The 57,493-nt window shown below is 53.6% G+C and carries 56 protein-coding genes; 20 read left to right on the forward strand and 36 right to left on the reverse strand.

Annotated features, from left to right (window positions below; all coding sequences use genetic code 11):
* The first annotated feature begins 55 nt into the window (after positions 1-55).
* On the forward strand, positions 56-310 hold the full coding sequence (locus tag BLO43_RS02895; protein WP_090905697.1) for a hypothetical protein: 255 nt from the start codon (positions 56-58) through the stop codon (positions 308-310).
* Positions 311-412: 102 nt separating this feature from the next.
* On the opposite strand, the gene BLO43_RS02900 is transcribed toward BLO43_RS02895, so the two are convergent.
* Positions 413-1,543 (reverse strand): PEPxxWA-CTERM sorting domain-containing protein, encoded by a 1,131-nt coding sequence (locus BLO43_RS02900; protein WP_090905698.1) that lies wholly within the window; start codon positions 1,541-1,543, stop codon positions 413-415.
* A 293-nt stretch (positions 1,544-1,836) separates the two neighbouring features.
* Between BLO43_RS02900 and BLO43_RS02905 the strand changes: the two genes are divergently transcribed.
* On the forward strand, positions 1,837-2,157 hold the full coding sequence (locus tag BLO43_RS02905; RefSeq protein WP_090905699.1) for a hypothetical protein: 321 nt from the start codon (positions 1,837-1,839) through the stop codon (positions 2,155-2,157).
* Positions 2,158-2,195: 38 nt separating this feature from the next.
* On the opposite strand, the gene BLO43_RS02910 is transcribed toward BLO43_RS02905, so the two are convergent.
* Positions 2,196-3,206, reverse strand: a complete 1,011-nt coding sequence (locus tag BLO43_RS02910; RefSeq protein WP_090905700.1) for a zinc-dependent alcohol dehydrogenase family protein — start codon at positions 3,204-3,206, stop codon at positions 2,196-2,198.
* A 233-nt stretch (positions 3,207-3,439) separates the two neighbouring features.
* Here BLO43_RS02910 and BLO43_RS02915 point away from each other — a divergent pair, with 233 nt between their 5' ends.
* From BLO43_RS02915 to BLO43_RS16680, 5 genes are all read left to right on the forward strand, one after another.
* Positions 3,440-5,785 (forward strand): S8 family peptidase, encoded by a 2,346-nt coding sequence (locus tag BLO43_RS02915; protein ID WP_090905701.1) that lies wholly within the window; start codon positions 3,440-3,442, stop codon positions 5,783-5,785.
* A 177-nt stretch (positions 5,786-5,962) separates the two neighbouring features.
* Complete coding sequence (locus BLO43_RS02920; RefSeq protein WP_074632561.1) at positions 5,963-6,421, forward strand: ferritin-like domain-containing protein; 459 nt, start codon at positions 5,963-5,965, stop codon at positions 6,419-6,421.
* 169 nt (positions 6,422-6,590) lie between these two features.
* Entirely contained in the window at positions 6,591-7,133 is a 543-nt protein-coding gene (locus BLO43_RS02925) for a c-type cytochrome (RefSeq protein ID WP_090905702.1), read from the forward strand.
* Positions 7,134-7,336: 203 nt separating this feature from the next.
* Positions 7,337-8,086 (forward strand): PEP-CTERM sorting domain-containing protein, encoded by a 750-nt coding sequence (locus BLO43_RS16990; RefSeq protein WP_254773292.1) that lies wholly within the window; start codon positions 7,337-7,339, stop codon positions 8,084-8,086.
* Positions 8,087-8,135: 49 nt separating this feature from the next.
* Positions 8,136-8,273, forward strand: coding sequence for a hypothetical protein (locus tag BLO43_RS16680; protein ID WP_175443830.1), 138 nt, complete (start codon positions 8,136-8,138; stop codon positions 8,271-8,273).
* Between the two features lie 94 nt (positions 8,274-8,367).
* On the opposite strand, the gene BLO43_RS02935 is transcribed toward BLO43_RS16680, so the two are convergent.
* The 4 genes from BLO43_RS02935 to BLO43_RS02950 all read right to left on the reverse strand — a co-directional run bounded on the left by BLO43_RS02935 (position 8,368) and on the right by BLO43_RS02950 (position 12,393).
* Complete coding sequence (locus BLO43_RS02935) at positions 8,368-9,768, reverse strand: adhesin (RefSeq protein WP_090905703.1); 1,401 nt, start codon at positions 9,766-9,768, stop codon at positions 8,368-8,370.
* A 156-nt stretch (positions 9,769-9,924) separates the two neighbouring features.
* Positions 9,925-10,644 carry an NYN domain-containing protein gene (locus tag BLO43_RS02940; RefSeq protein WP_090905704.1) on the reverse strand — a complete coding sequence of 240 codons (720 nt, stop codon included), beginning with the start codon at positions 10,642-10,644 and terminating at the stop codon, positions 9,925-9,927.
* A gap of 238 nt (positions 10,645-10,882) precedes the next feature.
* Positions 10,883-11,626, reverse strand: coding sequence for a 3-oxoacyl-ACP reductase family protein (locus tag BLO43_RS02945; protein WP_090905705.1), 744 nt, complete (start codon positions 11,624-11,626; stop codon positions 10,883-10,885).
* A 104-nt stretch (positions 11,627-11,730) separates the two neighbouring features.
* On the reverse strand, positions 11,731-12,393 hold the full coding sequence (locus BLO43_RS02950) for a thiopurine S-methyltransferase (protein WP_090905706.1): 663 nt from the start codon (positions 12,391-12,393) through the stop codon (positions 11,731-11,733).
* A 332-nt stretch (positions 12,394-12,725) separates the two neighbouring features.
* On the opposite strand from BLO43_RS02950, the gene BLO43_RS02955 reads away from it, so the two are divergent.
* Positions 12,726-13,019: a hypothetical protein gene (locus BLO43_RS02955; RefSeq protein WP_217628012.1), complete on the forward strand. Its 294-nt coding sequence runs from the start codon at positions 12,726-12,728 to the stop codon at positions 13,017-13,019.
* A gap of 141 nt (positions 13,020-13,160) precedes the next feature.
* On the opposite strand, the gene BLO43_RS16685 is transcribed toward BLO43_RS02955, so the two are convergent.
* Entirely contained in the window at positions 13,161-13,322 is a 162-nt protein-coding gene (locus BLO43_RS16685) for a hypothetical protein (protein WP_175443831.1), read from the reverse strand.
* 31 nt (positions 13,323-13,353) lie between these two features.
* On the opposite strand from BLO43_RS16685, the gene BLO43_RS02960 reads away from it, so the two are divergent.
* Complete coding sequence (locus BLO43_RS02960; RefSeq protein WP_090905707.1) at positions 13,354-15,525, forward strand: hypothetical protein; 2,172 nt, start codon at positions 13,354-13,356, stop codon at positions 15,523-15,525.
* Between the two features lie 33 nt (positions 15,526-15,558).
* Here the strand turns inward: BLO43_RS02960 and BLO43_RS02965 are convergent, their stop codons facing one another.
* From BLO43_RS02965 to BLO43_RS02980, 4 genes are all read right to left on the reverse strand, one after another.
* Positions 15,559-17,061, reverse strand: coding sequence for a flavin monoamine oxidase family protein (locus tag BLO43_RS02965; RefSeq protein WP_175443832.1), 1,503 nt, complete (start codon positions 17,059-17,061; stop codon positions 15,559-15,561).
* Positions 17,062-17,266: 205 nt separating this feature from the next.
* Positions 17,267-17,707, reverse strand: coding sequence for an SRPBCC family protein (locus BLO43_RS02970; protein ID WP_090905709.1), 441 nt, complete (start codon positions 17,705-17,707; stop codon positions 17,267-17,269).
* 70 nt (positions 17,708-17,777) lie between these two features.
* Positions 17,778-18,125, reverse strand: coding sequence for a bleomycin resistance protein (locus tag BLO43_RS02975; protein WP_074634273.1), 348 nt, complete (start codon positions 18,123-18,125; stop codon positions 17,778-17,780).
* Positions 18,126-18,218: 93 nt separating this feature from the next.
* Complete coding sequence (locus tag BLO43_RS02980) at positions 18,219-18,722, reverse strand: anthrone oxygenase family protein (RefSeq protein WP_090905710.1); 504 nt, start codon at positions 18,720-18,722, stop codon at positions 18,219-18,221.
* Between the two features lie 166 nt (positions 18,723-18,888).
* On the opposite strand from BLO43_RS02980, the gene BLO43_RS02985 reads away from it, so the two are divergent.
* The 4 genes from BLO43_RS02985 (at position 18,889) to BLO43_RS03000 (ending at position 22,403) form a co-directional block, all read left to right on the forward strand.
* Positions 18,889-19,335, forward strand: a complete 447-nt coding sequence (locus tag BLO43_RS02985) for a VOC family protein (RefSeq protein ID WP_090905711.1) — start codon at positions 18,889-18,891, stop codon at positions 19,333-19,335.
* A gap of 250 nt (positions 19,336-19,585) precedes the next feature.
* Positions 19,586-20,779, forward strand: a complete 1,194-nt coding sequence (locus tag BLO43_RS02990; protein ID WP_090905712.1) for a tetratricopeptide repeat-containing protein — start codon at positions 19,586-19,588, stop codon at positions 20,777-20,779.
* A 102-nt stretch (positions 20,780-20,881) separates the two neighbouring features.
* The gene (locus BLO43_RS02995; RefSeq protein WP_254773293.1) at positions 20,882-21,964 is read left to right on the forward strand and encodes an alpha/beta fold hydrolase; all 1,083 of its coding nucleotides are present in this window, start codon (positions 20,882-20,884) and stop codon (positions 21,962-21,964) included.
* Between the two features lie 151 nt (positions 21,965-22,115).
* Positions 22,116-22,403 carry a hypothetical protein gene (locus BLO43_RS03000; RefSeq protein WP_139149226.1) on the forward strand — a complete coding sequence of 96 codons (288 nt, stop codon included), beginning with the start codon at positions 22,116-22,118 and terminating at the stop codon, positions 22,401-22,403.
* A gap of 26 nt (positions 22,404-22,429) precedes the next feature.
* Here BLO43_RS03000 and BLO43_RS03005 read toward each other — a convergent pair whose 3' ends face one another.
* Positions 22,430-22,903: a hypothetical protein gene (locus BLO43_RS03005; protein ID WP_090905714.1), complete on the reverse strand. Its 474-nt coding sequence runs from the start codon at positions 22,901-22,903 to the stop codon at positions 22,430-22,432.
* Between the two features lie 245 nt (positions 22,904-23,148).
* Between BLO43_RS03005 and BLO43_RS03010 the strand changes: the two genes are divergently transcribed.
* The 3 genes from BLO43_RS03010 to BLO43_RS03020 all read left to right on the forward strand — a co-directional run bounded on the left by BLO43_RS03010 (position 23,149) and on the right by BLO43_RS03020 (position 26,748).
* A complete protein-coding gene (locus tag BLO43_RS03010; protein ID WP_217628013.1) occupies positions 23,149-24,798 on the forward strand; it encodes a tetratricopeptide repeat protein in 1,650 nt (549 codons plus the stop codon).
* 69 nt (positions 24,799-24,867) lie between these two features.
* Complete coding sequence (locus BLO43_RS03015) at positions 24,868-26,085, forward strand: NADH:flavin oxidoreductase/NADH oxidase (protein ID WP_175443833.1); 1,218 nt, start codon at positions 24,868-24,870, stop codon at positions 26,083-26,085.
* A gap of 345 nt (positions 26,086-26,430) precedes the next feature.
* Complete coding sequence (locus tag BLO43_RS03020) at positions 26,431-26,748, forward strand: PepSY domain-containing protein (protein WP_090905715.1); 318 nt, start codon at positions 26,431-26,433, stop codon at positions 26,746-26,748.
* Between the two features lie 267 nt (positions 26,749-27,015).
* Here the strand turns inward: BLO43_RS03020 and BLO43_RS03025 are convergent, their stop codons facing one another.
* A complete protein-coding gene (locus tag BLO43_RS03025; protein ID WP_090905716.1) occupies positions 27,016-27,735 on the reverse strand; it encodes a transposase in 720 nt (239 codons plus the stop codon).
* 26 nt (positions 27,736-27,761) lie between these two features.
* Here BLO43_RS03025 and BLO43_RS03030 point away from each other — a divergent pair, with 26 nt between their 5' ends.
* Complete coding sequence (locus BLO43_RS03030; protein ID WP_254773294.1) at positions 27,762-28,442, forward strand: oxidoreductase; 681 nt, start codon at positions 27,762-27,764, stop codon at positions 28,440-28,442.
* Between the two features lie 509 nt (positions 28,443-28,951).
* Here the strand turns inward: BLO43_RS03030 and BLO43_RS03035 are convergent.
* The 13 genes from BLO43_RS03035 to BLO43_RS03090 form a co-directional block, all read right to left on the reverse strand.
* The gene (locus tag BLO43_RS03035) at positions 28,952-30,643 is read right to left on the reverse strand and encodes a hypothetical protein (RefSeq protein ID WP_090905717.1); all 1,692 of its coding nucleotides are present in this window, start codon (positions 30,641-30,643) and stop codon (positions 28,952-28,954) included.
* 58 nt (positions 30,644-30,701) lie between these two features.
* Positions 30,702-31,286 carry an adenylyltransferase/cytidyltransferase family protein gene (locus BLO43_RS03040; RefSeq protein ID WP_090905718.1) on the reverse strand — a complete coding sequence of 195 codons (585 nt, stop codon included), beginning with the start codon at positions 31,284-31,286 and terminating at the stop codon, positions 30,702-30,704.
* A 574-nt stretch (positions 31,287-31,860) separates the two neighbouring features.
* Positions 31,861-34,245 (reverse strand): Tex family protein, encoded by a 2,385-nt coding sequence (locus BLO43_RS03045; protein ID WP_090905869.1) that lies wholly within the window; start codon positions 34,243-34,245, stop codon positions 31,861-31,863.
* A gap of 250 nt (positions 34,246-34,495) precedes the next feature.
* Positions 34,496-35,062 carry a lipocalin family protein gene (locus BLO43_RS03050; RefSeq protein ID WP_090905719.1) on the reverse strand — a complete coding sequence of 189 codons (567 nt, stop codon included), beginning with the start codon at positions 35,060-35,062 and terminating at the stop codon, positions 34,496-34,498.
* Between the two features lie 180 nt (positions 35,063-35,242).
* A complete protein-coding gene (gene tkt / locus BLO43_RS03055) occupies positions 35,243-37,366 on the reverse strand; it encodes a transketolase (RefSeq protein WP_090905720.1) in 2,124 nt (707 codons plus the stop codon).
* A 78-nt stretch (positions 37,367-37,444) separates the two neighbouring features.
* A complete protein-coding gene (locus tag BLO43_RS16690; protein WP_175443834.1) occupies positions 37,445-37,606 on the reverse strand; it encodes a hypothetical protein in 162 nt (53 codons plus the stop codon).
* Positions 37,603-37,968, reverse strand: a complete 366-nt coding sequence (locus BLO43_RS03060) for a hypothetical protein (protein WP_090905721.1) — start codon at positions 37,966-37,968, stop codon at positions 37,603-37,605. Before BLO43_RS03060 ends, BLO43_RS16690 begins: the two co-directional genes overlap by 4 nt.
* Positions 37,969-38,258: 290 nt before the next feature.
* Positions 38,259-38,624 carry a monovalent cation/H(+) antiporter subunit G gene (gene mnhG, locus BLO43_RS03065; protein ID WP_090905722.1) on the reverse strand — a complete coding sequence of 122 codons (366 nt, stop codon included), beginning with the start codon at positions 38,622-38,624 and terminating at the stop codon, positions 38,259-38,261.
* Complete coding sequence (locus BLO43_RS03070) at positions 38,621-38,902, reverse strand: K+/H+ antiporter subunit F (protein ID WP_090905723.1); 282 nt, start codon at positions 38,900-38,902, stop codon at positions 38,621-38,623. Before BLO43_RS03070 ends, mnhG begins: the two co-directional genes overlap by 4 nt.
* Complete coding sequence (locus BLO43_RS03075) at positions 38,899-39,387, reverse strand: Na+/H+ antiporter subunit E (protein WP_090905724.1); 489 nt, start codon at positions 39,385-39,387, stop codon at positions 38,899-38,901. The genes BLO43_RS03070 and BLO43_RS03075 overlap by 4 nt, the downstream gene beginning before the upstream one ends.
* Positions 39,384-41,117 carry a monovalent cation/H+ antiporter subunit D gene (locus tag BLO43_RS03080; protein WP_090905725.1) on the reverse strand — a complete coding sequence of 578 codons (1,734 nt, stop codon included), beginning with the start codon at positions 41,115-41,117 and terminating at the stop codon, positions 39,384-39,386. Before BLO43_RS03080 ends, BLO43_RS03075 begins: the two co-directional genes overlap by 4 nt.
* On the reverse strand, positions 41,114-41,458 hold the full coding sequence (locus tag BLO43_RS03085) for a Na+/H+ antiporter subunit C (protein ID WP_090905726.1): 345 nt from the start codon (positions 41,456-41,458) through the stop codon (positions 41,114-41,116). Before BLO43_RS03085 ends, BLO43_RS03080 begins: the two co-directional genes overlap by 4 nt.
* Positions 41,458-44,445, reverse strand: coding sequence for a monovalent cation/H+ antiporter subunit A (locus BLO43_RS03090; protein ID WP_090905727.1), 2,988 nt, complete (start codon positions 44,443-44,445; stop codon positions 41,458-41,460). Before BLO43_RS03090 ends, BLO43_RS03085 begins: the two co-directional genes overlap by 1 nt.
* A 443-nt stretch (positions 44,446-44,888) precedes the next feature.
* Between BLO43_RS03090 and msrA the strand changes: the two genes are divergently transcribed.
* Positions 44,889-46,235: a peptide-methionine (S)-S-oxide reductase MsrA gene (gene msrA, locus BLO43_RS03095; RefSeq protein ID WP_254773295.1), complete on the forward strand. Its 1,347-nt coding sequence runs from the start codon at positions 44,889-44,891 to the stop codon at positions 46,233-46,235.
* Positions 46,236-46,494: 259 nt separating this feature from the next.
* Positions 46,495-46,956 carry a universal stress protein gene (locus tag BLO43_RS03100; protein ID WP_074632644.1) on the forward strand — a complete coding sequence of 154 codons (462 nt, stop codon included), beginning with the start codon at positions 46,495-46,497 and terminating at the stop codon, positions 46,954-46,956.
* A 67-nt stretch (positions 46,957-47,023) separates the two neighbouring features.
* On the opposite strand, the gene BLO43_RS03105 is transcribed toward BLO43_RS03100, so the two are convergent.
* The 4 genes from BLO43_RS03105 to BLO43_RS03120 all read right to left on the reverse strand — a co-directional run bounded on the left by BLO43_RS03105 (position 47,024) and on the right by BLO43_RS03120 (position 49,831).
* Positions 47,024-47,437, reverse strand: a complete 414-nt coding sequence (locus BLO43_RS03105; protein ID WP_090905728.1) for a hypothetical protein — start codon at positions 47,435-47,437, stop codon at positions 47,024-47,026.
* 492 nt (positions 47,438-47,929) lie between these two features.
* A complete protein-coding gene (locus BLO43_RS03110) occupies positions 47,930-48,430 on the reverse strand; it encodes an NlpC/P60 family protein (RefSeq protein ID WP_254773296.1) in 501 nt (166 codons plus the stop codon).
* 388 nt (positions 48,431-48,818) lie between these two features.
* Complete coding sequence (locus tag BLO43_RS03115) at positions 48,819-49,070, reverse strand: hypothetical protein (RefSeq protein ID WP_090905730.1); 252 nt, start codon at positions 49,068-49,070, stop codon at positions 48,819-48,821.
* Between the two features lie 383 nt (positions 49,071-49,453).
* Complete coding sequence (locus tag BLO43_RS03120; protein WP_090905731.1) at positions 49,454-49,831, reverse strand: VOC family protein; 378 nt, start codon at positions 49,829-49,831, stop codon at positions 49,454-49,456.
* Between the two features lie 269 nt (positions 49,832-50,100).
* Here BLO43_RS03120 and BLO43_RS03125 point away from each other — a divergent pair, with 269 nt between their 5' ends.
* Positions 50,101-50,436, forward strand: coding sequence for a YegP family protein (locus BLO43_RS03125; protein ID WP_090905732.1), 336 nt, complete (start codon positions 50,101-50,103; stop codon positions 50,434-50,436).
* 186 nt (positions 50,437-50,622) lie between these two features.
* On the opposite strand, the gene BLO43_RS03130 is transcribed toward BLO43_RS03125, so the two are convergent.
* From BLO43_RS03130 to BLO43_RS03160, 6 genes are all read right to left on the reverse strand, one after another.
* Positions 50,623-50,943, reverse strand: coding sequence for a hypothetical protein (locus tag BLO43_RS03130; protein WP_090905733.1), 321 nt, complete (start codon positions 50,941-50,943; stop codon positions 50,623-50,625).
* A gap of 352 nt (positions 50,944-51,295) precedes the next feature.
* Positions 51,296-52,675 carry an N-succinylarginine dihydrolase gene (gene astB / locus BLO43_RS03135; RefSeq protein ID WP_254773297.1) on the reverse strand — a complete coding sequence of 460 codons (1,380 nt, stop codon included), beginning with the start codon at positions 52,673-52,675 and terminating at the stop codon, positions 51,296-51,298.
* A 25-nt stretch (positions 52,676-52,700) separates the two neighbouring features.
* The gene (locus BLO43_RS03140) at positions 52,701-53,378 is read right to left on the reverse strand and encodes an HNH endonuclease (RefSeq protein WP_090905734.1); all 678 of its coding nucleotides are present in this window, start codon (positions 53,376-53,378) and stop codon (positions 52,701-52,703) included.
* Between the two features lie 75 nt (positions 53,379-53,453).
* Positions 53,454-55,244: an ABC1 kinase family protein gene (locus tag BLO43_RS03145; RefSeq protein WP_090905735.1), complete on the reverse strand. Its 1,791-nt coding sequence runs from the start codon at positions 55,242-55,244 to the stop codon at positions 53,454-53,456.
* A gap of 1,180 nt (positions 55,245-56,424) precedes the next feature.
* On the reverse strand, positions 56,425-56,625 hold the full coding sequence (locus BLO43_RS03155) for a hypothetical protein (protein ID WP_090905737.1): 201 nt from the start codon (positions 56,623-56,625) through the stop codon (positions 56,425-56,427).
* Between the two features lie 556 nt (positions 56,626-57,181).
* The gene (locus BLO43_RS03160) at positions 57,182-57,364 is read right to left on the reverse strand and encodes a hypothetical protein (RefSeq protein WP_090905738.1); all 183 of its coding nucleotides are present in this window, start codon (positions 57,362-57,364) and stop codon (positions 57,182-57,184) included.
* Positions 57,365-57,493 lie beyond the last annotated feature (129 nt).

A 57,493-nucleotide genomic window follows, 5' to 3' on the forward strand; every position in this document is an offset into this window, starting at 1 on the left:
TAGTGTATATGCACAGCATGATCATAAACAAACATTACCGCTCCATCGACACCGCTTGAGCCTCAAAGCTGCGCCGGATACAGTCGCGGAGGTGAGAAGCGCCGCACTGAACGCAGGTGGCCGGATCTTGCAGGAACGCATTTCAGGAATGGGATATCGCGCCGAATACCGCGCGGTACCGGGCGGATGGGGAGGACGAGTATTGGCAAATCTGAACGATTCGCTCATCGTCGCTCCCTGTATAACGATCGGTTTCTTTCTGCTTCCCCTGGGTTCGTCGCAGAAGTTCGGAAAAAACAACCCGCCCTGAATCAAACGAATTGCCCTAGCTCAGGCAGATATAGAACCCAGTATTGAATGAAATACATTCCAGAGAAATATAGAACCCGTTCACCGCCTCTGAGCCCGTCCGTCAACCCTCAGCCTTCTTGCGCCGCGCCATGCCGCCCACCAATGCCAGGCCGGCCAGCATCAGCGCATAGGTTGCGGGCTCGGGGATGACGCCGGTGATAACGACTTGCCCCGCGTTATTGATGCCGGTCGCGCTGTCGAAGAATATTCCATCCGGGTTGATCAGCGAATTCAGGTCGGTCATGCCCACGCCATTAGGGCCAGTGATGAAAGCATGCCTCTCGCCTCCTCCGGCGGTGACGAAAGCGCCCACTACCTGCCCGGCATCGTTGATGTCATAAACGTCAATGTTGTAGCCATCACCCAGGGTACCCAGATCGGTGACGCCCACACCATTGGGACCGGTGATGAAAACATGCCTCTGACCCCCCGACGTAGTGTAAGCACCCGCCACCTGCCCGGCATTGTTGATTGCCGAAGCCGTGCTTTCTATATCCAGCGAGAAGAGATCGGTGATGCCCAGCCCGTTAGCGCCGGTAATGAAGGCATGCCTGATGCCGTTGGCTCTTTCAGAAACTCCCACTACCTGTCCCGTATCGTTTATTCCAACGGCTTGAGTTTCATTTCCGCCCAGCGTGCCGATATCGGTCATACCGATGCCATTTGGACCGGTGATGAATCCACGACGAATAGATCCGGAAAAGACAGTACCCACCACTTGTCCCGCAGTGCTGATTCCATTAGCAGTGCTAAAGCTTTCACCCAGCGTGCCGAGTGCGGTCATACCCGCGCCATTGGGACCGGTGATGAAAGCACGATTGATACGCGGTCCGGAGGAATTGGTAAAGATACTTCCCGCAACCTGCCCGGCAGCGTTGATATCGGAAGCGCTACTCTCCATTTCACCCAGCGTGCCAAGATCGGTAATGCCTACCCCACCCGCTCCAGTGATGAAAGCATGTCTGTTGCCGCCGGCCGTTTGGGACCATCCCACCACCCGTCCGGCATCATTGATATCTCCAGCTTGAGTGCTTTGCCCTCCAAGATTTCCCAGCTGCCTCAATCCTTCCCCGTTTGCATTCACGATCCACGAGGCATGCTGACCAAACGCGGGAGAAACGAAACACAGACCGGCACTCAGGATCGCGGCCGGAATAAATTTGCCAATTTTAGGAAAATAAGCCGTTTTCATGTTGAAATCACTCCATAGTGGGGGATACGTTTAAAATCTGCAGGGGCAAAAAAGTATAGTCCGATTAAAAGACGGCATATCGCCCATCTGGACTATCAGTCCTGGTAGACGGAGTAATTCTCATCGGCGAACAGGTAAACTTCGTGACTATTGCCATTGGACAATGCCCACAGGAAATATTGAGTAACATAACGCGGCCGCGATACGGCGTGGCATGGCTTGGGTAATGATCACTTTATACGCCCGGCTCAATATTGAATGACATCTTTTCTGATAGATAAGGAAACAAATTCATGGAGTCAAAACCCATCACCAATACAGCGAGGATCATCAATTCCGGGGATTTGCGCACGCGCATCAGCTGGCTCAAGCAGGCATTGAACTACCGGTTTTCTGAAGAGTATTCAAAAGAATTGAAAGCGCTGAATGCGTTCGAGAGAAATATCGAGCCCGTTGCCTCATTCTCGACCTACGCGCCGGGTGCGGACTTGATTCGCGACAGCGACTTCGAAGAATACAAAAAGACGATGGAAGAACAGAATACAGCAGATGTTTCCAGGGCGGCGTTCAGCCCCGTCGATTTCAATGGAGTGATTTACTGGCTGCGCCAGTGAAGCAAAGCGGCCGCGCCTCCCGGAGCCAAGCGAGTGTTTCAGTGGGCAATTACCGTCTTTCCGATATGATCCCGCTCTTGCTGATAATGATACGCATAATTGGCGTGATCGAAAGTAAATGTGCGAGCGATGACCGGCCGCAAACCGGAAGCGGCAATGGCGCAATTCATCGCATGGAACATTTCAATGGAGCCAACGAGAATGCCGAGCAACCGGATCGAGCGCAGCATCAATGGCAGCGGATCGATCTGCCCAAAACCCGAAACCAGTCCGATCAACGTGATAATGCCTCCAAACCGTACTGCCCGCAGAGAACGTTCCAGCGTATTCGCGCCGCCAACCTCCACCACGATATCGACGCCCCGACCACCGGTCAGCTTCATCACCTCCTTGTCCCAATCCGGCGTCTTCTCATAGTTGATGAGATGATCGGCGCCCATTGCCTGCGCCCGCTCCAGCTTCTCATCGCTGCTTGAAGTCTGGATAACGATTGCGCCATGCAGCTTGGCGAACTGCAAAGCAAATAAAGAGACTCCACCCGTGCCCAGCAGGAGAACCGTCTGACCAGCGTGGATTTTCCCGGCTTCCACCAGTGCATGCCATGCCGTCACAGCGGCATTTGGCAGCGTTGCCGCTTCCTCGTAACTCAAATGCGCCGGAAAAGGAATCGCCGCCCGCTCGGGAAGCACTATATATTCGGCCAGCATGCCATCGACCGTCCCGCCCAGAGAGCGCTGAAAAATCTCCTGTGTCAAAGGCCCGGATATCCAATCCGGAAAAACGGCGCCCGTAACACGATCACCGGCCTGAACGGCTTTTACACCCTGCCCGGTCGCGACCACCTCACCGGCGCCATCCGAAAGCGGAATGACAAAGGGTTTGACCCCAGTCGGATAACGTCCATGAGCAATAATAAAGTCACGGAAATTCAGAGAACTGGCGCGTACCTGAATCAGCACCTCCCCGGGACCGGGCTCGGGTTGCTCCAGGTCTTTGCGCAATGCCAAGCCCTCTATGCCATAGGTTTCCCTGAGTTGAAAAGCTTTCATTGATGGATTCCTTTATTCTAAATCCGTCCGATAGCGAAAGCGCTCCCACACTGGACGCTGTTTAAAAAATTCAGTAACACTATCAAGTTAGATGACAGATTTGAATTGTCAAGGCAGAAAAGAGGCTTCATCTTTGCGGTGATTCCATCCTGCTGCATGAGCCTACCCTTGCATTTCCCTCAATACATGCTATTCATTACTTACAGCAATGCTTACAGGTCCAGGAGACAATCATGGCGACCAACAATAAAGGAATCCCCGCAGGCGAACCCCAACCCGGCACAGGCTACCGGCGCAGGGTAATTGTAAAATTCAAGGATCACGTCCAATTGCCAGGAGAAAACGCAGCCCGCATGGTAATGGCCGGTGGCGCCGGGCCTTGGGAGGCGCTGGCGGCACAGTTCCAGGGCATTACGCTTGAGCCGCTTCTGACCTTCAAGCAGCCGGATCAGTTTGCGGCGCTGACGGAACGGGCCCGAAGGCTTGACCCCGCCTTTCGGCCCGCCAACCTGAATGCCTATTTCGCCGTGCAGCCGCCGCCCGGCGCAGATGCCGAGGCACTCGCGAAAGCGCTCTCCAGCTGGGAATCCGTTGCCACAGCTTATGTCGAGCCGCCACCGGTCGAGCCACCCTTCGTCAATGCGGCGGACGATCCGCGCAGTGTCAATCAGGGCTATCTCGACCCTGCGCCCGACGGCATCGACGCCGAATACGCATGGAATTTTCCCGGCGGCGATGGCGCCGGGCAGGCGCTGGTGGATATGGAATGGGGGTGGACCTTCAACCACGAGGATCTCGCTGCGCACGGCATTACCCTCATCTCCGGTCTGAATCACTCCTTCTTCTTCCACGGCAGCGGCGTGCTGGGAGAAATCGCCGCAGTGGACAATAATGTAGGCTGCGTCGGCATCACGCCTGCCCTGGCTTCCATCCGCTGCGTCGGCCAGCACCTGCCAGGGGGTGGATACAGTACCGCGCAACCGATCCTGGATGCCATCGCGGTCATGAGCTTCGGCGACGTGCTGCTGCTGGAGGCGCAGACCAATCTCTTCGGCTACAACCTTGTTCCGGTCGAGATTGAACCGGCGGTTTTCGACGTGATCCGCCTCGCGACATCGCTGGGCATTGTCGTGGTCGAAGCTGGGGGCAATGGTGGCGTCGATCTCGATACCGTGGTCAATCCCGGCGGCCAACAGATATTCAACCGCGCAAGCCCGGATTTTCTGGATTCCGGCGCCATTCTCGTAGGCGCTGCAAGCTCCACCGCGCCGCACGCGCGGCTCGGCTTCTCCTGCCACGGCAGCCGTATCGACTGCTATAGCTGGGGCGAGAATGTGGATACGCTCTCGTCTGACGGCACTAATACCGCGACCGATCTTTATACAACCGGTTTCAACGGCACATCGAGCGCCTCGCCCATTGTCACCGGGGCGGCACTCGCGGTGCAGGGTCTGTTCCAGGCAAGCCCGGCCGGCGACCGCCTGGATCCGGCGCAGATGCGCGCTCTTCTATCCGATCCCGCAAACGGGACCCCATCGCAAAATCCAGCGGTGGACCGCATCGGCGTCATGCCCAACCTGCGCGCCATCATCGACGGCATGATGCTTAACCTCCCACCCGACATCTACCTGCGGGATTTCGTTGGTGATAACGGCGACCCCCATCTAGGCGCAATCTCGTCCAGCCCCGACATTATCCTGCGGCAGTTGTCCGTCGCCGACCCGCAGGAAACTTTCGGCGCCGGCAGCGGCACCGAGAACGATATGACACTGGGTTACGAGGCGGAAGCCGGGCAGGATAATTTCGTCTATGTACGCATGCGTAACCGGGGCGGCTCCGACGCCTCCGACGTGGCAGCCACCGTCTATTGGGCGCCACCCTCCACGCTCCTCACGCCGGATCTCTGGACCCTGCTGGGATCGGCCACGTTGCCAAGCGTGCCGATGGGAGACCTGCTGACCGTCTCGGATGGCATCACCTGGCCCTCGGCGGCTATTCCCGCGCCGGGGCACTACTGCTTTGTGGGCATCCTCAGCACCGCACGCGATCCCGGACCCGCACCGGCCGACTTTTTTGACTGGGATAACTTCACCACCTTCATCCGCAATAATAACAACGTCACCTGGCGCAATTTCAATATCGTCGATAACGTGCCGCCGCCACGCGCCAATCCCCCCGACTACGTACCTCTGCCCTTCCTCGCGGCAGGCGCGCCGGACAAGGCACGCAGGATGCGCCTTGAAATCGTGATGCGGCTTCCAGCCCGCGCCGAGGCCGTGCTGGAACTCCCCTCCGAGTTTGCCGAACTCATTCGCGCGCGTCCCCGCCTCATGCCGTATACGCCCTTCACGAACGCCGAAGGATGCCGCGTCGTCCACCTCCCCATCAACCACTGCGGCCACACCCGGTTCCCCGAGGTGGTATTTCCCGCCAAAGCACGCATCTCGCTACGATTGCTCGTGAAGATACCCAAGGAGCAGCGTCAGCACGAGTTCGAGCTTTTCGCGCGCCAGGTTTACCAGGGAGAGGAAGTCGGCAGGGTTACGTGGAGACTGGTACCGCAACGGCAACCGCAGTAGCGTCCAAACAGGTGAGCTTAAGGCTGAAACTTGATCTTTCCTCCTATTCAAACTGAGCGAGCGACCACCTGCGGAATAGTCACATCACTTTCAACATCCGACGCACGGAATGTGCTTCAACGTACAGATCAAAAGGTTACTTTCTTGTATCTTTGCTCTTATTCTCAGGAGAATGAAATGGATAACGCCAAAATCGTAAGCGTGCTGAATGGCCTGATCGAGATTTCACGCGATGGCGCCGAGGGCTTCAGGACTTGTGCGGAGGACGTGGACGACGCGGCCTTGAAACTATATTTCCGGAATCGCGCAGAAAGCTGCGAAAAAGCCATTCACGAGTTGAACACCGAGGTCAGGCGGCATGGCGGCGATCCCGATCCGGACGGCACTTTAACGGGCACATTGCATCGCGCCTGGGTTAACCTTAAAACGGCGATCATAAGCCAGGACAATCTTACCGTGCTTGAAGAATGCGAGCGAGGCGAAGCCGCCGCCGTGGTGGCCTATGAAAATGCGCTGCGGGAAGAATTGCCGGGCGAGTTGCGCGCGCTCATCGACACACAATTGGATGGCGCGAAAAGAAATCACGACCGCGTGCGTCAGATGCGCGACACAGCCAGACATTCCAAGGCGACTTGAACGTCATCGGCACGCCGTGCATTGAGTAATCCCCATCGCGTGATCTTCGAATCCGGAGTGCATGCGGACAGTTTCGTTGGCCACAGGCCTACGAGGCGCCGGGACGACGGGACACTGCCGCTGGCAACACGACGCCCTGTCACCACTGCAAGAAACGTTACGCTAAAACATGAAAATAACAACTATCGCAATAATGTTGACGTCATTCCTGGCGATCGGCATCGTTGCGCTGGGCTTGGGGGCTTACAATATTTTTGCCACCAGCAAACACTGGGCCGTGACAGAATCAGTCATCGAATGGATTCGCGAAAGCTCGATCAAGGCACGGACAAACGGTGTGGAAGTCCCTCCGCTTGATGACCAGAATCTTCTGTCAGCAGGGGCGGGAAACTATGATGCGATGTGTACCGCATGCCATTCGGCACCAGGCCGCGAGCCCACCGAGCTCGCCCAGGGACTTTATCCGCAGGCGCCCGTATTTCATGAGCGCAGGCCCGAGACTGACAGCGAGCAAGCACTGAATCGTGCCAAAAAACATTTTCTGGTGATCAAGCACGGCATCAAGATGACCGCCATGCCCGCCTGGGGTCTTACCCACGATGATGAAACCATTTGGGGAATGGTCGCATTCATCCGCAAACTAAGCGGCATGATGCCGGAGCAATACAGGGAACTCACCGCCTCGAGTCCAGGCCATGACCACAAACACTAGTGAATAAACGGTAGGATGGGTAGAGCGACGCATCAAAAATTTACCCATTGCAATTCAGGCACCGGAAATATCCGGGTATTGAGCAATCTTTTTATTTAGTCAAATTGTCTGCTCAGATTATTACGTAATACGGGTGGAACGGCTCTAATATCTGTGCAGGTTAATGTCCATTGTAATATTTCTTCCTCTTCCGGAGTGCAATCATGAAACTTACCTCTCTGCTTTTCTTGACCCCCAGCATGCTATATGCGGGAGCTTCCGGCGCTCAAAATGTTCCGCTGCAGGACGCTACAGCCACGTATTCTCAGACCAACCCACAATTGCCCAACCTCTGGGTTCCGGGTAACACCATAGATGGGATACCGTTTGGAAGCTTTACTTCCTGGGCCATCTATGAACTACCTGCCATCAATGCCCAGACCATAGTCTGGGAAACGCAGTCGAACGTCGGTTCGAGTTCTGGGCTGGAATTCAAATTTGATCTCTACCATGGAGACAATATTCCCTCATTAACCCATTATCTGGGACACTTCCGTCTCTCATACACCACCGACGACCGGGCTTCATTTGCAGACGGTTTGGCGAATGGGGGGGATGTGAGCGCCAACTGGACGGTGATCACGCCCGCCAGCGTAAGTTCCAGCGGCGGAGATACCTTCTCGATTCTGGGAGATAGCTCGATGCTGGTAACTACGCTGAACAGCAACGCGAGTACACACCCGACCTATACCGTCCTGGCTAATATCAACGCGGCCGACATTACTGGCTTTCGCCTCGAAGCGATGAAAGACCCTTCCCTACCTTTCGGCGGGCCTGGTCTCGACCCTACCGCAGGCAACTTCCACTTGTCCGAATTCGTTGTCACCGCCGTCCCTGAACCCACCACCTACGCCATGTTCATGGGTGGCCTCGGCCTACTGGGTTTCATGGCGCGTCGCCGCAAGACTTCTTAACAAAGCCTGATACCAAGCTTTCGAATGGATCCAACATCAAGGAGATCAAATGAACTCTAAATTATCCACTCCTAGCTTGCTCATCGCAGGTATTTTGATGGCTGGCGAAAGCCTGGCCAATGCCAGTGCCTATAAATTCACCGACCTGGGCACGCTGGGTGGAAGTTTCAGCAGTGCACACCATTAACAACGTAGGCCCGTCACTACCGGGCTAATACACGTAACCCAGCGATATTGGGTATCTCGCCGTCCTCTCGCGATTTGCAGGCGCGTAGGAACCGCTACTTGGAAACCCGGTGCAATGTCAGCGCAGCACCCGCCTTTGTCTCCAGCGTTGCGGTATTGCCATCGGCACCCAGCTTGAACGACGCTGTCTCGGTTCCGGAGAAGCCCGAGCAACCATTGTTATCGTAAGTAAATCCCTTGATGTTCAGCGCCTTGCTACCCGCATCGTAAGTGTACGACGCAAACTCGACACCGGGATCACCGCAACTTTCATGGCCGGGGCTGGCGACATCCCCGATGGGGTCGATCATCATGTATTTCCCGTTGGAAAAGAACAAGTAGGTTGGAGTCTTGATGGCGGCCGAATCAACCGCCCAGGCGCCGACAATGCCTTTAGGATCATTCTCCATCTTGGAGAAACGGATCTCCTTGACCTCCGTCTTGATGGGTTCCTTCGACGAACTGATCTCCAGCGTGCCGGCGATATGAAAGAGTTCACCGAAGACGCTCTTCTGTTCCCTTTTCCTTTGCACCGTAAAAATATCCGAGGTAATCAACTCAGAACCATCGGTACGGATTCGCCAGTTTGGCCGCGGGTTCGACAGCCCGGCATGAAGATTGGTATCGATTACCGGTTGCGCCGCGAACTTGAATCCCCTGGTATCCATTAAGGATAGACGCGCTGCGCCGTATTCCACGCCGGCTTTACTCATCAGGTTGCCGCCGCATACACGGTTCGTGTCGCAGGAATCATCCGGCGAGGCTTCCCCTTGCAGATACTCGCCCGTACCATCCGTTGAAATACGGATAACGGAAGCAGTCGTATCGTCATGTTTAACCCAGATGCCGGTGCCGAGCATCTTCATGCCCTGCGAAAGGAAATGGGCCCTGGCTTGTGCCGCGGTTTTGACCGGGCCGGCGACGCCGCCCGCCTCTCTCGCCTTCTGTAATTCGGGTGACGCGGCGAATGCGGCAGGATCACTGTCAAGATTGATTGAGGCACTGACGGCGGATGCGGCACTCGCGGGAATGGATATACCGTTCTCGGGGTTGCCATCCATATCCAGGGACTGAAACAGAATAAGCAGATTTCGCACTCTGTTCTCGTTATCACCAGCCAATTCCATCGGCGTAACGATAGCCGCACCTTTCGCCTTTCCAAGGCTCAGGCCACCCAGCTTGAACTCTATCGTATCTCCATGATTATACTTGAATATCCCGTTTTCATCCGTGGTGCCGGAACCGCCGGGTGAAGCATAGGCGACGCCGCTCACCGCGGTATCCAGCAACCTTCCGGTGGCCGGGCCCGTTTGCGGCTTGCCGCCACCGCCGCCTTTGTTACCGCCGTTATCCGATGCAGGCTCACTCCCGCCACCGCAGGCAGCAAGGCAAAGGACAAGTGCCAAGGGCATCATGCGTGCCCAAGAGGTTTCTCTTTTCTTCTGATTAAATTTCATCCAGGTAGTCCGATCTAATTAAGAATTATCAAAAATCATTATTTTAAACTATAACGTCACAGTCTTGAAAAGCATCCCCTTCCTCTATCCAAGGAGACGGTCATATCTCGGATTAATCATGTAACCTTCGGCAATCTGGCGACCGATCCAGCTCCATTATTCCTCGCGCTCGGCCTTTTCCTTCAGTTGAACCCAGTGACTGCCCCCATCCCTGCGGGTCACCAGCTCCGGGTAAGTCCGAATCATTTCCAGCAACCCGGAATAACCAAATTGCTGCGGCGAAAATCCCGGATTGGTTCTGCGCATGTACTGCCCCAATATCGGCAACCCCACCCAATCATCCGAGGCATCCGCGGCCAGCAATGAAACAGCGTCGACAAGCGCCTTGGGGCGCTGTTTCTTGACTTTGGAAGGTTGAGCCTTGATGCTTTCCGATTCCGGCGGCTGATACTCAAAAAACTGATCACTGGCATTTCGCAGCGCATCAGGCGTCTTCTTCTCGCCAACGATATATACCTTGGAACCCCGCTCCCTCAGCTTGCGGCATAAGTAGGAGAAATCGGAATCGCTGGTGACCAGGCAGTAGGTCTCGGCTCTATCATCGAACAGGTCTTCCAGGGCATCCAGCGCAAGCGCTATGTCCGCTGTGTTCTTTCCCGATGCGTATTGATATTGGAGGCAAGGCGTAAAGGCCAGCCGCACCAGGGCTTCCTGCCATTTATTGGCGAGCGTCGCATGATTTCCGTAACCACGACGTACCACCACGCGGCCAAACTGGGCAACCACGCGCAGCGCATACTCAAGAATCTCGGGCGAGGTGTTATCGCAGTCCACCAGCACCGCGACACGATCCTCCTGGTTATCCAGCACTGACATACTCCCTTCCGGCGAATTATGTGATGGGTGGAAGATAGATGACAGCCACTCCGCCATCGCTCGTATAAAACCGCACCACGCCATTATTGGCGAACGACACTATACCAAATGTATTGGCCGGCGCAGATTTTTTAGTTCAATAAGAACTCGCCCTGCCTGACTGGATGGGTCTTATTGCTCGATACTTCGCAATAGCTATTCGCCGGTAACGCTGCAACAGAGCCGGGCGGCGCATACGCTATGCGGTAAATCCTCCATCGATCGCCAGGCTTGCGCCGGTTACGAAACCTGCTTCGGGTCCGGCAAGATACGCGACCATCGCGGCGATTTCGTCGACGCTACCGTAGCGTGGAAGGGCCATGACCTTCCGCAGCATCTCGGCAAAATCACCCTTGGCGGGGTTCATGTCGGTGTCCGTCGGCCCCGGCTGAACATTGTTGATGGTAATGCCGCGCGGGCCGAGGTCGCGCGCCAGCCCTTTAACCAATCCTGTCAGGGCGGCCTTGCTCATGGCATACACGGCGCCACCCGCGAATGGCATGCGATCGGCGTTGCAACTGCCAATATTGATGATGCGCCCGCCCGTCTTCATGTGCCGTACCGCGGCTTGCGTGGCCACGAACACCGCCCGCAAATTCACCGCCAACATACGGTCAAAATCTTCGAGACGATAGTCATCAATGGGCGCCATCAAGGCAATGCCGGCATTGTTCACCAGAATGTCGATGCCGCCCAGTTCCTCCACCGTTCGCTCCACGGCAGCCACCACCGCCTTGGCATCCGCGCTGTCAGCCTGGATTGCCAATGCCCGCACGCCCAGTGCTTGTGCCGCCGCCACTGTTTCGTTGGCTTGATCAGGCTTGCTGACATAGGTCAGCGCGACATTGGCGCCTTCGCGCGCGAGACGTTTGACAATAGCGGCGCCAATGCCGCGACTGCCTCCAGTAACTAACGCACATTTATTTTGAAGTGTGGGATTCATGAATTCCTCCTATATAGGGAGTAAGAAACGGAATCAGTGCCTGGATCTCTTCGGAAAGGTGGTGTGGATACAAAACCGGAATTCCATCAAGCTCCACTTCCTATTCAAGCGTTTTGCGATGTCAATAGGAAGATGTTTTCCCGCAACCGGCTAAGACCGCGTTTCTGAAAGCGTGGCTCCTGGGCAAGTATATCCGGTTGCGCGAGCAGGCGTATCTCGGCCTGTTTATGGTAAAGCGCTTCCACTTCGCCGGGAGAAACCGCAAACGGCGGCCCTTCCATTTCCGGCTGGGGATAATCGAACGTAACGAGCAGGATTTGTATTGCAGGCGGCAGGATACCCAGCAAATGACGTACATAACGTTCGCGCATTTCCGGCGGCAGCGCGACCAGTGACGCGCGGTCATACGCCGCGCCCGCTTTCGCCAGGTCATCTTTATTCAAATCAAAAAAATCGCCGCACAGAATGCGGATCCCATCCGCTTCGTAGCAATCGAATTTTTCGCTGGTCACGTGATGCGCGGTATACCCGTTTTCCTTGAAGAATGCCTGCACCGCCATGGCGCTCCATTCCACGCCCAGCACCGTATGCCCCTGCTTGCGCAACCATAGCATGTCGCGGCTTTTGCCGCACAGCGGCACGAATACCTCGCTGCCAGGGGCAGGATGTAATTCCCGCCAGTATTGGCGCAGATAGGGATTAATCTCGCCCTGGTGAAAACCGGTTTCTTCCCGTTTCCAACGCTCCAGCCAATAATCTTTTTTCATTTTCTTATCATATACATTAATTTTAATTCGATAAATGGGGAGTAATGGGTAGTTTATGCCATGGATGGTCCTTGGCGGTGTCGTGTTTCGATGGAATCAGACTTGATCGATGCAACAAGATACAGTGATCCTTGTCGCGAAAATGCCTGTTTGGCGATTGTTGATACGTCGATTGATGTATAAAGGAATATTGGGTAAAGTGAGGACAGGCGCAATGCCATAGGACATGACTTTGGTAAAAATAGCGTCCATCTAGCGGAACCGTGGCCTCCCCGGTTCCCCCAGTCTAACAGGCGAACTTTGTTGAAATCTTTTTCTTAGGAGCAATCACCATGAACCAGAAGAGCACACTCCGGGTGGGTCTCACAATTATCGTTTTTGCCGCAGCGGGACTGCTGGTCGCACCGACCCCCGGTTACTCCCAAACCGGCGGTATGGAACGGCGGGATGATCGCCGGGAGGGCCGGCAGGATGCGCGTGAAACGAAACAGACTGGCCGGGAAGAGGGACGAGACGCCAAGGCGGATTGTCGGGACGCGGGTGGTAGCGGACCGGAGTGCCGCCAGGAAAAACGAGAAATAAAACAAGATGCTCGGGGCAAAGCCCGGGACATCAGAAACGATTGATGCTCACAATGAACGGCTGGGTTCTCGGCGCTTTGACTCGGCCGTAGCCAGTAGTAAGAAAACTGGCGGATTTCACCTTGACCCGGAAACCGGCTAATGGGTGTCCCCGGTTTCCGGTCGTTAAAAATATGCTCCAGATAGTCAATGAGGACGCGAGATGCTGGCTAGGCAGGTTGTGGACCCATCGTGACCGTAGATATTACCATCCAGCCACATAACACCGTCCCCTGCGGCAACGGTCGCGTTAAACCATAACCGTGCGGCCACCTTCACCCAAATACGCAAGAAGGGTATCTTTTGCAAGATCACTCTCATTGATTCAACAGCTCACATCATGAACCAGGAAAAAATAGAAATTATCGATTTACGCTCCATCCATCGCGATATTGCCTGCTCCTACCTGGATGAGTTTATTCAAATCTATGAATCTGTTTTTCCAGATCCCATTGAGCGCGAGAATTCAGAACAGTGGCGGCGATCATTTTCAGAATTTTCACCCTCGGTTACCCAGGTCAATATCGCAATTGCCCTCAATCAAGAACCGAATCAGGAAACACGTGTAATAGGCGGATTTGTATTTAAGCACTACCGGAAGAGTGGCTGGGGATTGTGGACTCATCTTGCCGTGAAGCTCTCTCATCAAGGAAAGGGCATCGACACACGTTTAATCAAATATGTGGCTGATTCGTTGGAAATACTCCTCTTCGCTGAAACAAGAGATCCGGAAAAATATCCCGATATGGATGAAAGAAGAAAAGCCGAGGAACAAATCGCTCGTTTTACGGGATTAGGTGCCAGGAAAATTGACATCCCCTGCCTGCCGGAGTTGAAAGAAAAACAGGGCTATCATTCTTTGCTGCTGTGTTTTCCGAAAAAGCCAGATCTGGAATTTATTGATAAAGAATATATTGCGCCATTTTTGCTTGAATTCAATGAAGCCATTAGCGCCGGTGAGCCTGAGCCGAATGCCGATATCATCAAAATAACACAGGATTTGCCCAAGGAAGTTAAGCTGAAGAAATTACCAGCAAGAGAAATACCGGTGCTGACTTTAAAAGGCGAATCCATTTTAAAAGCCGCATCGGTTTGTCTCCATTTTGTCGAGAGAAAGGCAAAATGTAGTGATTCGGAGCCTGACAGAGTCTTCGGATCAATGGAATTGGACTTATTGAATTACCAGTTTCAGGTGAACCCGCCGCTGATCAGTAGACATATACTCGGAGAAGGGAATCCCGTTAAGATAATATTTCCGCCATCATTCCAATATACCTCTGAAGGGCGAGCTGAAGCGCTTATTTGCGATCAAAGAGAAAAAATCGTCGATGGCATGCTTAGCATGACTGAGTTTAAGCATAGCAAGATAAGAATATGGCATTTGACACTATCAGCTCAACATTCTCCGCTCAACGAATTCGAAATCATCAAGCTTATCAGCCTCTACGATGGGCGATCCGAAGATACGGGTCCATACGTGGAACCCTCCGGACAAGATGCTGCTTCTGCAAAAAAGAAGCTTGCTAATGAAATAAGGTTTATCCACGGCAACGAGGAGCTTTCCATAATTGGATTGATTAGCAAGTTGGTGGCTAATTCCCCTAATTGTGGAGGCCCCTCATCCCGACATGAAAAGCTCGAACTTAAAAGTGGAACGATTCAGCTTTTGCTAAAAAATGAAGAGACAAAAACATTGTTATGGAATGCTATCAGGGCGCGGTCAAAAACAGAAGAAAGCAGTAAAAATGAACAAGGTTCCGGGAATAATCCTCATGAGGCAACTCGCACTGTAATGGCTGAAAATGGCCTTCCAGCAAAAATCCTTCAGGCATTGTCGGGAATAACCATCGGAATTTTTGATTTTGGTGAAACAGATTTTGAAGAAATCGTGGATACATTTGAACCATCGTTCGAAGATGGCAGCGTATTTATAAAATTCAATCGATGCACGCTTTTATCCATAGCACAGGATGACCGTGCCTTTGAAACCTGTAGGAAAACGATTGGGATCAGCCCCTATCTGATTATTCCTCATGCGGTTCTTATCCATAATGAAGAATTGGTACTGATGGCGGAGGAAGCAATACGATCAATGCAAAAAAAGGAGTCTTCTATTCGGCCAGTCCTTAATCTGGGCAAACTGGAGACGGCATATAACGCCGCCGCTGAATATTTGCATAGCTGGTATTTACCGATAATTTTTAATTATCCAACCGAGACTACTTTATTCAAGCAGGGTAAAAAGAAACGCGGTTCCACTCAAAAACACAAGATAGTTCAATCACAATTAGTGGAGCTTCAAAAACAGATTGAAGAAACCTGGCTGTTGCGTCGCGGGATTGTGGGCGGGTTTATTGCGAGCCTGCTGGCGTTTATTTCAGCAACACAAGGTACTCAAACCATACTTAAAATACTTGGTATACACGATCCAAGCATTCAGCATGTGTTCGGATTTATTTTCTTCGCTCTAGTACTGGTATTGTCTCTGATAGGGCTGAAATTTAAAAAATAAATATCGAGGGCCTGTTTCTTTTAAAGTTGGAGGTTACCGAAGTGTATCAATAATTGCCTGGGCGGCAACACGACCGGTTTCAGCGGCGCCGTTCATATAGCCCTGAAATTCTGTACTGCAATGCTCGCCCGCAAATAGCAGATTGCCAATCCGGCGTCCAATTTCGCCGTTAAACTGAGTCCACTGGCCCGGCCGAAAACACGAGTATGCACCCAGCGAAAAAGGCTCTGAAGACCAGTGAATGCGAAGGCTGGTGTTTGAAAGATTTCCAGCGAATCCGGGAAATACCTGCTCGAGAGCGCGGGATAATTCTTGAGTGCGTTCCTCGGCTGTGCCGGCACCTATCTCTACGCCGGGTTTGCCGCCAAAATAGCAAGTGTATGCGCCGATAAATCCTGCCTGCAGCCGACTCGCATCCCAACCCGTCTGGAATGCTTCGTCGGAATAGCATTCGCCGCTATACCCCTGCCCCCGCCAAATTCGCTTGTCGACGCCTATTACAAGTTTTGCATTGGTTCCATAACCGAGAGTACGGACCGCACTTCGCTTTATGGGCGGTAGCATGTCCTCCATCTCAACTTCTCGCAACAACGTAAAAGGCAGCGTCAGGACCACCCAATCCGGATCAACAGAAATCGTTTTGCCTGGGGTAGTGAAGGCGAGACAAAACCCCTTACCATTCGGTCGTATTGAAACTAACCGATGCCCAAATTGAATGTCTTGCCCGATGCGTTGCGCGAGCTCATGTGTGATGCGATTATTGCCGCCTTGAATTTTGAAGCGCTGGTCGCTTTCACCAAAAATCTTGAATCCGTCTTTCACGGTTGCATCAATCATGGACAAAAGATTGATACAAGAAAGCTCGCTCGCATCCAGGCCATACTCGGTTACATAGGCGACATTGATCAAATCGAGAATCCAGCCGCTGGCGCCGATTCGATGAAGATATTCTGACAACGAAATGGCATCAAACTCCGCGTCGATGCTGCTATGCGCGCTGGCGGTAATATTCGAGGACAAGCGCGCCGCATCACTGGCAATTTTTATTGCAAGCGGTCTGAATTCGGCGATTACCTGCTCTTCGCTATAGCAGCGTTTATTGAAAAAGAACATTGTCTTCAGGTTACGCTCATTTTCGATTTCGGTATCGAGCAAAGGAAGCCCGAACGCTTTAGCCAGAGCGAGCATGTCAAGATGCGTTGAGTCGATGAATTCACCCCCCAGCTCCGTTATCAAGCCTGGAGCGATATCGCCGTGAGAGGTGCGTATTCGTCCGCCAATCCGTTGCGACGCTTCATATACCGTGGCCTGACATCCAGCCTGGCGCAATACATATGCCGCGTTAAGCCCGGCAATACCCGCTCCTATGATGGCGATGCGCGGACTTTCTTTTTTTACGCTGGCCAGTATCGGTGTTGCGTAGGCGGCGGTCAGTGCGGCAGCTGAGCGGAGGAAATTTCTTCGCGATCCTGAGTAATCTGCGTTGGCCTGCGACTTATAGCCCCGATCAGAACTATTCAGGGCTTTTGAAACCAACCGGAATAATGGGCTTCGCCCCGGCCTGGAGGGAGGGTTTGGGAAATTTTGCGTTATCACTTTGATTTCTGGAGCGTCTGGTCAATCAGTCAGCTGAGGCCCACTGTACCCCGCATCAATTTGTCGGCACAAATGGTAGCCGTGATAATCCGGTGAGTGGGCAGATCGGTATGCACGACATCCCGCACAGCCATTACCACAAAACTCATGTGCCAAATTCGGCACCAAATTCCGCAGCAAGATCGCGGAGCAGGGAGCGGTATACCGTGTTCATATATTCCACTGCGGCAGGGGTTCCGGATTCCCACGAACCGGACCATTCCACAAACGTCGTGTTATCCGCCGTCAACGGCAGCAGATGTAGATTGCCGATGTACTCATGAATCTCTTGCGATGAAACTGGAGGCGGCCCTTCATCCATGGAATACATCATCCGCTTCTCGATGGCGCTGTAGGCGATCAATGTATCCAGAAACAGTCCGTTCAACAGGCGCTTCGCACCCACGGTATAGCCATCGCTTTTCCCCACCTTCTCGCATGAAACAATCACGGATGGCGCCCAGGAAAATTCATGAAAGTCGCATATCCGCGACCACACCCGTTCTATCGGAGCGGGAACGATGATCGAATTGTAGACTTTGGGCATGGGTTCTCAGGTAGGTGGAGAAAGCAGCTCGCAACAAGCTCACGTAGCAGGCAAAATCAAATTACTGGCATCATGCCCGCTCCCCGAACTTCAGCAAGTTACCGTGGGTATCAATGACATATAATTCCTTCATGCCCCAAGGCCGAACGACCGGCGGCCGTAATGCCAATCCCCTGGCGCTGAAATCCTGAAATAGCCTGTCCGTATCGGCGACGCGGACATAACAACTCGTATTCTCCGCTATGTGCCTGTCGGAGCAAAGCCAGAAATGAATCTCGGCACCGTCACGGCTTACGATGGCATACTCGTCCATTCTCAGCGCTTCAATAAAACCCAGACGTTTCGTATAAAAAGCAATCGTCTCGTCTATGTCAAGCGATGCAAGAACCGGAACCGTGGATTGGATAAGATGAGTCATGGTTACACCTGCCGTGTAAAATAACAGAATCCAGGCCTGGCTCTCCAACCAGGAAGAAGATTAAGCGTTTTATTCACGCTCATTCTACATTTCCTACTGGCCGGCGGCCTGCAGCTGGCAAAACGCAATAATGAGAAATGCTGCGGCTGCAAGCGCAGTAATCGCCCTCACATGGTTCCATCTCGTCCAATCAGTGACATAGTCGTGCCAAACACCTGCGGCTTCGGGCTTCAAGGCATCGATGCGCGCCAGCACATTGTTCTTCGGCACATTGAAGGCCATCGTTACGCCATAATTACCCATGAGATAGAGCAAGCTTCCAGCCAGGAGGCAGACAGTGCCCGGGCTTTGCCAACGCACGAGCGAGTATATGAGGAGAAGTACGCAAGCGGCGGCAGTACCGAGAAAAACGGTCAGGAACAACGGATTGATAATCACGATGTTGATGGATTGCATGGCGGCAATACCGCTTTCCGGATGGAGCCGGGCGAGCGCCTTCATCACGGAATTCGAAAAGACAAAGAAAAGTCCCGCCATCAGCCCGCAACCCAGCGCTGCCAGGAACGTCAACGGAAATAGCAGCTCATCAAGTGTCATGGACGTGCCCTGGATTGCCGGCGTACAAACAGGAATGCCTGACCGTCATTCAGTACGCCCCCTTCAGGCTATACTATCGATAATTACCGGACAAGCCAACCCTTGCAGCCTGATGCAGGCAGCAGATTCTCGACAATCAACCGGGTAGTCATTTGGAGGAAACAGCATGGACGAGAAAACGAAACCACACCTGGTCGGTGTCAATCACATCGCGCTTGAGGTCGGGAATATCGACGAAGCGCTGGCCTTCTATGCCCGCATCTTTACGTTCGAATTGCGGGGCCGTGGCCGAGGCGCCGCCTTCATCGACATGGGCGATCAGTTCATTGCATTGACTGAAGGGCGATCGCAGGGTGTGGACGATGACAGGCATTTCGGCCTCGTCGTCGATGATCGTTCCCATGTGCGGGAACTCGCCGCAGCAGCGGGGGCGAAGATTCTCGAAGGCAATACCCTGGACTTTCTCGACCCATGGGGCAACCGCATTCAAGTCGTCGAGTACCGCGATCTGCAATTCACGAAGACGCCTGCGGTGCTGAATTTCATGGGCCTGGATCTGGACAAGAGCGAAGAGGCAAAAGCGGAACTGCGCAAGAAAGGAATCGAACCGTAAGGTGCCGCGTGATTTGAGGTGGGTTTTCAAAGTGGTCCACGGGGAAAGTAGGTGTAAGGCCCGCTTTTTTATTGCATGCCCAGCGTGCGGGATATCAAAAACCTGACTCTTGTGCGATACTACGCGCGCGCCAGATTCGGATTGTAAGAAAATCGGCGATTGCAATGAATACGTGCTTAATCGGCTTGACGTTGTTTGGTTTGGTTTGCTTTCTGTTCCCATTCACCTGCGGCCTGCTCGTAAGGAATCCATGAAAACATTCCCGCTCGCCCTCCTCCTCTCCCTCTTGTTGGGCATGACGGTGCCTGCTCATGCGCAGGAGTCGAAATGGCAGATGATCAGCGAGGAGGCGATATCGCTTTACGGGAAGGGTCAGTATGACCGCGCGGTTGCGGCGATCAAGAAGTCGCTTGCCCTGGCGGAAAAAGCAGCGGGCCCTGACCATCCCAATACAGGAACCAGCCTGAACAACCTTGCGGAACTTTACCGCGACCATAGTCACTACGCGCAAGCTGAGCCACTCTACAAGCGCGCACTGGCGATCCGGGAAAAGTACTTTGGCCCCAACCATTTCCTTGTGGCGACAAGCCTGAATGGCCATGCGGAACTCTACCGCGCCCAGGGCCGTTACGCGGAGGCCGAGCCACTTTACAAGCGCGCCCTGGCGATCCGGGAGAAAACCCTCCGCCCTGACCATCCCGATATAGCCCAAACGCTGAATAACCTTGCAGAGCTCTATTGCATACAGGGCCAGTATGCATCGGCCCAACCCCTCTACGAACGTTCATTGGCGATCCGGGAGAAAGCACTCGGCCCCGATCACCCCACCATGGCAACGGGCCTGAACAATCTGGCGCTGATCTATCACACCCAGGGCCAGTACGCGCAAGCCGGGCCGTTCTACGAACGCGCCTTGGGAATCTATGAGAAAACACTCGGCCCTGGGCACCCCAATGTGGGAACAAGCATGAACAACCTTGCGGTGATCTATCACACCCAGGGCAAATATGCCCAAGCCGAGCCGCTCTACCGGCGCGCGCTGACGATACGGGAGAAAACTCTCGGCCCTGACCATCCCGATGTAGCGAGGGACTTGAGCAGCCTTGCGGAACTCTATCGTATCCAGGGCCAGTATGCCCAAGCCGAGCCGTTCTATGAGCGTTCGCTGGCAATTTTAGAAAAGGCCCCCGGTCCTCACCGTCTTGACATGGCGACAAGCCTGAACAACCTGGCGTTCATCTATCACACCCAGGGCCGGTACGCACAGGCTGAGCCGTTCTACCAGCGCGCGCTGGGAATTTTCGAGAGCACCCTCGGCCCTGACCATCCCAACGTGGAAAGGAGCCTGGACAACCTTGCAAAACTCTACCGCGCAACGGATCAGACCAACGCAGCCGAGAAACTGGGTGTGCGGCTGGCAAGCTTCCGGGCCACCCCGCGATAACTCCAGGCGGTAACAACTTCGGTTACTGGCGTTCCTGAGAAACCATCACAATCGCCGTTGCCCCCGTTTTACACTCGTGGCATCCGTCCGATTGATTCAGGGTTGTCAAACAAAAAACTGATGGACTTTGTCTTTATCAACCGTGCAGCCACCCTGGCATTGCTACTGTTGATGATCACCGGTTGCGTACATACCGTGCCATTCAAGGATACGGCGGGCCGCACCCTGCCCGGCAGCATCGCGAGCATGGAAACCGTGCTCATCGGCGGCATATCCCAAAGCATCTGGTTACGCGGCGCATCCCAATCCAGTCCGGCGCTGATCATCCTGCATGGAGGACCCGGCACCAGCGAATCGGCGCTCTTTCGCCACTACAACTCCCCCCTCGAACAACATTTCCTGGTTGTGTACTGGGAACAGCGTGGAGCCGGACGCTCGTTCCATTCCGATATCCCGCCGGCGTCCATGACCATCGCGCAGTTTGTGCACGACCTCGACGAAGTCGTGGAATGGGTAAGGCGGCGTTTCAACAAGGATAAGGTCGTGCTGCTGGGCCACTCCTGGGGCACGGTGCTGGGTACGATCTACGCTTCCCGATATCCGGAGAAAGTCTCGGCTTATGTAGGCGTTGCGCAGATTGCCGATGTACCGCGGACTCGTCAGCTATCCTACGAATTTGCTTCTTCGGAGGCAACGAAGCGGAACAACGCCAGCGCGGTCTCGGAATTGAAGGCCATCGGTCCGCCTCCCTATGATTCAGTGGATGAGAAGTTGACCACTGGCAAATGGGTCGAACGATTCGGTGGCGTATTCCACGCTGACCTTTCCACAGGGAAGCTTATCTGGGCGGCCCTCAAGACCGATGAGGCCAACCTGATCGACCTCGTCAAATTCGGGAAGGGCAATCGCTTTTCCCTGGTAGAGCTTGAGGATGAGATCTCACGGCTTAATTTGAGCGAGCACTACCAATCCTTTGATATGCCCATATTTTTTCTGCTTGGACGCCATGACCGGCATGTTCCGGCCATCCTGGCCGAACAATATTTCGGAATGATCAAGGCACCTTACAAGCGCCTTGTCTGGTTCGAGCGATCGGCGCACAACCCGCCCTTTGAAGAACCAGCGAAATTCAACCAGATATTGATTGAAGAAGTGCTTCCCCTATCAAAGCCAAATAAACATTAGAGAAAATTTGAAAAATGGTGCCCTGCTTTCCCGTAAAGAAAAGCAGCTAGAAGCGGCCAAGAGCGCGCCTGTCAAATACATGTATTCAAAGGGTAAAGGTCCTGCAATAAACCTTCCGTACAATTCAGGATTTCATACGACCCTGGATTTTATGCCTATCCTCACTGCGCAAACCATGAATAACAGGCAATTCTCACAAAGCATAAAGAAGGAAATGACGGAATACGTGCTCTATATCAGAAACAAGGCAGGCGCTATCGAGCGTAAAAGCAGCTACCCCATTTTCTGGTGCTATGAGTGGCTTGTCCCTTACGCGTATGAAGAACCACTCATCGGATGGCCTGAATCCAGGGTGTTCTGGGCAAGGGAAAGCGGGCCCAGCGTGGGCATAGCGCCAACTGCCTCGCCTGTTTCTACTCCTCCGGCTCCCCCGGATTAATTTCCCGGACATCACGTTCACATCAACTACGGACACCTGTCGATACCGAAGGCGTCGCTCTCATTCTTGCGCCAGCAGCGCCAGCTCATTCGTGCATCGACGATACGCCACGAGTTATCAGGCTGGCGCTCCACGGTCACCTCAAGACGATGGCCACGTACCGAATCATCCAGCAAATTGTCATTAATGGCCACGAAATGATAACGGCCCGGCTGCTCGCCGGGGCCGTGCCACAGGAGCGCCCCCACGCGCTCCGCTCCCCAGAATGCGAAGTTCCGCACCAGGAGCACCGGCTCGCGCGGCCAGCTCTCTCCACGACGAATGGCCTCGGCGACCCGCTCATTGAATTCGGTGAATGACTGTGGCCGAGAGGCATGCACGGGCACGGCTATGGCGATCGCAGCCGGATTGGCAGGCGGCATGCGGCCAGCACAGCCCGGCAATGCCAGCACGCAGGCCAGAGCGATGAATCCAGATGAGAGGAAAGGGGGGTAGGCCACTGTTTTCCAGTACTTTTTTTGCTATTCCTGAAATATTTTATCTCATTCTGGTTGCAAATATTCTGTGTGGCCACCCTGGTTTTCCGTGAATCCCTGCAGGGTGATTCCATTGATACAAATCACAACAACAATAAAGGGAGCTGGCGATGACTAACCACAATTGCACTTCCAAAGTTCCAGTCCCCAAGTACAAATTCCATCTGGCTGTACTATTATGAATATACTTGGACACTTGGGAAGATAGCATGGCTTTGACGAAAACCGCATCATGGATGCTGACGATATCGCTCTGCATCGGGGCGCCTGGAGCTTGGGGACATGAGGAACACGATCCCATGGGAACCGCCCCGCGTGAAAAACTGGGCAAAGTAAACTTCTCGATCAGCTGCAGCACCGAGGCGCAGAAGGAATTCAACCGGGGGATGGCCCTATTTCATTCCTTCTGGTTCTATCCCGCGATCAATTCGTTTGAAAAAGTGCTCCAGCATGATCCCCAATGCGGCATGGCATACTGGGGCATTGCGATCATGTCCATAGGCAATCCATTCACCTGGCCGCCCATCCCAAAGGCATGGAAGGAAGGAGCGTCAGCCGTGGCCGACGCCCAGCGCGTAGGTGCCGGGAGCGAGCGTGAACGCGATTATATTGCCGCGTTGGCCGCGTTCTTCAAGGATTGGGAAACAACCGATTACCGGCCACGGCTACTGGCCTTCGAGGAAGCAATGAAAGGCGTGGCAGCACGCTACCCACACGATACCGAAGCACAGATCCTCCACGCTCTCGTGCTCAACGCTGCAGCGTTGCCTACCGATAAAACTTTCGCTAACCAGCTTAGAGCGGCAAATATCCTGGAACCGTTATTCAGGAAGTATCCGGATCATCCGGGCGTCGCCCACTATCTGATCCACACCTATGATTATGCCCAGCTGGCGGAAAAGGGACTTCCCGCAGCCAGAGTCTACGCCAGGGTCGCGCCTTCGGTGCCACACGCACTGCACATGCCATCGCACATCTTCAGCCGGGTTGGCCTCTGGCATGAAATGGTGGAAAGCAATCGCGCCTCTTATCTTGCAGCCAAGAGCGAACTCAAGGAAACGACCCTCGGCATTGGTGCGTATGATGCCCTGCACGCCATGGACTACATGGTTTTCGCCCATCTCCAGCAAGCGCAAGACCAGGCAGCCAAACGCCTTGTGGACGAAGCTACGTCGATTCGCAAGGTCAATGTGGAAAATTTCCCGGCCGCTTACGCCTTCGCCGCCATTCCCGCCCGCTTTGCACTAGAACGCGGCGACTGGAAAGGCGCTGCCACGCTCGAGCTGTCGCCCGCCGGGCTGACCTGGAGCAAATTCCCGCAGGCTGAAGCAGTCCTTGTCTTTGCCCGCGGCCTGGGCGCCGCGCGCAGTGGAGATATCGCGGCCGCCCGCAAGGATATCGCACGACTGCAGGCACTCAAGGAAACGATGACGGCGACTAAACTGGATTATTGGGCGGGTCAGGCCGACTATCAAATTCAGACAGCCAACGCCTGGCTTGCTTTTGCACAGAGTCGAAACGACGAGGCAGTGCGGTGGATGCGTGCCGCCGCGGAAGCTGAAGACGCAAGCGACAAGCACCCGGTGAGTCCGGGTAATGTCGCTTCTTCTCGCGAGTTGCTGGGAGAAATGCTGCTTGAGCTCGACCGTCCGGCAGAGGCATTTGCCGAGTTCGAGCAATCCCTGAAGCGCGATCCCAACCGCTTCCGCAGCATTTACGGTGCCGCTCGCGCAGCGGAGGCGTCAGGCAACCGGAAGGAGGCTCGCGACTATTATGCCAGGCTCCAGATCCTGACGGCCGATCACGATACCGCGCGTGATGAACTGGCCCAGGCCAAGGCCTTTCTCGGGAAACAGTGATTGCGGCAACCGCCTCAATCAATTCCCCACGCCAGATTGGCAGGCAATTCTTTTAAGAAAGGAAAAATCATGTCCCAATATGACCCCGACAAACTCGAGCACCCCTCTCGTCGCCCGGCAAATGACCTGTTTACCAATACCAGCGAAAGCGTAGTACAAGACGCTTTTCAAAGTCAGTGCCAGTGCGAGCATGACCGCGAAGTGCCTGAAGTCGATCTGCTGTCTCCATTGACCATTCGCGGCGTCACTTTCCCCAACCGCATCGCAATGTCGCCGATGTGCATGTACTCGGCGGAGGATGGTTTTGCCAATGACTTCCATCTGGTTCACCTCGGCAGCCGGGCGATGGGCGGCGTAGGACTGGTAATGGTCGAGGCGACGGCAGTCACCGCCGAGGGGCGCATCTCACCTGCCGACATGGGAATCTGGAAAGACGAACATATCGAGCCATTGGCCCGGATTGCGCGGTTCGTGGAGACGCAAGGTGCCATTCCCGGCATCCAGCTCGCTCACGCGGGGCGCAAGGCCAGTTGCGATAAACCATGGACCGGCGGGCGCAGCCTTAAAACCGCTACCGAAGGTGGCTGGCCGGTTATCGGGCCCAGCCCCCTGCCCTTCGACGCGGGGGACCCGATTCCAGCGGCCATGTCGGAAGCGGATATCGGGCATTGCATCGACGCCTGGAAAGCCGCCACGAAACGCGCGCTGGCGGCAGGCTTTAAGCTCATCGAGCTTCATGCCGCTCACGGCTACCTGATGCACGAGTTTCTCTCGCCCATCAGCAACCAGCGCACCGACGAATATGGCGGTAACCTCGAGAATCGCATGCGGCTATTGCTGCGCCTCGCCGGACGGTTGCGCGAAATCATCCCTCATGACCTGCCTTTCTTCGTGCGCATCTCCGCAACCGATTGGACCCACGGAGGCTGGGATATCGAGCAATCGATTGCGCTGTGCAGGGAGCTGAAGGTGCTGGGCGTGGATCTGATCGACGTCTCCTCCGGCGGCGCGACTCCCGATGCGAAGATTCCCGTATCAAGGGGCTACCAGATTCCTTTCGCCCGGCGTATCCGCGAGGAAGCGAAAATCCGCACCGGCGGCCTGGGTATGATTACCGACCCGCAGTATGCGGATGAAATCATCACCAGCGGCCAGGCAGACCTCGTTTTTATCGGGCGTGAGCTGCTGCGAGAGCCCTACTGGGCCATCAAGGCACAACACTCCATGGGGGAGGAACCAGCATGGCCGACCCAATATGGCTATGCGGTGAAACGTCGGGCAAAATAAGGCCGGGAATACAAGAAGTCCGTGATGGAAAAAGGCTGGATAGCTCGCGTTACTTGCGACCAATGGATTTCACTCAAAAAGCTATTATTCATTATTCTTTATAACGATGGGAATCGCCGTTAGCAGGAAACCGCGGTCTGTCCCCAATGCCATTCCAATCAGATAGTTACATGATCATCTGAGCCGGATACTACTGCCTTTTACAAAAGCAGCTTAAGTGCGTTACCGCACAGACCGCTTTCTGATCTGCGTTTATCGTTCAAACTCGCCCTTTATTTTGATTAGTTTTTAAAAATAGAATGTTCTGACGAGTGTGTTTCCTGAAGATGAGATAGGAGGTCACAAATGAAAACGAAATTATTCATGTCAGTTGTTCTACCCGCCACGATAGTATTCGCAACCTCGGCTTTTGCCGGAAAAGAGGAGAGAATTCCGTGGGCGGATGTACCGCCTGCAGTTCAGAAAACGATAACCGATCACGCAGGCGGTGGAAAAATTGAGGAAATTGAGAAGGAAACGAAAACACAGCACGTTCGAATCCTTCATTTCGATAGCGACAAAATCGTTACCGTTTATGAAGCTGAGGTAGAAAAACCGGATGGTAAGGAAATTGAGATCAGGGTCGACGAAGATGGCAAGCTCCTCAAGGTAAAACATCTGTAGTGTCCGTCAAATGAACCACCTCGCGCCAAGAGCGCGGGGTATCAGAAGAAAGAAAACCAATAGCAAAACTCAAGAAAAATGCAAGAAAAATGGGGACAGACCACGGTTCTCCACTACTCTACTCTTGAAATAATTTATCCGATTCTGGTTCCAACATTTTGCGTGGCCGTCCTGGTTTTCCGGGTATTACTCGTTTTCCTATGACTGACGACATTTGCACGGCGAAACGTTCATCAGGGAAAAATGGGGACAGACCACGGTTCTCCACTACTCTTGAAATAATTTATCTGATTCTGGTTCCAACGTCTTGCGCGGGCGTCCTGGTTTTCCGGGTATCACTCGTTTTCCTATGGCTGACGACACTTGCACGGCGAAACGTTCGTTGCCAAGTATAAAATTGCCATTTGTGGCTCGCCGGATTTCATCCATCAATGGCGGCTCCAATTCGTGGCGAAATAACGCGCGGTATGCTGCCTGTCGGGCTGCGGCATCCAGACCCAACATCTCATAAAGTGAATGTGGTTTCACCAAGGCATCAACCTCGCCCAGCGCGTTCGCCCGGTAACTTGACCAACGATATTCCGCCGGATGCGCTACCATGCCCGCCCGTACCGGATTCAACTCGATGTAGCGTTGACAAGCCAGCAGATAGATTTCGTCTTGTATCAAACAGGAACGAAAACGCCCTTCCCAGAGCGTTCCACTACGCCGGTAGGTGCGATTTACATACTGGACGTAACGCTGACCCAGTGCCTTCATCAACAATCCCGGCGCCTCGACCCCATCAGCCGAAATCAGTAGATGTACATGGTTAGTCATCAGCACATAGGCGTGAACCTGAAAGCCTGTCTTGCTGGCGTGCTCGGCCAGCCAGTCTAGATAGATTGAGTAATCCTCATCAGTGAAGAAGCAAGCCTGGCGATTGTTGCCGCGCTGGATGATGTGCAGGGGAATATTGGGTAAGACAAGACGAGCTCGGCGCGGCATGGTGCGACTTCAGTAAGGAACACTGGGTGAGTCTAGCAGAAAACAGTGGTCTGTCCCCTATTTCCGTGCAGGAAGCGGATATCGGGCATTGCATCGACGCCTGGAAAGCCGCCACGAAACGCGCGCTGGCGGCAGGCTTTAAGCTCATCGAGCTTCATGCCGCTCACGGCTACCTGATGCACGAGTTTCTCTCGCCCATCAGCAACCAGCGCACCGACGAATATGGCGGTAGCCTTGAGAATCGCATGCGGCTATTGCTGCGCCTCGCCGGACGGTTGCGCGAAATCATCCCTCATGACCTGCCTTTTTTCGTGCGCATCTCCGCAACCGATTGGACCCACGGAGGCTGGGATATCGAGCAATCGATTGCGCTGTGCAGGGAGCTGAAGGCGCTGGGCGTGGATCTGATCGACGTCTCCTCCGGCGGCGCGACTCCCGATGCGAAGATTCCCGTATCAAGGGGCTACCAGATTCCTTTCGCCCGGCGTATCCGCGAGGAAGCGAAAATCCGCACCGGCGGCCTGGGCATGATTACCGATCCACAATATGCGGATGAAATCATCACCAGCGGCCAGGCGGACCTCGTATTCATCGGCCGGGAGTTGCTGCGAGAACCCTACTGGGCCATCAAGGCGCAACACTCCATGGGGGAGGGACCGGCATGGCCGATTCAATATGGCTATGCGGTGAAACGACGAGCAAAATAAGGGCTGGGCTACAAGAAGTCTCTAATGGGGTAAAAGATTTGAAGAGCTGGCGTTACATGCAATATAGTCAAAAACGCGGGGCGTAAGTTGTTTTATATCAATAAAACAGGCAGCGGGTCAGATTTAATAATTCTTCTAGTAACTCGTGGCAATTGGAATAACCACATAGAAAAACGGGTGCTAAAGGTTTTACTGTTTGGGGATTGCGGTTTGGTAAGCTCATCCAATACATGTAAGTTCTATGAACGAAGCTGTACAAGTCTGTCAGGAAGCCGTAGAATCGATTATTTAACGATAGAAGTGGCGATATCGTATTGACAAAACTGGTTTTTATCATGTGCTATTGACGTGGCCGTCATTATGAAATATACTGTATTCGTTGTTAAGGGTTTTTGTCTATTTACCTAATTAACCTAATTTAATCAAATGAATACCTTTGATCCTACAGACATATAAATAAGATGCATTGACATGCGATTAATTGCTAAGCATGTTGGTTTTAAAAGTCTTTAATTTGCGCTCATTATCTCTTGAATGTGGTTTCTATATACATATAGGGATAAGATTTTGTTTGTCGAATAAATCTTCTTGTCTCTCCCCACTTCGCAATACTCCTTTGCCTTTTTTAGGAAATCTAATTCTCCAGTCTTATAATAAGACATGAGGCAAAACCACATTGCCGTATCAAACGCGTTCGCCCCTGTTTCAGGATCCTTTAAGGTTTTTTCTAAATCTTTATACTTCGTTTCCGCTTTTATATAAGCATCTTCTACTTGGTTTTTTTGTTCTTCATCCTTAGGGGTTTTCTCTTTGGTAAAAATATATTTTTCAAGATAATACCAGCATAGATTATTAACTAACGATCTATTGTCCCCCTCATCGAAGTAAGTCTTGTTCATCCTATATATTTTTTCTGCTTCTTGTATTTCACCCAATGCACGATCAACATATTCACGTCCTAGCTGCCAATATACATTGGCCATTTTGACATGGCCTCGATAAGCATTAATCGATCGCTCTTTGCCTGGTGATTGCTCTTCTTGCTTTTGAAGAATGTTTTCTGCTTGATCAAAAAATACTAGAGCTTTCTCTATTTCCCCTTTTATAAAATATATTTCTCCAATACGAAAATTAGGTGCATAAAATTGTATCTCGTCCCTTGGCCTTTCTACATTAAGAGCCTTTTCGTAAAATTTAATTGCTTCATCATGATCACCCTTCATAAACGCTAAAAATCCGGCCTCTGCATTTATCCAATATTTTTCCTTCCATACCTCATCCGCATTTTCATTTCCCTCTTTTCTAATGCTTGTTGTTATCTCCTTATAGAGGTTTTTTGCATTTTCTATCCAAGTATCTAATTCCTGTTCCTTTCGTGGACTGTTAACCTGACTCATATACGTGCTGTAAATATATTTACACTTACCTTCATTTTTAAAAATAGCCGGTAACACTCTATCTTCATAACCGAACACTTTATATGGTCCAGTATGTCGGTTTGAGAATATTTCAACGCACTTCTCCTTATCGCTTATGCTACGGAGATGATTCATAAGCAGGTCATTAGTTTGGATATCACGAGAAAGTAAATAAAAACTTTTTTGTATGTGAGGATGAACATTTCCTTGTTTGTAAACAAGAGCATGACCTAATTCACCCCAGACATCTTGGAATAAAGTTCTCACTTGTATCTCAATAGGATATTTTTGATTGTGATAAACCATGTAAACCAAGAAATGAATTGATTTATATCCTGACTCTTCTTGATTTACATGTTCGATTTCTGTATCGGGAAATATATGCTTAATCGCGGCTTCTATTTCATTCCCAATATTCTTAGACTCCCCCTTCTCCTCCCAATTAAAGAGCTTTACTTCCATCATCTTATCAATTTCTCGTTTTAGATAAGATGCCAAGTATTTCGTAGTTTCAATGAGATCACGTTCAAATAAGCACAATATCCTAAAACCAGCATAATCCGTTATATCATCTAATGATTCGTATTTTTTTCGTTTCGTTTTTATATAAATACTATTAACACTTTTTACTCTCCACCTCGTTAGATAAATTGGAATAGGCGAATCTCGATTATCTCTTCCTGCAGCAAGGTAGGTCTCGAGATCTTGTAAGAGGCGTTGTAGAGGGCCGTTTACTTCCTTACGATATTCCTCGACTTGCTCATAAGTAATATTATTTGTCATATAAAAGATCCTATTGATAATAGGAAATATTAGTTAAGTTACGCATATCAGCTGGGATCTATACAGATTTTGACCGAATATTTTTTATCAAAACTGAAGTGGAGAGTTCGCCATCATCCGTAAATATAATTGCTCTGGATACATCCTCAAGAACGGATAAATCCAGATTTCTTTCCAGGTCGATATTGACCAGTCCCGTGCTTTCGCATGTATTATCCAAGATTGTCGTATCCATTCCTTTGATATAATAGCGAGGCTTAAGGAAACTAATTAGCTCAACAATTTTGCTATAAGCAGATACGATTACATAATCTACATCTTGCAACAAAGCGATTTGAAGCGCTCTGGCCATTTCGTCCTGATAAGGACGTTCCGGCCCTTTTCTCTCCTTCACACTCTCATTGGATTCTACTATTATTGCAAGTCGACCTTGAGGCAGTGACGTGCGAAGTCTCGAACAATAGGAGATGAGCGCTAAATGACCCGCGTGTAAAATATCAAAAGTACCCTTGGTCAGCACAAGATTATCAATGGCTATCTCTGATCGTTGATCATAACCAAATATTTTTCGTCGAGCTGGCTCCAACTCGATTTCGGAATTTATTGATTGGATCCAATTTGATCTGATGGTTGCGCAACCCATTAGCCATTATCCCGTAATAATCTGTACTTAATGAACAGACGCCGTGCGTAAGCCCACACACTTGAGTTTAAGGCGCGATTTAACTATAGCAGCATCCCAATAAATTTCTGCTGTTGAGGTAAAAAATAAATTTAGTCAAACTTTAGCATTCGATAATTATGATCATCCAGAAAAATATGTAAATGCATTTAATCATCTGCAGGCTATTTGCAAGGCTGTACAGAGCCCGATCCATTCTGAATAGTCATGCGGCAAGAATGATTACCGAAGATCGGGAAACGATATCCAGCATGGCCGGATTATTGAAAGTGGATCGGTCAACCTTGCATCGGATATTAAAGCAAAGAAATAGAAATTGATGCGATTTCCCACTTTTCGCTAAAAAATGGATCTGCCGGCAGCTGCTATTTTTAACTGTGGTTGAAAAACTCTGCCGGCATCTTGAAAAATTTTCCCACTTTACTCAAAGTTTTTGTATTACGCATGGACGGCCTCTTTCTTCACAGATTGCACGGCAAGGTGCAGTTCCATTGCTTTAGCAAACCAATAGGGTCAGGCTCGATTGATCCTTGAATTAACCCTTTAATCTCGCAAAAGCCGCCGCCATTGCGCCATTAGGCTCGCGTTCCTTTTTTTTCTGCTGCTGTTGCAGCTCATTTTTCTTCCCGTGCCGCGATGAATCGTACCTTCCGCCACCACGATGTTCGGGTTTGTTGCTACGCTGCTCAGGCTTGCTTTCACGCTGTCCTGCCGTATCCGCCAACCGCATCGTAAGCGCAATCCGCTTGCGCTTTTCATCAATCTCCACAACCTTGACCTTTACCACCTGCCCCACCTTGACCACGGTATGGGGATCTTTCACAAACCTGTCGGCAAGCGCGGAGATATGCACCAGCCCATCCTGATGTACACCGATATCCACGAATGCGCCGAATGCGGCAACATTGGTCACCACGCCTTCGAGGATCATGTCCGGCTGCAGATCCTTCATCTCATTGACGCCTTCCTTGAAAGTAGCAGTGGTGAATTCCGGACGCGGATCGCGGCCCGGCTTTTCCAGTTCACCCAGGATGTCGCTGATGGTCGGGATGCCGTACTTGCCGTCGGCATACTTCGCCGGATTCAGCGACTTCAATAGCTGGCCGTTGCCGATAATCCCCTTGATATCCTGCTTGAGGTCAGCGATGATTTTTTCCACCAGCGGATACGACTCGGGATGCACGGCGGACGCATCCAGCGGATTGTCGCCGTCCATGATGCGCAGGAAACCCGCTGCCTGCTCGAAGGTCTTGTCGCCCAGGCGTGGCACCTCGCGCAAAGCCGCGCGCGAGGTGAACATTCCTTTTTTGTCGCGGTAAGTAACGATACTTTGCGCCACGGTGCTGTTGAGTCCGGACACCCGCTCCAGTAAAAGCGGCGAGGCGGTGTTGACATCCACCCCCACCGCGTTCACGCAATCCTCCACCACGGCATCGAGCGAGCGTGCCAGCTGGGTTTGGGCCACGTCGTGCTGGTATTGGCCGACACCGATGGACTTGGGATCCACTTTCACCAACTCCGCCAGCGGGTCTTGCAAGCGGCGGGCGATGGATACGGCGCCGCGCAGCGAGACATCCATATCGGGCAATTCTCGCGAAGCGAATTCGGAAGCGGAATAGACCGACGCGCCCGCTTCCGAGACCACGATCGAGGTCAGCTTGAGCGCGGGGCGCAGCTTGATCAGGTCTCTTGCCAGCTTATCGGTTTCCCGCGAGGCCGTGCCGTTGCCGATGGAAATCAACGCTACCCCATGTTTTTCAGCCAGTTTCCCCAGAATATGAAGTGACCCCTCCCAATCGTTCTTCGGCTGGTGGGGATAAATCACGGCGGTTTCCATGACCTTGCCGGTGGCATCCACCACCGCCACCTTGACGCCGGTGCGCAGGCCAGGGTCGAGGCCCATGGTGGCGCGCGGCCCGGCGGGTGCCGCCAGCAGCAGCGCCTTCAAGTTGCGCGCAAAAACGTGGATGGCTTCGGTTTCCGCACGCTTGCGCAGTGCGCCCATCAACTCGTTTTCCAGATGGGGAAAACTCTTCACCCGCCAGGTCCAGCGGACAGTATCGCTCAGCCATGCGTCAGCCGGCCGGCCCTGATTCTTGATGCGGAAGCGGGTGGCAATATGTGCCTCGCAGGGATTGAGCGGTGCATCCCATCTGGGTTTTTCCGCTTCGGAATCGAGTCGCAAGTCGACATGCAGGATTTCCTCGCGGCGGCCACGCAGCATCGCCAGGGCGCGGTGCGAAGGGATGGTATTGATTGTTTCGGAAGAGTCGAAATAATCGGAAAATTTGGCGCCCGCCTCCTCTTTGCCTTTGACGATCTTCGACTCTACTACGCCATGCGCCAGCAAGTATTCACGCAGCCACTGGAGCAGCGTTGCATCTTCGGCAAAGCGCTCCATCAGGATTTGGCGCGCGCCTTCAAGCGCGGCTTTGGCATCTTCCACACCAGGGTTATCGCCCTGATTGGTGGTAAAAGCGGGTTTCAGGTATTTACCGGCTTCTTCCTCGGGTGGCAGCATTGGGTTAGCCAGCAACGCATCCGCCAACGGTTCCAACCCCGCCTCCAGCGCGATTTGTGCCTTGGTGCGGCGCTTTTTCTTGAACGGCAAATACAGGTCTTCGAGGCGCGTCTTGTCTTCCGCCTGGTTGATCGAGGCCAGCAATACCGGTGTCATTTTACCCTGCTCTTCAATGGAAGCGATGATCGCGGCACGCCTGTCCTCCAATTCGCGCAGGTAGGTCAGCCGCTCTTCCAGCAGGCGCAACTGGATATCGTCCAGCCCGCCCGTCGCTTCCTTGCGGTAACGCGCAATAAACGGCACGGTGGCGCCTTCATCGAGCAGGGCTATCGCAGCAGCGACTTGCGGGGGTTGGGCGGCGAGTTCGAGAGACAGGCGTTGCGTAATGGTGGGTAGCATGGTGGATGGCAGCATAGGTTTTATGGAGGAATACTATCTGTGAATAGGCCAAGCATGGCGAGGCAGGTCCGAGGCAGGTCCGATGCAGGACCGCGCCCATCATATCATCGATAGATGAGGCGGGTATCTGGAGGCAGGTGCCGCACGGGCAGAGTGCAAATCAATGGCATTGATCTCCCGATCACGCCACGTTCGGGCTTCGAAATAGATAAGAAGAATTTTTTCTACCGGACGCTTCAGGTGCAAGCGCTTAATCCCTGGCACCCATCGCCTGTGTTTTTGGCGCCTCTACCCCTCCCTGGTCGACATAAATGAGCTTCGTCGTGTCGAATCCCAGCTCATCAGCCTTTTTTATGAACCTTTTCAGTGCTGCGTCATCGACATGCGCGGTCCTGGAAAGAAACCACAAATACTTGCGATCCGGTCCAGTGACGTAGGAATACTGGTAGGCTTCATCCAGGTCGAACACCACATACGAACCGTAAAAAGGACCAAAGAACGATACTTTGAGATAGCCGATATCAGGGCTTTCCACGAAATATGCCTTGCCTTCTGCCGTCCGCCATTCTTTTTTCTCCGGATCATACCCGCGGTTCAGGACCCGGATGCCGCCGTCTTCACGAAGACTGTAATTGGCCGTAATGTTGTTCAGCCCTTTTTCATACGAATGCTCGAGTCGCGCAATCTCGAACCAGTCTCCGAGATATCGCTGGGCATCGAAATTCTTCACCGGTGTAATGCCCTTGGGAACCCCGATTTCGCATCCCGCCAGCATGAGCGAGCCCGCCGCAACCAGCATAAGCAATAATTTTTGCATCTAGATTCCCTTCAATAGTCATGTTGAAAAATGATATGCCTTCATGCTGCAAGGCTACTCCTCCGGCAGCTGATTTACTGAGCATGCGCGATGCGGGTAGACCTATCGGCGTCGAAGCTGTAACTGCGCGCGTCAGGAATGCCCTTCGGAAGGTGCCGTCGCCGCCACGGCGGTTTCGCCCTATTCGTCTGTGCCTGCGCCTTCCCGCGCCGCTTCCGCCTCACGCCCAAGCAGCCTGAGTGCGGCAGCGGTAACACGCTCGGCTGTAAAACCGAACCGCTTCATGACTTCCTCTCCTGGGGCCGAGGCGCCGAAGTGGTCGATACCGATAACCGTTCCCTCTGCCCCCGCAAATCTTTCCCATCCGAGAGAAGCCGCGGCTTCGATGGTGACGCGCTTTGGTACAGCGGCAGGCAGGACACGCTCCCGATAACTGTTGTCCTGCTCGGCGAACAACTCCCAGCTCGGCAGGCTAACCACTCGGGCGCGCACCCCCAGCTCCTTCAACCGTAACTGAGCCTTGACGCATAGGTCAACCTCGGATCCTGTTCCAATAAGCAATACCTCGGGCGCGCCTCCTGCTGCCTCCGCAAGAATATATGCGCCACGCGCAACCCCCGCCTCTTGCGAAAAGGAACGATCCAGAATGGAAAGATTCTGCCGGGATAATACCAGCAGGGTCGGAGTGGACCGCTGCACCGCAATCACCCAAGCCTCCGCAGTCTCGTTGGCATCAGCCGGGCGAATGACAGTCAAGCCCGGAATCGCCCGCAACCCGGCCAAATGCTCGATCGGCTCATGAGTCGGGCCATCCTCGCCAACCGCGATACTGTCGTGCGTGAAGACATACACCACCCGCAGTCCCATGAGTGCGCCAAGGCGGATGGCTGGCTTCATATAATCGGAAAAGACGAAAAACGTTGCACTGAACGGGAGTATGCCTCCATGCGCAGCCATGCCGTTGACTATCGCACCCATCCCGTGCTCACGAACGCCAAAGGCAAGGTTACGCCCTGTGTGGCCCCACTTGCCGCCCACGGCCCCGGAGATGCCTGGTGTGTCGTCCGGTGGCTGAAAATCACCTTGCTCTTTTAGAGCCGTGTTGGTGGAGGGATTCAAATCCGCCGAACCGCCGATAATATTCGGGATACGCTGTGCCAAAGCGTTCAAAACTTGTCCTCCCGCCACGCGCGTCGATACCGGTTTGTCCTCGGGCTTCCACGCCGGCAGTCCTGCCGCAAAATCCGTGGGCAAACGTCCACCCATGACTTGATCCCATTCGGCAGCTTCCGCCGGATAGGCAGACCGGTACGCATCCAGACGCCGTTGCCACGCCTGCTGATCCGTTGCCCCTTGGTTAATGGCCTGGCGGAAATGCGATACGGCTTCGGGCGGCAGAAAAAACGTATCAGTCGTAGGCCAACCCAGCGCTTTTTTCGTGGCGGCCACTTCCTCCTCGCCCAATGGCGCCCCGTGGGCGTGAAACGTGTCCTGCTTTTTGGGGCTCCCGTAACCTATATGCGTTCGCACCAGCAGCAAGGATGGCCGCCCCGTCTCGGCCTGCGCTTCCCGCAAGGCGGCGTCAAGATCGTCCGTATCGTTGCCGTCCGGCACGCCACGAGTATGCCATCCATATGCCTCAAACCGCCGGGCGACATCTTCGGTAAATGTGAGATCCGTTGCGCCGGAGAGGGTGATGTGATTCTGATCGTAAAGGTAGATCAGCTTGCCCAGGCGAAGATGTCCGGCGAGGGATGCCGCTTCCGCTGCAACGCCTTCCATGAGATCCCCATCGGAAACAAGCGCGTAAGTATAGTGATCTACCAGCTTATGGTCGGGACGATTAAAGCGGCCTGCCAGCCATGCCTCAGCAATGGCCATGCCCACGCCGTTGCCGAACCCCTGTCCCAGGGGACCGGTCGAAACCTCCACCCCGGGGGTATGAAGGCTGCGCTCGGGATGGCCGGGCGTGCGGCTGCCCCATTGACGGAAGCGCTTGATCTCATCCAGGGGCAGATCGTAGCCTGTCAGGTGCAACAGGCTATAGAGGAGCATTGAACCATGCCCGGCGGATAAGACGAAGCGATCACGATCCGGCCACAGCGGATCGTGCGGGTTGAATTTGAGAAAGCGTGTCCAGAGAACGTAGGCCATGGCTGCCGCGCCCATAGGCAGTCCAGGGTGGCCTGAGTTGGCCTTCTGCACGGCGTCCATGGACAGTACGCGTATGGTGTTGATGCACAGGTTATCCAAGGCTGCATCGTGTGTTGCACCCTTATAGCCTTCGTTCGGCTGCTCTGACATTTTTATCCTCCACACCGGGTACCGGCGAGTTGATACGATGTTCCTGTGAATATTACTGGGAAGTAGCAGGAAATGGAATCAATGAATCAGTTTCGGATAAGCTACCGGGTCGTAGTCCACCCATTCTCCGTTTTCCCACGCGCCTTGGGCACTTTCGATGTCTTTCGCGCCGGAGTGTTTCAGGCTATCGATGATACGCTGCTTCAGTTCCAGTTTGGCCACTCGAACCGCTACCATCATTCCCGCCGGCCTCGGCCGAGGCTCCTGGCTCGTGGCTTCGCCTTCTTCCGAAAGACCGCTCGCCGCGCCATACAGCGAGCCGGCGTATCCTCCAACCGCGCGCCTATCCCGCCACCGGCGGGACCTCCCACCAGGGTGCCGATGGTCGCGCCTACCACTACTCCAGAGGCGGCGCCGGTTGCTGCGCCCTTCGCTGCACCTTCGTCGTCCTCGTTGGCTGCATCGTGGTCTGAATCATGCGCACCCGGCTGATTGTTGAAAAAAATGAAAATGTTATCCCTGCCTGCAAAATTCGCTAGCGACGATGCCGCTGAATCAGCTTCCTCTTTTGTCTCAAAACGTCCGGCAATAATATTTGCCATAACTTTCTCCTGACTGAGATTTCTTGATCCATTGTCCGCCATTGCAAACAGATGATGGCAGCCTGCATGCCCGGGTTCCGTACGATATGCCACATTTCATAATGGACTGGGAGAACAAAGGAGGGAGCGCACATTGAAGTAAAGCAGCGCTGCAATCAGTGTCAAGCGGATGCTGAAGTTATCGCCTGCATCGCCTCATGGCGGATTCAAGGTGTTGTTTGAGTGAGGGCGTGGCAAGAAGCGGATCAGCTGTCCTTGGCATCTCGCAACTCGTCGCATGGTGAAAAGGTTTATTCGGAGGCTCCTTCGGCTCCATCCGGGGCATGCGTGACTTTTTTGACGCCATCCTCGCGTCTGCGGTATATCCCTGCACGCATGAGCAGCATCGCAGTCACGGGCGATGTGGCTATCACAAACAGCGCAATCAGCACCTCCTGGAATATGAACCGGTGTGCCTGCACGGAAGCAATCAATATCGACGCCAGCAACACGCAGCCCAGGCCGAGGGTATTACCCATGGTAGGCCCATGGATGCGCGCAAACAAATCCGGCAGTCTCAGCAAGCCGGAAGAGCCGATCAGCGTCAACACCCCGCCCGATACAAGCAGCAATGATGCCAACAGATCCGCCCACCAGGGAATGTCCGTCATGTTCATGGCTCGATCACTTCCCCGCGCAGCAGGAACTTTGCCATCGCGGCTGAACCGACGAAACCGAACAGCGCGATCAGCAGGGCGATATCGAAATAGATTCTGGAGCCGAACTGGATGCCCAGCGTCAGCATCGTTAGCATACCATTGACATATAAGGTATCGAGCGCCAGTACGCGGTCTTCAGCGGCTGGCCCTCGCAACAGGCGGATCGCCGCGCATAGCATGGCCAGTGCGAAAGCCATCAGCGCAAAGGATAGAGCCCAGGGCAGCAGTGTAGTCATTCGAAAATCTCCATCAGTGGACGTTCGTAACGGTGCTTGATCGTTCGAATCCAGGTTTCCTCATCCTGCAAATCCAGCACATGAATCGTCAGGTCACCCCCATCCGCCGAAAGGCCGGCCCAGATGGTGCCCGGCGTCGCAGTAATTATACAAGCCAGCGCCGCCAGCCCGTATGGATCACGCAGATCAATGGGTATCTTCATGAAGCCCGAATTGGAACGTCGCTTCAGGGGCCCAAGAATGATGCCCGCGACGGCAATATTGGAACGGGCGATATCAAACAATACGACGAAAATGAGCCTCACCGCCGCCAGCAGATGGTGGGGACGGGCGCGTAATGGCCGCATGGCCGCCGTCCCGAGCGCGATGGCAACCGTCAGTACCAGGCCCAGCACCAGATGACCGGGCGCCAGCGTATCGTTAAGCAGGAGCCATAAGGCGAGCAGCATCACCGTGAATAGCGTCAGGGACGGCCAGCGTTTCATCGCCCTATTCCTCCTGTTTCCCCCACTCCCCCCAGTCCCTCGATGACCTCGATGACCTCGATGATCTCTGTCTCGTGTAAGGCATTTGATAACGGACCGCCTCCCAATACCGCGTCGATATATGTCTGCGGCGAGGACAACGAATGTCCCGCGAGACCCAGAAAGTCCGACGCCGGTCCCGCCCCCACCGCCAGCGCCACGCTCAGCAGCAGCAGCACGGCAACCGGTGCCGCTTCGACCAGGTGCAGCTGCGGCGTCACGATCTCACCCGAGTTCCAGAACAGCCGCACGCCCATTTTGCACAGCGCGACGACCCCGATCAGGCTGGATCCCAGCACTGCCGCCCACAGCACCCATATCGATGTCGGCAGCGCCTCAAGCGGCATGTCGGACGGCACGGTCTCCAGTGCGGCGGAAAGAATCCAGAACTTCGCGACAAAACCCGATAATGGCGGCAACCCCGTCACCAGAAGCGCACACGCAATGAAGCTCATGCCCAAAAATGCCATTGCCGCCGGTATGACAATTCCCACGGCTTCGTCGGGGCGGCTGGGATCAAGCGGTTCTTCAAGATCGAATGATTCAGCCGCATCTTCCGGAACGTTTTCGCCGGATCGCTGGGTACGCTCGATCATCTCGCTGAGCATGAAAAAAGCACCCGTAGCCAGTACCGAACTCACCAGATAAAACAATGCCGCGCTCTTCATCCCGGCGCCACCCAGACCGAGCGCCGTCAACAGCGTACCGGCCGATGCGATGACGCAGTAGGCGGCCAGTCGCTGTGGCTGGCGTGCGGCCAGCATACCGGCAGTGCCCAGTACAAGTGTGACCAGTCCGATACCGAACAGCCAGCCGTCGCCGAACGGGGCCGGAGCACCCAAATTGCCGGATGAAATGGACGGGTCGGACAACAGCGAACCCAATCGCAGCAGCGCGTAAATCCCTACCTTTGTCATGATCGAAAATATGGCCGCCACCGGCGGGGCCGCGGCGCTATAAGTGGCCGGCAGCCAGAAATTCAGCGGCCACGCTCCCGCCTTGAGCAAAAAAGCCACCCCCAGGATCGCCGCGCCGGCTTCAAACAGGATACGGTCGCCATCCGGCAATGTCGGAACGCGTGCCGCGAGGTCCGCCATGTTCAGCGTTCCGCTTGCGCCGTAGATCAATGAAACCCCGATCAGGAAAACAAATGACCCCGCCAGATTGACGGCGATGTAGTGCAGGCCCGCCTTGACCCTCGCCGCACCCAAGCCGTGCAGCGCCAGGCCGTAGGAAGCAGCCAGCAGCACCTCCACGAATACAAACAGATTGAACAAATCACCGGTCAGGAACGCGCCATTTATTCCCATGACGATAAATTGGAACAGCGACTGAAAATGCGGCCCCATCTTTTTCCAGCGCGCCTGCGCATACACCAGCGATGCCAGTGCCAGCACCGCGTTCAGCAACAGCATCACCGCCGACAACCGGTCTACCACCAGCACGATGCCGAATGGCGCCTGCCAGCCGCCCAGCAAATAAACACTGATGCCGTCAGGCCAGATCTCGGGCATTGCATCGCTGACCACATAGATCAGCGCCACTGCGGCCGCCAGGTTGGCCAGCGCGGCGCAAAGGGCCACAATTGCGCGTTCCGTGCGCCGGGCTTCGGCGAACAGCAGCATGGCCGCGCCCGCCACCAGCGGGATGACTACCGGAAATATGGGAAGGTGCTGTATCCAGGTATTCATGGCTCGAGCTCTTCGCCCTCGACATGATCGGTGCCCGTCAGGCCGCGTGAAGCCAGCAACACCACCAGAAAAAGTGCCGTGGTGGCGAAGCCGATCACAATCGCCGTCAAAACCAGCGCCTGCGGCACGGGATCATCGTAAAGGGATGGATCGGCCTGCCTGAGGATATCGATGATGGGAACGAGCCCCACGGTCAGCCGCCCCATCCCGAAAATAAACAGGTTCACCGCGTATGAAAGCAAGGTGAGGCCCATGATGACCTGAAAGGTGCGCGGACGCAGCAGCAGCCACACGCCCGATCCGGTCAATACGCCTATTGCCAGGGCATAGATGATTTCCATCAATTCTCCTTGGCGGCGTATGCCGAAGTACCGGCCGGGGTCTGTGGGGCCTCTGGAACTGGCGCCGTTGCCAGTCTGGCTCCAGGTTCCACATATGCGGTGCCGTGCTTGCGATGTCCGCGCCGCGATTGGTGCGCCAGCGCCACCAGGATCAGCACCGTGGCGCCAATCACCAGCAGAAATACACCGATATCAAACAGCAGTACGGTGGAAAGATGCAGCTCGCCGATTACGGGCAAGGCCGCATGCCATGTCAGGGCTGAGAGAAACGGACGCGCCGCCAGCCATGCCGCGAAGCCCGCTCCCGAGGCGCACAACAGGCCCAGCGCGATCCAGTATTGCGGAAAAATCCGGGTACGCGATTCCGCCCAGGCGGTACCTCCCACCAGATATTGCAGGATAACCGCCGTCGCCACAATCAATCCGGCCACAAACCCGCCCCCGGGCTCATTATGCCCGCGCAGGAGGAAAAAAACCGCCACCATGCCTGCAACCGGCAACAGCAACTGCACGATCACCCCCGGTAGCCGCATCGGTCCCGCTGGCAGTAATGTATGCGGGTCCGACGGCAATCCGCTGCTTTGCGCATCCTGCTCCTGCTGCTGGATCGGCAATCCCACGCTTTCGGGCGCGGGACGGAACCGCCGCAGCAGCGCGAATACCGTCAGCGCCACGATTCCCAGCACCGTGATCTCACCCAGCGTATCGAAACCCCGAAAATCCACCAGGATCACATTGATGACATTGGCGCCCCCGGCCAACGGCAGGGAATTCTCGATAAAAAACGGCGAAATGCCTTCCCCCGCCCGCCGTGTCAATACCGCATAGCTCAATGCGGCCAGTCCGGTACCGGCAATAATCGCCAGCACCAGGTCCCGTAGCCGCCGCGTCCGGGCCCGCAGGCGCACCCGGAGCGGAACCCGTTTATCATCCACCGATTTATAACGCGGGGGAAGCCAGCGCAAGCCCAGCAGGAGCAGGACAAGTGTCACCACCTCCACGATAAGCTGGGTTAGCGCTAGATCTGGTGCGGAAAACCAGACGAAGGTCATGCAGGTGGCCAGCCCGGCCGCACCCGCCAGGCTGAGTGCCGCAAGGCGATGGTACTTGGCCTGGGTGGCGGCACCGATCGCGCAGGCGGCACCAGCGAGCCACATCAGCGCGAAAGCGGGTTCAACCGGCGCCACAGCCATGTTGCCCGCGGGCAGCCCCCCATTTGACAAGGGGATCAGCGCACATGCAAATGCCGCACAGATCAGAAGCAGCAATTGCACTTGCAGCCGTTCTGTCGACAGCCACCGCGTCAGCCCATCGGCCAATGAATCCAGCTTTGTAAGAAGATATTCAAAAATAAGCTTGCCGTCCAGGTGAAAGCGGTCTATCAACGGCACCACTGCGGTGCCATGATGATATTTTCCAAGCATCCGGTACAAGATGACGCCCCCGGCCATTGCCGCCAGGCTCATGATCAACGGCAGGTTCCAGCCATGCCAAACCGCCAGGCTGTGGAAAGGCATGTCCGGCCCCAGCACGGATCGCGCCGCCATATCCAGGTATGGTCCAATCGTTTTCGCGGGGATCATGCCGACCACAAGGCAGGTCAATACCAGCAACGCACTGGGAAGCAGCATCCAGAGCGGCGGCTCGTGCGCTTTCCTTGGCAAATCCGTGGCGGGCGGCCCGAAAAAAACCTGCAGTATAAAACGCAATGAATAAGCAACGCTGAGCACTCCCCAGATCACGGCCATTGCCGGCATGCCGATGCGCATGATCGCATTGCCGCTGATGAATATCGTCTCGGTGAAAAACATCTCCTTCGAGATGAAACCATTGAGCAAGGGTACGCCCGCCATCGCTGCGGCCCCCACCGTGGCGAGCGTGGCGGTAAGAGGCATTGCGCGGTACAGGCCGCTCAGCCGCGACAGATCGCGCGTGCCGGTCTCATGATCGACCATGCCGGCCGCCATGAACAGCGATGCCTTGAATGTGGCATGATTCATGATATGAAAAATGGCCGCGATCAATGCGAGCGAACTGTTAAGTCCGAGCAGCAGCGTAATCAACCCTAGATGGCTGATGGTCGAATAGGCCAGCACGCCCTTCATGTCACGTTGAAAAATTGCCATGTATGCGCCCAGCCCCAGCGAGCAAAGACCCGCGCTGCCAATGATCCAGAACCACTCATCGGTGCCTGCCAGTGCGGGCCAGAGCCGCACCAGCAGAAACACGCCTGCTTTGACCATCGTCGCGGAATGCAGATAAACGGATACAGGCGTGGGCGCCGCCATCGCATGCGGCAGCCAGAAATGAAACGGAAACTGGGCACTCTTGGTCAGCGCGCCGAGTGCCACCAGGATCAGCGCCGGCAGATACCATGAATGCGCCCGAATCAGATCGCCTGAAGCCAGTACCACGTCCAGATCGTAACTGCCTGTGATGCGCCCCAATATCAGCACCCCCGCAAGCAGGCACAACCCGCCGGCTGCCGTCACGGTCAGTGCCATGCGGGCCCCGCGGCGCGCGTCGGAACGATGATACCAGTATGCAATAAGCATGAATGATGTCAGGCTGGTCAACTCCCAGAACACCACCAGCTGAATCAGGTTGCCTGACAGCACCACTCCGAGCATGGCTCCCATGAAAGCCAGGAAGAATGAGAAAAAACGCGGCACCGGATCCTGCGCGGACATGTAGTAGCGCGCATACAGCACCACCAGCGCGCCCATCACGGTTACCAGCATGGTAAACAACCATGCAAAACCATCCATGCGAAAGGTGAAATCCAGACCTAGCCCGGGTGCCCACTGCAGTGTCTCCCGCACCACCTCCCCTTCGGCTACTTGCGGGTAGAATTGCAATGTCAAGGTGACGCAGGCAACCGCGATCGCGCCCGCAAGCCAGGCTTCGGCATTGCGGGCGTGGGAAGGCACAAGCGCGGCGCAGAGACTGCCCACGAATGGCAGGACGACAATCCAGATTAATGACATGACATGTTGATTCCGGTTTGATTCTCCCAGGAACGAGCAAACCCTGACCGTCCCGCCAATCCATCGGATATGGCCATGTGCGGGCAAAAGCGTCAGATACGTTGAGATGAAGGCAGAGCGGGCAGAAGCGAGCGATACGCTCCGACCCGGGCTAAGCAGTTAACATGCCAGCCCCAATAATATCACTATCTGATGAGATACTTGCCAGGAGAACTGGTTCCTGCAGCGGCACGGATATTTGAAAAGATTGCCCGGCACCGAAAAGGAAATAGGTATGGATAACGGTTTAATGGTGCTTTTATGGCAGTTGCAGCAAAAAGCAAGTAACATCGAAAAGGACGCTTATCGATAAAACCAGCGCATGTATTGGGCAATCCCTTTAACGGCCTTTTAACGAAAGAACCAACACCGCCCGGGGATGTCGAATTCACCATGATCAAACAATGGAATCAGCGCTCAAAATGAAAGCTGCGATCGCCATGGCAGCCGCTTTAAGCATTATCATCACCGCTTATGCGATGGAGAAAACCGTGACATCCGCTCAGAAAACAGATTTGAAAACAGATTTTATCGTCCTGGGCATGGGTTGCTTTTGGGGCGCCGAAAAACGCATGGGAGAAGTTCCCGGCGTCATCGACGTGGAAAGTGGCTATGCGGGGGGCGACCTGCCTGGTGCTGGTTATCAGGATATCCTTAATCATGAAAGAGCGCTTCGCATCGGCAAAACAAACGCGCGCAATCATGCGGAAGTGGTCAAGGTGACTTTCGATCCCGCTAAAGTAACGCTGGAAACGGTTCTAGGCAAATTCTGGGAAAGCCACAATCCCACCCAGGGCGACCGCCAGGGAAACGATATCGGGAGCAATTACCGCAGCGGGATTTATTATCATGATGCTGCCCAGAAAACCACGGCCCTGGCTACCCAGGCAGCATACCAAGGGGCGCTTGATGCCGCGGGCATCGGCCGGATAACCACTGAAATTCTGCCCCTGAAAAATTACATTACGGCTGAGGAATATCATCAGAACTATCTGAAGAAGAATCCCGATGGTTACTGTGGTCTGGGGGGTACCGGCGTAAAATATTCCAAACCGGCTGAGCAGGTTGCGCAGAATGGCGCCCCTGCCACTACCGCAGGCGTATCCTCTGCGCGCCTGGATGGCGGCAATCTGAATTTCGCTCAGCAACTCGTCGTGTTCGAGGCTGAGAATTGCGAGTTTTGCAAGCTCTTCGACAAAGACATACTAAGCCACTGGCAAGCCGAAGTCCCCGTCGTTGCGACCATGAACGCCAATCCGCCCACTGGCTGGGAATTGGAGAAACCCTTGCTCGCCGCACCGACCATTGTGCTGTTCAAGGATGGCAAGGAAGTGACCCGTTACACCGGCTACAATGGTGAGAAAGCCAATTTCTGGAAGTGGCTGGGCTTTCAGCTGCTATCGCCTGAACAACGAAAGATAGCCTTCCAGCAAGGCACTGAACCCCCCTTCACCGCCACTAACCTGGATGAGAAGCGCCCCGGAAAATTTGTGGATCCCATCACGGGTGCAACCCTTTTTCTCAGCAATGCCAAATTTGAAAGCGGAACAGGCTGGCCGAGTTTTTTCGATCCAATTGAAGGGGCTGTTACCGAACACGAAGACAAGACGCATGGCATGCGACGGGTGGAGGTGCGCAGCGCAAGCTCCGGCATCCACCTCGGGCATGTATTCAACGATGGGCCCGCTCCCACCTTCAAACGTTATTGCATCAACGGCAACGTCTTGAAGTTTGTCCCCGACAAGAAATAATAACGGCGCCTCATTATCTCATCGGTAGGATGGGTGGAGCGGAGCGCAACTCATCAGGCTACGCCCGATTCATCGAACCATGATCGGATACCGGCGTGAAGCTTGGTGAAACGACGAATCAGCATTGATGGCTTGCACTTCGCTCTACTCCTCCTACAATAATATCAGCTGGGAATTAACGGGCGGTGGTGGAATCGAGCCAACCCGTTACTTCCAGCATCACGGGAAATCCGATTCTTGTTGAATAAGGAAGGCACTCATGGAACCACTCATCCGGAAGATCATCCTGGCCACCGATTTTTCGGAGGCTTCTCAAGACGCCGTTCGCCATGCCGTATGGATGGCCAAATCGCTAAAGGCGGAACTCAAGGTTCTGCATGTATTTGAGCCAAGCGGGTGGATGGTCCCCTCGCCCTACTACTTCACACCTGGATTCGAACAATGGGTGGATGCCAGCCTCGATAAGACCCGGCAGGCAGGAAAAGAATCCCTCGAGGCCTTGGCGGAGTCGCTGGATATGCAGGCTGAAACCATCTTTGTTGAAGGCCCCACGGGTAAGGAAATTGTCCGGGTCGCCGCTGAACACCATGCCGATCTGCTCATCCTCGGCACGCATGGTTATACCGGATGGGATCATTTAACTTTGGGAAGTATCGCGGAATATGTAGTCAGACACGCTGCCTGCCCGGTCCTTACCGTCAAGCACCGCCAGACTTCCTGACTAAATACAAGGACTGACATGAAAATCGAGCCGTCGCGTCTGCGCCGGCTCCGCCGGAGTAAGTTTGCTACTGCTGCTTTATGTCCCTGTCTTTGGCATCCTTTGCATTACCGGTGAGGACGAGCACCATCGCTTCGGTTTTTGCATTTTTTACTATTGTGTCCACATAGGACTGGGCAAAAACCGGATCCGTTTTTTCGGCGACCAATGCCAACTGTAGTCGCTGAACATTCTTTTTGCATGAGTTCTCCGCTGTATCCACGACCAGACGGGCATCGGGCGAACCTGCTCTCATCTTTTCGGCACTCGACCAGACACAGATCGAGTATTCCTTGGCGGCCTTTTTGGTGATATCTCCCACCGTTGTTTTTAACGGAGGCGTTGAGACCTGGGGTACCGGCACTAAAGGAGGCGTGTTTCTGCATCCCGCAAGCATAAAGAAACCTATTCCGATCATGGTAACGACTTGTCGCATCTGCATTATTATTCTCCGCTCCGCCGTAAGGCAGTTAACATCCGGTTGGCAGTTAACATCCGGTTTTCACCGGCACGGTTACAGGCAGCGCCTGTACCGGTCCAATCAAAATTGGACCATACTATATCTACGATCTGAAGCAACTTGCATGCCATATGCTAAACATCATAATTAATAGTTTAAAAACAGCTTATTATAATGATCACTTGAATCCACCGGCGTAAAAGTGTCATTATTCCCGGCAACCACGCAGCAGGCGAGATCGCATACAAAATGGCGCGGACTGAACAAGAGCGGGTAAGAAGCAAGAGCTTGGGATGAGGTCTGATAGCCTGGCCGCAATCCGGCCACTTTACCCGGAAGAGATACGCCGCCTCGTCGGAAATCGAAAAGTATTCAAAAAATGGATTATCTGGATTCAAGGCACCGCTTTCACGGCCACCGCGCCATTTGCGATAAAGGCTTCCTATAAACCGGGGAGATTGGTTCAGAGATTTCTCAGGTATCCAGCCGCTTCGCCTTCCAGTAGGCGGATTTCCAATAGGCTTCGCTCAAACGGGAAATAATAACGCCGTGCTTTGTCGATGCATGCAAAAACCTGCCATCCTCCAGATAGACGCCCACATGCCGGACCGATATACCAGTCTTGAAAAATACCAGATCACCTGCCCGTAGCTGATTCTTGTCGATGTCTTGCCCCAGCTCCGCCTGAAATTCCGTCGATCTAGGCAGCACGATGCCCAGTTTTGTCTTGAAAGTGACATGAACGAGACCGGAGCAATCGATGCCATTTCTACTCAAACCACCAAGCTGGTATTTGGTATTTTTCCATTGACTGTACTGCGCATAAAGGCTTTCCTTCACCAGCGCAGAATTATTCAGGTCCACCTTTGCACCAGGTACGTAGACGATCTTGGGCGCCCCTCTTTCCGGAACGCTGCTACAACCGGCGAGAGCCGTGATGATGAGAACGCCCACCATCCACCACAGTCTATTCATCACAAGCGATTTTCATACGGAATAAACTGATTCTCTGCGACACAACCATTCTCCCGGTAATATCCTGATCAACCGTGCCGCCAAGAAATATTCATGACACTGAGATAGCCCGGCGTCCCGTTCAATCATCCTATTCTTGGACCGGCCCGGTGAAATATCCGGACACTGACGAATTCTAAAGGATTATGCGCAAGCTCAGCAATAGACAGCTTCATTTGCCACCACGTCATTACGATGAATGACGTCATCCCGGGCAATAATGCACGCTGCCCCACGGAAGCCAAATGAAAGCAAAACAGTGCGGCAGAAACAGCGCCCCCATACCCAGTCGGCACGGGGCGCCATGAAAAGAATCAGTGATTAATCGGGATAATCGATGACTTCTGTGTCACTCTTTTAGCACCCCCGTATGTTGCGGCCCGCGGTGCCGTGTTCCAGCAGGCTGTGCATTTTTTTCATGAGTCATTTCCGGAGGGCAATCGCGGCCGGGTATAGCCTTCGAGCTACTATTCTGATCAGCTTTTTTCATCTTGGACGGCTCGCTACCGATAGCCGCTGGATTGGGTTCCCCCGCCAATGCGGCGAACGAGAAACCCATGGCAATCAGCAAGGAAAAAAATAATGAACGTATGGTTTTCATATGAACCTCCTTCAATATGCGTAAAATGAAACCTTACGCACAACCAGCGTAATCCATGGCTGGACAGCGATTCATAATACTTACAGCCCCCCAACTGCTGGAAAGTCATCCACCGGTTGCCGTACTTTTTTATAGCATAAAAACCATTTTTTGTAAATGGTTATTCCGAGATGAATTGTCTCACTAAAGGACGGCAACGAACAGTAAGCCAAGCTAGACCGCAGAACAGGATCGGGCGGGGAACAATGATGCCTTGGCTTGTTGAGAGGTGGCGTGCAAGGGATGCTGGATTTTGCATGCCAAGGTCTTTGTTATGCGTTATTTACATCCCATCGCCCATGTCCAGCCCGGATCGGAATGGCAGCATAAGTCGCCAAAATGACTCACGGCATCTTGTAATCAACCGTCAACATTTCCAGCAAATGCCCGCCGGGATCACGAAAATAAACACCGCGTCCGCCATCATTGTGATTGATATTCATATTTTCCGGCTCGAAGGGACCACTGCCATAGGGAATATTTTCAGCTTTCAAGCGCTCGAATATTCCATCGAATTCCTCCTCGGTCACTTTAAATGCATAGTGATGAGGACCGTAATTTTCGTTAGTATCGAAATCCAGAGAAAGTGTATCGTTCACCTTCACCACAATAAAATGGTGAAACTCACCTATGTAATCGAACCCGAATACCCTGGAATAGAACCTGGCGGATTCCACCTTGTTGTGTGCAGGCACAATGGTATGATTTAACGTAATAGTCATAATTTTTCTCCATTGACGAAAGGCCCCTTTACCCCAATCATAGGGAACCTTCATCCGCATTTCAACGATAGCTGGCAAATTTGCTTTTCAGATCATAATCTCTGGCACATAATAGGAATGTCAACCATAGCCACTTGCTCTGCGTTGATTCTTCTGCTTTATGTTTATTTAGGCACGATTCGAGACTCAGAATATTACTACGTTAAATCAAATAGTTAAGACAAATGTAGTTTTTTCAGGCTTTATAACAATAAGAGGGGGATTTCAAGATGGCTGGGAAATTCGAGATTTATAAAGATAAGGCGGGTGAATTCAGATTCAGACTAAAGGCGAGCAACGGCCAATCTATTCTTGCAAGTGAAGGCTACAAGGCTAAATCCGGCTGTACCAACGGCATAGCGTCTGTCAGGAAAAACGCTCCTGACGACGCGCGCTATGAACGTAAAACAACCGAAAGCGGCAAATTCAGGTTCAACCTTAAATCAGGTAACCATCAGATAATCGGCACGAGCGAGTCTTATGAATCGGAATCCGCCCGGGATAACGGCATAGAGTCGGTTAAGAAAAATGCGCCGGATGCTTCGATAAACGACACCACGGACTAACCTTCAAACAGGGCCTCCATCAGGAGGCCCTTCTTATTCCCAGACTGAAGATTCAGGCCGGTTGGAGCTGGCGCGGCCTACATAGGCAGCCTGACCAGAGTCCGCGGATTTGAATATTTTTAAAGGCGTCAAAAAACCCGCCTGAAGCGGGTTTAATTTGAAACGGGAATGAATTGAGTTCCGGTTTCAGGTGATGCCGCGGCGGGCGCGAGATTTCTGAGTTTTGCGCTGGGGCGCCCAGATAAGACCGGCCAGGGCAACGCCAAGAAGCACGAGAGTTCCCAGTTCAGAGACTCCTTTTATCTCCATAAGATGCGCAGGGCCTTGATTCCGGCTTGCCGTTTCAGCGGCATCCGTATCCAATGTGGTGGCTGCCACGGTGAAATCCTGAATGGATGTGTGACTTGACAACAGAGCATGATCAGGCGCTGTCCCGGTTTCTTGCACTGCATCCATCATCAACGACATCAAACCTATCAGTGCAATGATTACGATTGTGCTACGCATACCACCTCCTTATGTAAAAGCTGCATATTTATCTCAGCCACAGTCAAACTAAAACGAACCTTTGGCAGAGATCACCTGCCTCCAAGTTCAAGCATATAACGCCTTTTGTTACATCTTACTCATTCCGACACGACTTCCCATCGGACTTCAGTACTACTCACTTACAAATCCCTATTATCAATGTGACTATCATGCAACGGAAGAGTTCCCGTTACCAGTTCCCGTTACCGTACCCGATGTGCAACACGGGGCCAATCCTGGTGAACCCTGAATCCTGGTTTGGATAACTGCTTGAAATAACGAGCCTCTAAATCGCGTCGCTATGAGAGTGGGAGTGGGAGTGGGATTTACGCTATCCCTTCTGAAAATCGTATATCGATCCCAACGAAAGTATAGCCGTGAGCTCATCCAGCGCGGTTCGACTCTCTCGCAACAGTAACGGATCCGCCAGATCCGGCGGTGAGATGCGTTCACGATAATTTTTCTCGATCCATACCTTGAGCTCGTTGTAGAGGAGCTGATCGAGAATAACGCGGCTCATCCTGGTGACAGCCTCGAATTCCGCCTCGGCAAGTACGACACGCAGCCGAAGGCAAGCCGGCCCGCCGCCATTTTTCATGCTTTGACGCAAATTTACATACTCTATGCGCGTAATGGGGTTGGCTGCATCCTGGACGACACGCTCAAGAAAAATTCGTGCCGCATCGCAGCTTTCGCATTCAATGGGCGCCAATACCATCATTTCCCCGCCAGGAAGACTGATCAGCTGACTATTAAACAGATAGGTGCTTATCGCCTCAGCAATGGAAATCTCGGATTCAGTGGCTCTTATGAATTGAATCGGATAATCGCATGCCGCCGCTATTTTTTCTTCGATTTCCCATCCATCATCAAATGCCGCCTCATGATAGAGCAGAACGTTGCAGTTACTGACAGCAAGCACATCATTGTGAAATGCGCCGGCGTCGATAGCGGCCGGACTCTGCTGGATGAACAGTTTCCTACCTGCCTTGATCTTATGGAGGCGAGAAATCGCTTCACACGCTTCCAGCGATTGGCGGGCGGGAAATTTCAATGGCCTTGGCGCGGTTCGATCAGCGGATCGGCCAAATACGAAAATCTCAAGACCGGTGTCGGCGTGATCCGGACACAGGCGCATATGATTCGCCGCACCCTCATCGGCAAAATAAAGACCTGCCGGGAGCGGATCATGATGTTCGAAATAGCGTTCTTCGCTGAAAATCTTCCTGAGTATCGCCGACGTGGCGGGTGGCTCAATACTTCGATGGAATTGGGTCGGCAGATTAGCCGGCGTGAAGTGCACTTTTGCATCATCGGTATCCGCGCCCGGCGAAACCGTGGCGGCATTCGCGACCCACATGCTGGATGCGGAGTAGCATGCACGCAGCAGTATAGGCGCGGCCGCGGCGGCTTGACTGATAACGGATAACTCATCGCCGGCAAAACCCACCTTCCTGAGCATATCAACAGCCGGGCGGCTTTGTGGCGGCAGCACGCCTTGTCTGATCCCCAGATCGGAAAGACGTTTCATTTTTGCCAGGCCCTGGAGTGCCGCTTCTTTAGGGTTGGAACCGGTCAGCGCGTTCTCCGCCGCCGCGATATTTCCCACCGCTAGCCCGCTATAATTATGCGTGGGGCCCACCAGGCCATCAAAATTAATTTCAGCCGCGTTCACGCAGGTACCAGACGTTTTAAAATGCTTGACGATCATGTGCCGTCGCCACGCTGTAGCGTGCCTATTCCGGGATCAGCCTGCCAACATTATCGTATAACCAGGCCACCAGTGCATGGGCGCTGGCCCCATGATGGATTTCACGATGGCAATTGGGACATAGCGCCACGGCATTGGAGATGACGTCCTGTCCCCCATCGGCCAGTTGCCGCATGTAATGCAATTCAAGGTGGGGCAGTCCATCAACGTTCTTGAAAGGCGCGGCTTTCTCGCAGCATTCACACATCCCATCCGCCTGCTGTAATACCCACGCTGTGACAGGCGCATTGCATCGAAATTGCGTGACCGTCACACGCCGGGATTTCGGCTTGGCGTTGCCGCTTGGAATAGCAGGAGTTTTTTGCTTGAGTTCATCCCGTACCGCGATCTTGAAAGCGGCAACGGGGATCGCCTTTTGGCTCTGGACTTCCCACAGAAATTTTTCGATCTGTGCCGCAACGGCGCCATCAATGTTTCGAGCGGGCTTGAGACCCGTCACCCAGCTGCGCCCCATAAGCGCAAGCACATACGAAATGTTTTGCATCCGGTACTCGTATGCCTTCTCACTTCGGCCGAATACCTCCGCAAGCCGCTTATAGTAATGTTTCTTTATGAAAGGCTGGCCTAAACGCTCGTCCCGTTGCATCTCGACGTAGGCTTGCACGGAAGCTTTAAGTTCTTCGTCGTTCCACTCATCATTCATCCTGATATCCTATTAACATAATGGAGTCATTCATTCGGAATGGATCACCATACAGTCTTACAAAAAACATCGTGATCAAGGCTTTCTGTCGCGGTCCGCCTTGTTGCTGCGCGAAATGGAAAGCAGAAGCCATATCCCGCCGATTGTCGCGCACGAATAACCGATCAGCCCAAAGATAGGTAGCCCAAGCAAGGTGGGGCCGCCGGATACGGTCATGACAATGGACGAGCCCACGATAATTGCCGCGACAACGATACCAATGACCAAGCGGTTGGCGGCAGCACCTAACTGGTCTCCCACATGTTTGAGATGCGCGACCTCTACGTGAATATCCAGTCTGCCACGCCGGGCAGAGCGCACCAACCTGGCAAGATCTCGAGGTAGATCACCGATGAGGGTGGCTATGTCGGCGGCCGCACGCCAGCCTCGCTTGGCCATGGCCGCAGGCACGTAACGGGCAGCCAGCGCACCCCGTAGCATCGGCAGTGCTTCCCCGGCCAGATCCAGCTCCGGATCCAATTCGCGCCCCATGCCTTCCAGCGTAATAAAAGTCTTGACGAACAACGCCAAATCCGGCGGCAAAGAAAGCTGATGCGCACGCAGGATAGTCACCAGATCAGAGAGCATATTGCCCAGCTTCAGCTGCCTTAATGGCACGCCGAGATGTTGATCGACAAATGTCCCGATTTCACTCGTTAGTGCATCCTCATTGATGTCGCCACCCATTCCGCCGCCGCTTGTCCAATCGAGCAGCACATCGGCAACACGCATGTGCTCATGCTGAACCAATCCCAACAGGAGACGGGCCAATTGGTCACGGCGTTCCTCAGTAAGCCGGCCTACCATGCCGAAATCGATAAACGCGAGGCGATTGCCGGGCAAATAAAAAATATTGCCGGGATGCGGATCGGCGTGAAACAAACCATCCTCGACAATCATCTTTATCACCGCATGCACGCCACGGCTGGCAAGGATCTTGCGATCAAGACCGGCATGATCCACGGCGGCGAGATCGCGGCCGGGAATGCCGTCGATAAATTCCTGCACGCATACCCGCTCGCCTGTCCATTGCCAATAGACGCGAGGGATAACGATGAGAGGGGGCGCGAAGCCGGTCCCGTCCGTAGCCGCCACAGCATCAAGGCCGGCGGCGGATGTTTCATACGTGGGATCCGGGCCCGAATAGCCCGAAAAATTCATCGCGATGCGTTCAGCATTGCGGCATTCGACCCCAAAATCCAGCTCGCGCCGAAGCGATTGGGTAAATTGCCTGACGACCTCTTGCCAATGAACATAGCGCAGTTCCGAATTTCCCGTTTCAATGGCCTCCGCCAGCCTTGAAAGCCAGCGCAGATCCGCCTCGATGACCAACCGGATACCGGGCCGCCGCACCTTTACCACCACCTCGCCGCCTTCTTCCAGGCGGGCACGGTGCACCTGCGCTATGGACCCGGTTGCCAGCGGCTGGGGATCGAACGCGGCGAACACTTCCTCGGGGGGGGCGCCGAGATCTTCGGTTAGCTGCTGATGGATTTCGGGATAAGGTGAAGCAGGCGAGCTGTCCTGCAGTTTGCTGAATTCCGCGATCCACTCAGGCTCGAAAAGATCGACGCGGGTAGCGAGAATCTGACCAAGCTTGACGAAGGTTGGCCCCATTTCCTCCAATGCCCTCCTCACCCGCGCGTGAGGAGGGAGATGAGCCAGTTCTCCCGCTTCATGCCAGTGCAATACCCGGCCAGTCCGCTCCAGCAAATTGGCAAGCCCCATCCGGCGCACCATATCGCCGAATCCGTAACGAATCAGGATCGATGCAATCTCTTGCAAGCGCCCGAGATCACGGGCCGCCACCAGTGCCTGCCAAAGCATCAAATATCCCTCAGGAATCTATGCTTCGATCGATCGGAATGGATCATAAATAGGACTCATCTAATATGATGATTAGAAATCATATTATAACCATGATGAGTCTTATTGTCCCCATCCAAACGCACAAGGATCCTTAAACCTTAATCCCTGGTAGCAGATACTTGTTATGAACAGCTGGAAAAATGGGCAACCGCACAGAACCACGCAAGCTTATTCATCAATATAATGCCGCCCGAATGACGGGCTCTTTCAACCTAAATCCGGTAGTTGGACGGAGTGAAAATGCGCTAGATAATCCATCCGATAAATGCGATCCCACCAAGGATGGTACCCATTGCATGGGTATCTGCGTGGCCGGCGCGCCGGCAAGCAAAGTGAAGCAGCCCTGCGGAGAGCTCAGCGGAATTATGTGCCCCGGAGGGATGGTCTGCGTGGACGATACTCAGACAACAGTGATCCGACTAAGGCCGGAATCAACTGTATCGACCTGTGTATAAACCGGCAATAGGCTATCAGTCATTCGCATCCGCTCACCCGGAGAACCTGCTTTGTGGGAATCCGGGTGAGCGGTCGTAGTCCTGTCGCATACCTATAACCTACTTGATCGGCTGCGCGCGCTCATACAACATACGAGGCGCCGCCCGTGACCCTGCTATAACCGATCAGCTTACGAAAGCCCCCGAACCGGCCAGGAGAATCAAAATAAAGGTGCCCCAATAAATCATGTTGTCCATGGCATTACCTTTCACGTAGTTAAGATAATTCCGTAGCATGATCCGCGCAAATTGTTACAACTGTTCGTTAGACCGTCTATGTGCTCGAATGGTTTTCCAGGTTTATTGCAACAGGGAGTACGATGAATTGAGAAAACTTTAGCCTGCCGGGGATGTTCAAGCCACGATCGAGCTTGGGTTCGCGCCATTCATTTCTGCGGCTTGATCTGCCGGCAGCCCCTGATGTGGGGAACCTTTGAATAAATCTCCAGCTTCAGAGGTTCCCATCTTCCACTTTTTCAAGCGGGCTCATTGTCTTACCTGGCGGCGTCGCTCTTCTGATGATCGCGCGGCAAAGGCGCATTCTGCTGATTCACGCCGCGTGAGCTGGCATGTTGCGTGTGGCGTTTCTCGCTTCCGGCCTACGGCGATCACCCATTAACAGGCGATGTCCCAGTCCTAAGGCATCAGGAGAATTGTTCGCTGCGTGTGCGCCGTCGTTGAGTGGTTTTCCCCGCTGCCCGCGTGGGAACTGTTAGCTCACTCATAAGCTCATATGGCGCTTTCTTTCGCTGGGCACGCTTGAGCATTTTAGTTGTGCTGATTTCCAGCCAGTCATCAAACTGGTCGGGATTATAGTCTGATAAATCGTATTTCTGCTTTCTCACCGTTTGCTCCTTTAAGCACAAACCAGCAAAAAAATCCGGGGTAGATATGAATATCCGCCGCCACTATTCACCCAACCTCGCCTTTTTACTCTTTGGGGAGGGAATGCAAGACAAATACCAATGTTCCGCGACAGATTCTCTGCCGTTTTTCAGACACAATCTGTTCGGTTCCCCACTTAAGTGGTTTTTTCGCGTTTACCTTCGCTATGTGCGGGAGCTAGACGGCGAAAGCTTCAACGGACACTTTCGGGGTGAATGTCTGAGTGACCATTGATCTTCAACCCTGCATTAAGCACGCATTCTGATCGAAGTATGGCGAAGAATTACGACTCAATATGGCCGCACAGCTCGCTTGGCAATAACACGCCAGCTGAATTTGCAGCCCAACACCCATTTGCAATCCAGGATTCTACTGTGCCGTGTAACTGTAACTATTAGGAGGTAGCGGGTAAGATCTAGTGACGTTGGACAGCGAAATAATTCGTTCGCGAGAATTAACACTGAAATGTGCTAAGAAATAAACACCGGTTAAATGGATCTTGGGTTCGATGTTCCGTTAAATCTCTACCACTAAACTCACGCTTGCAACGGTAATCGAGGAGCCGATACAGTTTCGATGGACAAGATCGACGCTCTGTACACCAATACCATACTCCGATTCAAACGCTCTGATTTTCTCTAGAATCAGATCCTCAAGCGCATTCTTGGCTTTGTTGGCGGCTGCGATCGAATCTGGCATATCCTCTCCGAGGCGCTATTGAGTTTTTGGCGAGTAACCTCTGACCAGCTATCGACACTTGAAGTAGTGCGGCAGCAATCCAAGGCAATGCAGGAAATAAAGGAATCCGACGTATAGGTGATGCTATCG

Origin of the sequence: Nitrosospira sp. Nsp13 (assembly GCF_900101945.1) — a bacterium.
Lineage (GTDB): Bacteria > Pseudomonadota > Gammaproteobacteria > Burkholderiales > Nitrosomonadaceae > Nitrosospira > Nitrosospira multiformis_D.

Coding starts and splice junctions, on each gene's coding strand:
- BLO43_RS03050 (WP_090905719.1), bottom strand. CDS start 35,062: ATGCAAAAATTATTGCTTATGCTGGTTGCGGCGGGCTCGCTCATGCTG.
- BLO43_RS02900 (WP_090905698.1), bottom strand. CDS start 1,543: ATGAAAACGGCTTATTTTCCTAAAATTGGCAAATTTATTCCGGCCGCG.
- BLO43_RS03140 (WP_090905734.1), bottom strand. CDS start 53,378: ATGAATGATGAGTGGAACGACGAAGAACTTAAAGCTTCCGTGCAAGCC.
- BLO43_RS03070 (WP_090905723.1), bottom strand. CDS start 38,902: ATGACTACACTGCTGCCCTGGGCTCTATCCTTTGCGCTGATGGCTTTC.
- mnhG (WP_090905722.1), bottom strand. CDS start 38,624: ATGAACATGACGGACATTCCCTGGTGGGCGGATCTGTTGGCATCATTG.
- BLO43_RS02985 (WP_090905711.1), top strand. CDS start 18,889: ATGGACGAGAAAACGAAACCACACCTGGTCGGTGTCAATCACATCGCG.
- BLO43_RS03100 (WP_074632644.1), top strand. CDS start 46,495: ATGGAACCACTCATCCGGAAGATCATCCTGGCCACCGATTTTTCGGAG.
- BLO43_RS02905 (WP_090905699.1), top strand. CDS start 1,837: ATGGAGTCAAAACCCATCACCAATACAGCGAGGATCATCAATTCCGGG.
- BLO43_RS16690 (WP_175443834.1), bottom strand. CDS start 37,606: ATGATGGTAGCGGTTCGAGTGGCCAAACTGGAACTGAAGCAGCGTATC.
- astB (WP_254773297.1), bottom strand. CDS start 52,675: ATGATCGTCAAGCATTTTAAAACGTCTGGTACCTGCGTGAACGCGGCT.
- BLO43_RS02955 (WP_217628012.1), top strand. CDS start 12,726: ATGAACCAGAAGAGCACACTCCGGGTGGGTCTCACAATTATCGTTTTT.
- BLO43_RS03105 (WP_090905728.1), bottom strand. CDS start 47,437: ATGCAGATGCGACAAGTCGTTACCATGATCGGAATAGGTTTCTTTATG.
- BLO43_RS03130 (WP_090905733.1), bottom strand. CDS start 50,943: ATGCGTAGCACAATCGTAATCATTGCACTGATAGGTTTGATGTCGTTG.
- BLO43_RS02975 (WP_074634273.1), bottom strand. CDS start 18,125: ATGACTCATCTTATCCAATCCACGGTTCCGGTTCTTGCATCGCTTGAC.
- msrA (WP_254773295.1), top strand. CDS start 44,889: ATGGAATCAGCGCTCAAAATGAAAGCTGCGATCGCCATGGCAGCCGCT.
- BLO43_RS03035 (WP_090905717.1), bottom strand. CDS start 30,643: ATGACAAATAATATTACTTATGAGCAAGTCGAGGAATATCGTAAGGAA.
- BLO43_RS02960 (WP_090905707.1), top strand. CDS start 13,354: ATGAACCAGGAAAAAATAGAAATTATCGATTTACGCTCCATCCATCGC.
- BLO43_RS03090 (WP_090905727.1), bottom strand. CDS start 44,445: ATGTCATTAATCTGGATTGTCGTCCTGCCATTCGTGGGCAGTCTCTGC.
- BLO43_RS02910 (WP_090905700.1), bottom strand. CDS start 3,206: ATGAAAGCTTTTCAACTCAGGGAAACCTATGGCATAGAGGGCTTGGCA.
- BLO43_RS03075 (WP_090905724.1), bottom strand. CDS start 39,387: ATGAAACGCTGGCCGTCCCTGACGCTATTCACGGTGATGCTGCTCGCC.
- BLO43_RS03110 (WP_254773296.1), bottom strand. CDS start 48,430: ATGAATAGACTGTGGTGGATGGTGGGCGTTCTCATCATCACGGCTCTC.
- BLO43_RS02935 (WP_090905703.1), bottom strand. CDS start 9,768: ATGAAATTTAATCAGAAGAAAAGAGAAACCTCTTGGGCACGCATGATG.
- BLO43_RS02920 (WP_074632561.1), top strand. CDS start 5,963: ATGGATAACGCCAAAATCGTAAGCGTGCTGAATGGCCTGATCGAGATT.
- BLO43_RS03040 (WP_090905718.1), bottom strand. CDS start 31,286: ATGGGTTGCGCAACCATCAGATCAAATTGGATCCAATCAATAAATTCC.
- tkt (WP_090905720.1), bottom strand. CDS start 37,366: ATGTCAGAGCAGCCGAACGAAGGCTATAAGGGTGCAACACACGATGCA.
- BLO43_RS03145 (WP_090905735.1), bottom strand. CDS start 55,244: ATGCTTTGGCAGGCACTGGTGGCGGCCCGTGATCTCGGGCGCTTGCAA.
- BLO43_RS02990 (WP_090905712.1), top strand. CDS start 19,586: ATGAAAACATTCCCGCTCGCCCTCCTCCTCTCCCTCTTGTTGGGCATG.
- BLO43_RS02970 (WP_090905709.1), bottom strand. CDS start 17,707: ATGCCCAAAGTCTACAATTCGATCATCGTTCCCGCTCCGATAGAACGG.
- BLO43_RS02945 (WP_090905705.1), bottom strand. CDS start 11,626: ATGAATCCCACACTTCAAAATAAATGTGCGTTAGTTACTGGAGGCAGT.
- BLO43_RS03125 (WP_090905732.1), top strand. CDS start 50,101: ATGGCTGGGAAATTCGAGATTTATAAAGATAAGGCGGGTGAATTCAGA.
- BLO43_RS03060 (WP_090905721.1), bottom strand. CDS start 37,968: ATGGCAAATATTATTGCCGGACGTTTTGAGACAAAAGAGGAAGCTGAT.
- BLO43_RS03115 (WP_090905730.1), bottom strand. CDS start 49,070: ATGAAAACCATACGTTCATTATTTTTTTCCTTGCTGATTGCCATGGGT.
- BLO43_RS02940 (WP_090905704.1), bottom strand. CDS start 10,644: ATGTCAGTGCTGGATAACCAGGAGGATCGTGTCGCGGTGCTGGTGGAC.
- BLO43_RS03045 (WP_090905869.1), bottom strand. CDS start 34,245: ATGCTACCCACCATTACGCAACGCCTGTCTCTCGAACTCGCCGCCCAA.
- BLO43_RS02980 (WP_090905710.1), bottom strand. CDS start 18,722: ATGACACTTGATGAGCTGCTATTTCCGTTGACGTTCCTGGCAGCGCTG.
- BLO43_RS16990 (WP_254773292.1), top strand. CDS start 7,337: ATGAAACTTACCTCTCTGCTTTTCTTGACCCCCAGCATGCTATATGCG.
- BLO43_RS03015 (WP_175443833.1), top strand. CDS start 24,868: ATGTCCCAATATGACCCCGACAAACTCGAGCACCCCTCTCGTCGCCCG.
- BLO43_RS02925 (WP_090905702.1), top strand. CDS start 6,591: ATGAAAATAACAACTATCGCAATAATGTTGACGTCATTCCTGGCGATC.
- BLO43_RS16680 (WP_175443830.1), top strand. CDS start 8,136: ATGAACTCTAAATTATCCACTCCTAGCTTGCTCATCGCAGGTATTTTG.
- BLO43_RS03160 (WP_090905738.1), bottom strand. CDS start 57,364: ATGCCAGATTCGATCGCAGCCGCCAACAAAGCCAAGAATGCGCTTGAG.
- BLO43_RS03025 (WP_090905716.1), bottom strand. CDS start 27,735: ATGCCGCGCCGAGCTCGTCTTGTCTTACCCAATATTCCCCTGCACATC.
- BLO43_RS03000 (WP_139149226.1), top strand. CDS start 22,116: ATGCCTATCCTCACTGCGCAAACCATGAATAACAGGCAATTCTCACAA.
- BLO43_RS03120 (WP_090905731.1), bottom strand. CDS start 49,831: ATGACTATTACGTTAAATCATACCATTGTGCCTGCACACAACAAGGTG.
- BLO43_RS03080 (WP_090905725.1), bottom strand. CDS start 41,117: ATGAATACCTGGATACAGCACCTTCCCATATTTCCGGTAGTCATCCCG.
- BLO43_RS03085 (WP_090905726.1), bottom strand. CDS start 41,458: ATGGAAATCATCTATGCCCTGGCAATAGGCGTATTGACCGGATCGGGC.
- BLO43_RS03020 (WP_090905715.1), top strand. CDS start 26,431: ATGAAAACGAAATTATTCATGTCAGTTGTTCTACCCGCCACGATAGTA.
- BLO43_RS02915 (WP_090905701.1), top strand. CDS start 3,440: ATGGCGACCAACAATAAAGGAATCCCCGCAGGCGAACCCCAACCCGGC.
- BLO43_RS02950 (WP_090905706.1), bottom strand. CDS start 12,393: ATGAAAAAAGATTATTGGCTGGAGCGTTGGAAACGGGAAGAAACCGGT.
- BLO43_RS03010 (WP_217628013.1), top strand. CDS start 23,149: ATGGCTTTGACGAAAACCGCATCATGGATGCTGACGATATCGCTCTGC.